This window comes from Nonomuraea mangrovi (assembly GCF_042681425.1).
In the GTDB taxonomy this organism is placed as follows: Bacteria; Actinomycetota; Actinomycetes; order Streptosporangiales; family Streptosporangiaceae; genus Nonomuraea; species Nonomuraea mangrovi.
Window position 1 is genome coordinate 1 of sequence record NZ_JBHUFV010000052.1, and the last position, 55,894, is coordinate 55,894.

Sequence of the window (55,894 nt, forward strand, 5' to 3'; positions counted from 1 at the left end):
CTCGTCGCACCACGAAGGATCATCTAACCGCACCACCGAGATCATTTATCAGACACGCCTTAGCGGCGCTTTCCGAGGCCGACCGCGACGTACTGATCCTCACGGCCCTGGCCGGGCTCGGCTACGAGGAGATCGCCCAAGCCCTCGACATCCCCCCGGGCACCGTCGGATCCCGGCTCAACCGCGCCCGCAGGAAGCTTCGCGCTGCCCTGGGCGGGGTCAACCCGATGCACGAAGACTTTGGAGACGCAGATGGATGACCTGAACGCGGTGCGGGACCTGCTCTCCTCGACCCCGCCCTCCCCGCAGGTGACCGCCGAGGGCCGTGCCCGGCTCGTCGCCTCCTTCACCGCCCAGACGACCACTTCGAACCCTCAGGAGAATTTTCACCTGGCCACGCAGACCTCCCCTCACTCCCGCCGGTCCGCTGCCGGGGCGGGGCGCCGCCGCGCCGCGCTGCGCACGGCCAGGTGGACGGCGCTCGGGGCGGGGCTGCTCGGTGCGGCGGCCGCCGTCACCGTGGTGATCACATCAGGCACGGCCCCAGGCGGCCCGGACTCCGCCACCCTTGCCCAGCCGCCCTCGGTGGACACATCCACCGGCTCGTCCCCACGGCCCGACGCGACGCCGTCGGCCCGGCAAATCCTGCTCGCCGCCGCAGCGTCGGTCGCGAAGACTTCCGCGGACGGCGACTACTGGATGAACCATGTCGTCAGCGGCAGCATGGAGCCTGACCCAAGCGGCAAGTACTTGCTGGAGCGGACCTTCTCCGAGCAACTGTGGGCGTCCCCGCAGGCGGGCAAGCCCACCTGGCGGATCACCCAGTTCCTCGGGGCCAAGCCCGCCACCCCGAAGGACGAGGAGGCATGGCGCGCCGACGGCTCACCGAAGACCTGGACGTATCCGGGGAAGCGCATCGACGAGGGCGGTACGTCCTTCGTGACGAAGAGTAGGGCGGTCACCGCCGCTGCGGGCCCGCGCGAGGTACGGCGGGAGGACGCGGGCGGGTCACTGGGCATGCTGACCAACGGCGAGCCGATGACCCCGGACCGGCTGGGCAAGCTGCCGGCGACTCCTGAAGGGCTCCGGGACTACCTGGAGTCGGTCATCGAGAAGGGCGCCGCGGACGGCAACCTACCTCCCCTGGGCCGGGGCCAGCACGCCGACCTGTGGCTCTACGACATGGGTGCGCACATCATCATGCACTTCCCGGTGTCACCGGAGGTGCGGGCCGCCGCGTACCGGATGATCGCGTCCCTGCCCAGCGTGACGGCCGTCGGCGAAGTCACCGACCCGCTCGGTCGCCGCGGCCGGGCTGTCAGCATCCCACGCACGACCGACACGGGCGAGTCGGAGGGCGTGGACCAGCTCGTGGTAGACGCCCAAACCGGGCTGCCGCTGGCGCTGGTACACACCAACGCACCGGACCCGTCGAGGCAGGGTGCGGCCAGCTTCTCCTACGAGGCGGTCAAGGAGACCGGCTGGACCGATGAGAAGCCCGACCTGCCCGCGAACCGGCGTGGCCCCGCAGACGCCGCCGACTGATCCAACGCCTTGCCCGACCGGTCGGCCGGCCGCTGGCGAGCGGCCAAGATACGGGCGGACTCAGGGGCGATCGCCCTCGACGTCGCCTCCATCGGCGTCCCGGCCTACTCCTAGAGCGTGGTCCCGTGGATCATAGGACAGGGTCACGGAGCCAGATCCTGATCGAGGCGACGTCGATGGCGCCTTCGTAGATGCGTTCGTGCTTGTCGGTGCGAAGGGCCACCGCGCGGTGGCCCTTGATCCCTAAAGAACAATCCGGCAGCGTGACTCGGTCCAGCAACGTCCTGTCCCGCGACATGCTTGATACAGCAGTCTCAGGACATGCTTGACGGCGGCCTCCCCTGAATCCCATCGGTGTTGACGGGCTCGACGGTATGGTCCGGCCATGACTCGCGTCGACTGGCAGGCCGCCCCCGACCTTCTTGCCAGCATCCTGCGCCAACACGGGCAAGCACCCGACGCTATTACGGACACCATGGCCGCGTGGGCGGCATACGCAGAGTTCGCTCAGACGAAGGTCGCCGGAATCGATACCCAACCGGATTCCGACTCCGACGGGTTCATCCTGCAATGGGGGCGCTGGTCAGTACTCAGCTCTCATTCGGACCACACGGGCTTCTATTTCCCCAACGGCGATGAGGAGTGGCAGGCGGCTCTTGCGGAGGCACAGGACTTTCCGCCGTTCCAAGCCGTCGCCAAAGCCACCCCGGTGAGCAGCGCCTTGACATTGGAGCATGCCGACTAGTACTACAGCCAGACTTTGTGATCTATATCTGGATCTGGTTGTGGCGGAGCCAGCGTTTCCAATAGTGGCTGCTGCGGGCGCGTGTTTGGTGTTGTCGCCGACGCTGTGACCAGGCGAGGGCCCGTGGGAGCCTCTGGCCGAGGGGGCGGGTGGCGGCGCTGGTCAGGTGTGCCAGGAGACGGCGGATCTCGGCGGGTGTGAGGCGGACCAGGCCGCTCGGGCTTTTGGGGCGCAGGCGGAGGTGGCGGCCAGGTAGGCGTGGGCGAGCATGGCCAAGGTGATGTGGCGGTGCCAGGCGTCGTAGCGTCGGACCTGGTACTGGTCGAGGCCGGTCTCGTTCTTGGCGGACTGGAAGCACTCTTCGATGGCCCAGCGTGCTCCAGCGATACCGATCAGGTCCTCGATCGTGGTGCCGACCGGGCCGTGGCACAGGTAGTAGGCCAGTTCCAGCTCGCCCTTGGCGTTGGGGGTCAGGCCGCGGCGGACCAGGAGCCAGCGCTGGTAGCCGGGCTCGGCCTCGAAATGAACCGTGGCGAGCGCCCAGTCATACAGGCGCGGCCCTTTGGCGCCCTGGCCGCAGGAGCGGCGCTTCCACGCCTCGGGCGGAGCTTGGGCGGTCGCGGTGTCGGCGCGGACCTCCCCGCCCCACCCCATGCCGATCCATTGGTTCTTGGGCACCGAGACCACATAGCTGAGGTGGTGCTTTTCCAGGAAGCGCCGGAATTTGTGCTCCATGCCGTAGGCCTCATCGGCGCTCACCCAGGAGACCGGCACGCCCGCTTCCACGGCGCGGGCCAGCATCGCTCGTCCTCCGCGGCCGGCTGCCGCCGCCGTCCCGCCCTGTGGCCGCGTCGCCGCGCGACGTCGCAGAGCGGATCGGGGTCACGATCGAGGACGCCGATCCCGGACCCGCTCCCCGGCCTCAGGAAGGCCCGCAGGGCCTGCCGGATTCTGTGTACTACTGTCGAGGCAGTCCTGCGAGCTGACTACGACTCCGAGGAGCGACTGCGGGCGATCTTCGAGACGGCCTTCAAGCATCCGATCACGGCCGAGGTCGAGGCCACGCCGGCCGCCAAGGTCGCCGACCCGGTGGTGGCACCGGGTCCTGCGGCGGGTCACGTCGGCACGGCTGCGACTGCTGCGCGAGATCTTCGCCGACCTCGGGTGACCATCAGCCCTGCCCGCCCAGCGCCACCGCGAGCGTCAATCCGCCCAGGGCCAGGCAGACCGGCGCGTAGACCTTCAGGTCCCAGGTCCTGAACTCCTGACTCCACGTGCCGCGCAGCGTCACGACGGCAGGGAAGACGGCGCCCCGCGCCAACAGCACGGCGGCGATCACCCACGCTCCCGCCGTGTAGAGCTGCGCCGGGCCCACCGGTGGAAGCAGGCCCGAACGGACGGCGACCACGTAACCCGCACTCCCGAGCACTGCCGCCATGGCGATGCAGGCAGGGCCCCACGGGAATCCCTCGCCCTCATCGCCGAGCACGACCTTGGCCAGGGTGGTGCGGTCGGTGGCGGGCCACGGTGAGAAGGCCCATACGGCGTGCAACCCTCCTACGGCGGCCAGCCCCACGACGGCTAACAACCCGACGATCTCCATTGCCCTGCCCTCCGGTCGACGGTGTCCACGATCCGTACCATACAGTGCTGTATGGAAGCCTTCGCAGACGGGTACGGTGGCCGACGGATGGAGCCTGTCCGATGGCGTTCCCGAGCATGTCGCGACCCCCCTGCGCCGCTCGAGACCTCGATTTCTCCGACGTCGTCAAGGTGACGGCGCAGCTCGCCAGCCCGCACCGCGGCCATGAGGCCTGCAACGCCGCATACGAGCAGGCGCCGACCAGTCCCTGTTGCGGCCCAGGGCACAGCGACGGCCGGGCACGGGCGTTGCCGGGGGTCAGCGCCGGTGTACGTCGCGGCGGGCGATTCCTTTAGTCCTTTTTGGATTACTTTCACACCTTTCGAGGCATCAGATCAGGGGCAACGCGGGACGGGGGCGAGGGATGGCACGCACCAAACTGGCCACTCGACACCGGACGCAGCGGCGGACCGCCGAGCAGGAGCGTTCGGACACGGTCCGCCCCTTCGTCTCCGGCCGGGTGGTGGACTCCGGGCGGATGCGTGAGGCGCTCCAGGCGTCGCTGCGCCCCGGGGGCCGGGCGGCGCTGGAGGGCGACGACCGGAAGCATGGGAGGCCGGGCTCCACCAAGGGCTCGCCCTCGCCGAGGCGGTGACCGAGGTGGTCGCCGCGGACGCACACCTGCCCAACCACGCCGGACATCGTGTGATCGCCCTCATCGTGGGAACCCTCTCCGGCGGGCTGCTCCCGCACGGTCCGCGGGCGAACCAGATCCCGGCGCTCGACGACCCAGGCGTGGTGAGCCACGACCTGAGCAACCGCCTCACCTCGCCGAGCGCCCGGCAGACCCGGGCGGCCTCCCGCAGCGTCCACGAGGAGCTCGCCGCGCGATGGGGATGACCGCGCGCCCCGGGCGGCGGGGCCGCCTGGGCCCGCCATGAACGACCGGTCAGCCCGGCGCCACGAGCGGCAGCGCACTGCCCGACCGAGGGGGAAGAGGATGGCACTTTCACGCCGAAGGAAGATGATGACGTCCCTGGCGGCGTTCACCGTGGTCACCACGCCTGTGGCGGGGGCGGCGGTCAACGCTGAGACGGCCGCATCCGCCCCCGCGATCCCCCTGCCATGCCCGTCACCGGCCCCTACCAAGCCGGCTGTCGTCATGGTCCACGGAGCCTGGGCCGACACCTCGAGCTGGAACGGCGAGGCTGACGCCCTGCGAAGGGCGGGCTACGACGCACGCGCCATCGCGAACCCGCTCCGCGACCTGACCAGCGACGCCGAGACGGTCGCCGACTTCCTGAAGACCATGCGCGGCCCGATCGTGCTAGTCGGGCACTCCTACGGAGGTTCGGTGATCACGAACGCCGCCGCGAGCGTCCCCGGCGTCAAGGCGCTTGTGTACGTCGACGCCGCCGTCCCGGACGTCGGCGAGACCACCGCCCAGCTCAGCGGTTCCGGGTCCGCCCTCAGCGCGAATCCGGACTCGCTCTACGACACGGCGCCCTACGCGGGAGCGCCTCAAGGAGCGAAGGACCTGTATCTCAAACAGGAGCCCTTCGTCCGCTCGTTCGGCTCCGACCTGCCGCGGGACACCGCCGTACGCCTGTGGGCCTCCCAGCGAGCCGCCTCGACCAGCGCGTTCATGACCCCGTCGAAGGCCGCGGCGTGGAAGACGATCCCGTCCTGGTACTTCGTCAGCACCGGTGATCAGATCATCACACCGGACTCGCAGAAGGCCATGGCGGAGCGGGCACGCTCGACGGTCACCACGTTCCAGGGCGGATCACATCTGACACTCATATCGCACCCGGACGCGGTGACGTCGGTGATCGGCTCGGCGATCTGCTCCGTGCGCTGAAGGCGTCGCGGAAAGGAGTGAGCGGCATCCCCGCCCGCGTCGGGCCTGCGGCTGTTCCGGCAGTGCGCCAAGGCCCGTTCGCGTCGCGGCAAAGACTGCGGAACACGCGCCGCACCTGGCCGATTAACCACGACATGCCTTGAATCGGTTGACCGAAAACGGGGAACGGTTGCGGCGCGGGCCACGGTGTACACGAACGCTTGAGGAGGAGCGGCATGGCGGAACTCGCGGACGCGCTTCCCCAACCGGTACTGAGCCCGCTGACAAGAGCGGCGATCTTCATCGTGGCGACCATCGATCCGGGTGGCGAACCGGCCGCAAGAGACCTCCTCTCCGACCTGGACGCGCTGCAGCGGGCCATCGGCTTCAGGGCGCCGGACAGCACGCTCAGCTGCGTCGCCGCGATCGGCTCCCACGCCTGGGACCGGCTGTTCGCCGGACCCCGACCCGCCGAACTTCACCCCTTCCGTGAACTGGTCGGAAGCCGGCATCGTGCCGTGTCCACCTCCGGCGACCTGCTGTTCCACATCCGGGCGCAGCGCCTCGACCTGTGCTTCGCCCTGGCATCGGAGATCATGGACCGGCTCTACGGCGCGGTGACCGTCCGCGACGAGGTGCACGGGTTCAAGTACTTCGACGTCCGAGACCTGCTCGGCTTCGTCGACGGGACGGAGAACCCCGTCGGCCCTGACGCGCACGAGGCGGTCGTGATCGGTGACGAGGATCCCGCGTTCGTCGGCGGGAGCTACGTCATCGTGCAGAAGTACCTGCACGATCTACGAGCCTGGAACGCCCTGCCGGTCGAGGCGCAGGAGAGAGCCATCGGCCGCAGGAAGCTGACCGACATCGAACTGGACGACGACAGCAAACCGGCCGACTCGCATGTCTCCCTGACCACGATCGTCGACCCAGACGGCACCGAGCGGCAGATCCTGCGCGACAACATGCCGTTCGGGTCCGTGGGCCGCGGCGAGTTCGGCACCTACTTCATCGGCTACGCCCGCACCCCCACGGTCACCGAGCGGATGCTGGAGAGGATGTTCCTCGGCACCCCGCAGGCCGACCACGACCGGATCCTCGACTTCTCCACGGCCGTGACCGGCACGCTCTTCTTCGTCCCGAGCGCCGACTTCCTCCAGGACCTTCCCGATCCGCCGAACGGCGCGACCACGACCGACACGGACCTCTCCCCCGCGGCTCCAGTCCCGGCCACGACCGACACGGGGCCCTCCCCCGCGGCTCCGGTCCCGGCCACGACCGACGGATCTCTTGGAATCGGCGATCTGAAGAGAGGCACTGCCCGATGAACAATCTGCATCGCGAACTGGCGCCCATCTCCGCCGCGGCATGGACCGACCTGGAGGAGGAGGCCCGGCGTACGTTCGAACGCCATGTGGCCGGGCGTCGTGTCGTCGACGTCTCCGATCCGGGAGGCGCCCAGCTCGCCTCCGTCTCCACCGGCCGGCTGGAGGAGATCGGCGCTCCCGGCGATGCGGTGATCGCGCGCGTCCGCCTCTCCCAACCTCTCGTCGAACTCCGCGTGCCGTTCACCGTCGACCGGCGGCAGGTGGACGACGTCGAGCGCGGAGCGAAGGACGCCGACTGGCAGCCGGTCAAGGACGCCGCGCGCCGGCTCGCCTTCGCCGAAGACCGCACTGTCTTCGACGGGTACGCCGCGGCCGGTATCTCCGGCATTCGCGAGAGCTCCTCCAACGCGGCGATCGCGCTGCCGGCCGAGACCCGTGCCTACCCCGACGCCGTGAGCCGGGCCGTGACGGCGCTCCGGCTGGCCGGTGTGGGCGGACCGTACACGCTGGTGCTCAGCGCCGACACCTACACCGCCGTCAGCGAGACCTCCGACCACGGCTATCCGATCCACGAGCACATCGCCCGCCTGCTGGACGGTCAGATCATCTGGGCGCCCGCCATCGAGGGCGCTCTCCTGCTGTCCACCCGAGGCGGCGACTTCGAGATGCGCATCGGCCAGGACGTGTCGATCGGCTATCTCTCGCACGACGAGACCAGCGTCCGGCTGTACTTCCAGGAAACGTTGACCTTCCTGGTCTACACGGCCGAGGCGTCGGTCAGCCTCACCGCGGCCCCCGGCGTGCCGGCATGACGGCTGCCTCGACCGGTTCCCCGGCAGCCGCCGAAGAGCCGGCCGGGGCAGCGATCACCACACGTCGACGTCCACGCCGATCGCGATGGTCCGCAGGGCGCTGAGCGCGACCCAGGTGCGCGCGTTGCTGTCCAGTCCGCCGTACTTGTCCGGGTCGCCCGTCCCGGGCAGCAGGTCGAGCACGGCGCTGATATGGCCGCACTCCGCCGCGATACGGGCCAGCTGCGCGGACTCGCGACGCTTCGTCGCCTTGGGGAGTTTCGCGAGGGTGGCGTGCTGGGCGGCGAGATCGGTCACCTGGTCGTCGGTCGGGCGGGTGGGCCTGCCCTCGGCCGCGATCCGTTCGGCCGTCGGCAGGTCGTGCCGTACCGAGACCCAGTTGATCTCGGCCCGCAGCTGGAGCAGATCCGGCTGCCCGTAGGCGGTGAGCGCGCGGGCCGCCGTCCAGTCGTCGAACCAGCGCACGCCGTTGACGTGCGGTTTCTCTGGATCTTTCGGCTCGCTGCGCTCGCCGATCAGCTGGCGTACCAGTTCGGTCTCGCCCCGCCTGAGCAGGCAGACCAGCCAGGGCGTGCCGTGATACCGGCCCACCGGTGTGCCGACGCCCTCGTCCAGCACGGCGCGGGCCTCCCGCTCCCTGCCGCACTCGGTGAGCGCCCACACCAGTGGCAGGCGGACCTCCCAGTTCGAACGGTGAGCGTCGGCGGCTTCGCGCGCGGAAGCGAACCACTGCTGGGAGCGTCGATCCTGCCCCAGGACCGCGCAGGCCCCGGCGAGCGCCGCCATGTCCGCCGCGTCGCTCACGTCCGCGAGATCGCCGCCGGCGTAGGGCAGGACGGCGGCGGCTTCGGCGTCGAAACCGGCCGCGCCGAGCGCGAGCGCGATCCGCGCGAGGTGTCCGAGACGCCGCCGGTGTTCTGGCATCGCGAGGGCCAGCTCGCGGGCTTCGGCGGCCTCGCCCCGCCGGGCGTGGATCATCGCGAGCTGCTGGAGCGTGTCGACGGTCCAGTCTCCGCGGACGACCGAGTCCTGAACGGTCAGGTCGACGAGCGTGCCCCGGACCACCGTGATCAGATCGGCGACGGTGGCGGTGTCGGGTGGCGGCCACGTCCCCGTCGCCTCCGCCGTGCTGTCACGTCCCCGGAAGGGCTCCAGCAGCCGCTCGGTCTCCGGTGAGGCCGCCCCCACTCCCGCGCGGGCGGGATCGGGGAAGATCTTCCGCTCGCCCCAGCGGTACGGCCAGGCGAAGCGTCGGGCGATGGACCAGCAGAGCCGGCCGTCGAGCTCCGCGAGTTCGTCGTCCCTGCCGGGCCGCGCGATGACCGTTCCGTCCTCGAATGCCACCGCCCAGGTGTCCTCGTCCAGCGCGAACGTCGGGTTGAGCGGGAACCGGTCGCCGAGGTCACGGCCGGTGAAGAAGAGCGGGCGACGGGCGGCAGGGGCGTGGTGGAAGGGGTGGTCGGCCACGATCTCGCCGCTCTCGGGGCGCAGGAAGCGCACCGCGTGCGAGCCGATCGCGATCAGCACGTCGTCGGCGGGCCATTCCAGGCCGAAACCGTGATCCCACTGGCCGACGGTGCGCCGGACGCCGTCCAGGACGCCCAGCCGTTCGGGGCGTTCACCGAGCGACCAGATCTCGATCCGCCCCTCGGCGGTGACGCAGGCCGCCCGCTCGCCGTTCGGCGACCAGGCCCACGACCGGGCGTCCCAGCCGCGCGGGTTGGAGGTGGCCGCCCGAACGTTCAGGTCGTACCGGTGCTCGCCGGCGGCCGCGTCGACGATCCCGACGGTCCCGGCCTCCGGGTCCACCACCGCCAGCCTGCCGCCCGGCCCCCAGCACAGGACGTCGGCGCCGGGTCGGCCGGGAAGCTCCGCCGTCGTCTCACCCGTCAGCGCGTCGGCGATGACGAGCTTGCCGTCGCGCTGGTGGGCCAGGAGCCGTTCGTCCAGGCTCCACTCGGGCGGAGCCGCGTCCTGGTCCTCCTCCAGGCCCAGAATCCAGGAGATCCGCCGTTTCTCCACGTCGAGCGAGAGCGCCGCGTACTCGTCCGTCGACTCTCCGTAGACGCGCGAGCCGTCACGCGACCAGAACGCCCGGCTGAGGATGAGCTCGGGCTCGTCGCCCCAGGTTCGCCTGGACTCGTCCGGCAGCGGTCCGCTGAACTCGATCGGCGCCGTCCCCTCGGGGTGGGAGTCCGGCGGCCCGGCGACCGAGCCCTCGTGCATCGCCACGATGACGTTGCGCAGGACGTCCGACTCGCCTCCGTAGACGAACGCCCGCCTGCCCTCGGGGGCGAAGGCCATGCCCAGTGGCCTGCCGGAGGCGAGGAAGAACGCGTCGGCGATCGGCTCGCGGGCGGTGCCGAACGGGTCCCACACGCCGGTCGCGTTGGTGTTGTACTCCAGGGCGATTCGCGTGCCATCCGCTGACCACTGGAGGCTGCGCGCGTAGTCCGGAAAGCCGATGCCCCCCATGATGCCGTCGATCGCGTGAACGCAGCGGCCGGTGGCGACCTCGAAGACCTGCAGGACGCCGCCCCTGTCGGAGTCGTCGCCGGTCCCGCTTCCGACCGCGAGGTGGCGGCCGTCGGGGCTGAGCGCATGGCCGTTCAGCTCGCCGTGGTGCACGTCGGAGTGACGCAGCAGAGCGCCCGCGTCGCGGAGCCGGGCGGTCGCGAGACGATGCGCGCCGGTGACGCCGTGGACGCGCTCGAGAGCCTGGAGGGCGTCCCGCAGTGGCACCGTGTCGCGCTGCGGGCAGAACGCGGACCAGTCGGCGTTCTTGAGGGTGTCGAGGGCCTCGTCGGGCCCCATCCGCTCGTCGGGGACACCGGTGAACGGCGGGGACTGCGGCGGGGTGCCGGGCTCCCTGCCGTCGAGCACGGCCGCCAGCGCGTCCTCGTCGAGGATCGGGATGCCGCGCACCGCAGCCGGACCCGCTTTCGCCCCCGACTTCGCCCCGGCGAAGACCAGGTCCGTCTTCGCCGAGACCGACGCGGTCACCTTCGCGCCCAGCGCCTCCAGGCCACGCTTGGCCTCATCCTTCGAAAGCCGGACGAACCGCCCGGCCAGCACGATCTGGCCGCCTTTGATGATCATGCCAGACGACCGTAGTAGACATGACCGACACTTCGCCCGTTGTGCGGCGGTTGGCTCGGCCCATGGCCGGCATCACGGGGGAGCTGCGCCCGCACGCGAGCGAGGCACCACGATGACGGCCGAACCGGCCTCATCCGCTCCCCCCAGGACTTCCACCCCAAACCCGCCTGTAGGATGATCGCGGCGCCTGACCGGCGAACTTTCTCGTGCGAGGCACACGCAGCACAAGTGCGTCATCCCTCGCCTCGTCGCCAAGCCTTGGAGGTGCCCACCATGTCCCGTCCCGCCCCGAAGAGCCCGCTGAGCGGCCGGCTGGGCCGGATCGACAGCTCGCCCGTCCGGGACCTGCTGGCCCTCATCGACCGGCCCGAAGTCATCTCGTTCGCCGGCGGGCTCCCGTGTCCCGAACTGTTCGACGTGGACGCCCTGCGCGGCGCCTTCGATGACGTCCTTTCCTCGGCCCAGGCGCGGCGCGCGCTGCAGTACTCCTCCACGGAGGGCGACCCGGCGCTGCGCGACCTGCTGGCGCGACGGCTCACCACCAGGGGGCTGCGGACGTCGGGCGACGAGCTCCTGGTGACGACCGGCTCTCAGCAGGCCATCTCCCTCGTCGCCACCGCCCTGGTCGAGCCGGGCGACGTCGTGCTGGTCGAGGAGCCCACCTATCTGGCCGCGCTGCAGTGCTTCCGGCTGGCGGGCGCCCGCATCGTCCCGGTCCGCAGCGACGAGGACGGCCTCGACCCCGACGCCCTGCGCGAGATCGCCGAGCGGGAACGACCGACGCTGCTCTACCTGGTGCCCACCTTCGCCAACCCGACCGGGCGCACGCTCACCGGCCCGCGCCGCCATGCGGTGGCCGAACTGGCCGCCTCCCACGGCTTCTGGATCCTCGAAGACGACCCCTACGGCGAGCTGCGCTACCGCGGCGAAGCCCTGCCGCCGCTGAGCTCCTACCCCGGCGCCGAGAACACCTCGATCTACCTCGGCAGCCTCTCCAAGATCGGCGCCCCCGGCCTCCGCCTCGGCTGGCTGCGCGCTCCCGCCCAGCTCCTGCGCGCTCTCACCATCGCCAAGCAGGCCACCGACCTGCACACCTCAACGATCGATCAGTCCGCCGCCGCCCGCTATCTGACCGCGACCGACCTCGACGCCCGCATCCGCACCCTCACCGACGCCTACCGCCCCCGCCGGGACGCGATGATCGAGGGCCTCGCCGGCATCGCCCCGCAGGGCACCACCTGGACCGACCCCGACGGCGGCATGTTCATCTGGGTCCGCCTCCCGGACGGCGTCGACACCACCCAGCTCCTCAGACGAGCCCTCACTCACGACGTCGCCTTCGTCCCCGGAGCACCCTTCTACCCGGCCGAACCCGACCCCTCGACCCTCCGCCTCTCCTTCAGCACCTACCGCCCTGAGGACATCACCGAGGGCATGCGCCGCCTCGGCCGTGCCCTGTCCGAGGCACTCGCCCCCGCCCCGGCTTGAGAGATGCCTTCTCCCCTTACAGGGGTGTATCAGCGCCTCTGGCAGGCCGGCTATCGGGTGTGACGGCACAATCGGTCGTTACGATCGGTACTGAGCCACGAGCCGTCCCCTAGTGGTCTGACGTCGTACGCGTGGCTGGACTGTGCACCGAGCGTCCCGTGTACCTGGCCGGTCCGTACGTCGACGAGATGGTGCTGGTACCACTCCTGTTCGTCCTCGGTTTCCCCGCCGATCGTGACAATGGCGTTATCGGCGTCGAGGTAGCCACCTGCCCACTCCACGTATGCCTCGTCGGGGTCGTAGCCGAACGACTCCACCGGAATCCGGATCACCACGTCACCGTCGGGGTACGCATGGAAAGCGACGTCCTCCTGATCGTGGTGGACAGTCATGAAGTGATGGCCGTCCGGAGCGAGACTCACGAGGCTGCGGTCTGTCCACGGGTAGACGGTCAGGTCGATGACGCTTCGGTCGAGGCGGCCGCGGTACACCCGCGAACCGTCCTGCCCCTCGCCGACATCGAGCAGCATGTGGGCGCCGTCCGGGTGAACGAACTGGTGCCCACCGTGTCCGGCGCAGTCCAACTCGGCCTGCGCGACCACGCCCCCGGTTTCGGCGTCAACAGCGAGCCAATGATCCAGGCCATCGCCGCGTCCTGACATCGCGTCGGGCCGGTAGACCCACACCACCGTCCCGTCCAGCGAAAACTCACAGCTCGCCACAGCGTTGTACGGCTCCTCCGCCCCAGGGCCGAAGCCGAGCCGCCACAGCACCTTGCCTTCGCGGTCGAGGCACGCCATCTCGTCGGCCGTCGCATACACCGCACGTCGCAGGTTCGGCGCCACCGCGTGGCTCACCGGTTCGACGGCCTCGACGATGGGAAACGCGACAACCGACGGCGCAGCCGACTCAACCGGGCTGCTCGAGAAGTCATACGCGTGGACAAGCCCGTCCGTGAACCGGGTCATCACGTGGGAGGTGGCAGTCATGCCGCCAGAGGTTAGCCGACGGCTCACCCTCACGAGGAGCAGGGTTCGCTCGATCGCTCCTTGACACAGCTGGCCGAAGAACCTGGCCTCGACATCCACAGCAGCGGAATGATCTGACTCACCTGAGCGAAGTACTCTCGATGCACTTTCGGAGGGGTTGTTGACGACGGTTTGATTTCATCCAGGCGCGAAGGCCCTCCGACTTGGGATCATCACGAAGCACCGCCATGGTTCCAGGACGGGGAGGTTTTCCATGAGTCGAGCACCTGACGTCGCAGTCTCACAGCTGGCGAACTATCTGGAGACCGCACGCGCTTACTACGAGCCCCAGATGAAGCTCATGGGACTGGGTCATCAGGAGATCGAACAGCAGTCCTTGACTGAGCTCAAAGACTCCCTCGACAGGGTGAATCGCGCCATCTCCCATCCGTCGCAATTCGGCACGCTGGCGTTGAAGCTCACCACATCAGCGGGCGCCATCATCGCCAGAGCAGGCGCCGAGGCCACGGTGACGATCGGCGCCCTGCCCATCCTGCTGGAGCGGAAGCGTTCCATCATCGACCGCATCCGCGTGCTGTATCCCCAGGAGCAGTTGGAAGACGTTCAGGAGATCGTGAACCAGAAGGTCGACGACCCCGTGGTTCGCGACGAGCTGTACAGCATGATTTCGAGCCTGATGGCGGAGCAACGCTTTCTTGAGGAGCAATCCGCCGCGACACAGTCCACGGACATGGACATGGCGCTGAAGGACATCGAGATCAGCGAGCGCAAATGGCGGATGCGTTGGTCGTTCCTAGAACGCGAGCCGGTGGCGATCCTCATCGGCGCGGTCCTGCTGATCCTTTTGGGTCTCGCTCTCATCGTCGCCATGTTCACCAGCACCCGAACCCCTGAAGTTGTGACCAGTGCCTTTCTGCTGATCCTCGGCTTCTTCTTCGGGCAGACGACAGCGGGGACGCGGCAAGATGACAGGCGAACCCCCACAGGCAACATCGCCACAGCGGACGAGCCCTCGCCGAAGTAACGCATGAAGCTGGAATCTCGCGTCACCGGCCGACACCAGCGTCCGCTCGTACGGCTGGGGGTCGCCCTGGCCGAGCGCATGCCGGTCGCGCACGATCGAGTCGTCCCACCAGGCCGGCAGCGCCCGCCGGTCACGGATGCGGATCTTCGGGTGGGTGAGCGGGTCGCCCTCGCGGCGGCCGAGCGACGTCGCACGTCACGCTCTCAGCGGCCCCGTCGTCACCGGTCCGGTTTGAACATCCGGTCGACGAGCACGTGCAAGTGGGCGCGGAAGCGCCGGAGGTAGTAGATGTTGCCCGGCCCCGCACGCTGGCCGCTCGAGGTGAGCACACCGCCTACGACGAAGCCGCGCACGCACCAGATGATGGTCCACAGCGCCTCCTCGAGGTCCACGTCGGTGTCGATGATGCCCCGAAGTGCGTCGGTGAGCCGATCGAGCGTCGGCTTGAGGTAGAGCGCCTCCAGCCCGTTGACGTCGGCGGCGTCCGACAGCCATCGATGGATCCAGAGCTCGGGCACCTCGGGGTGCTCCACGCAGAAGTCCAGATAGCGGTTCGCGAGCAGGTGGACGCCGGCCCGGTCAGGGGTGAACTCGGCGAACACTCCGTCCAGCATCACCCATACGTCCCGGTAGGTCCGTTTCATCACCGCGAGGTAGATCTCGCGTTTGTCGCCCACGAGATCGGTGACGGTGACGACGTCGAGCCCAGCCGCGTCGGCGATCATCTGGACCGGGGTGGCGTCATGGCCGAGCGAGGCGAACAGCCGGATGGCCGTCTCGATGACGCGGTCCCGCATCATGTCCGACTCGGAGCCACGTCCGTGGCCAACTCCTCGCATACCCACCATGCTAGCCGCGCCACCGCGATCGCCCTGGTCAGGGCCATCGCCCTCATCGTCGTTGCGCGCCGAACAGCCGGGATCGAGGCCCAGCCGGACGGCGTCGCCGCCCGCCGCCCACCGCACGCGACGACGCGAGGGGAATTCCCAGAACGCGCCACGGCTACGTGGTGGATCAGATGCTGCCCCTGCGTTCGATGACCAGGATGCGCGCCTCCGGTGCGGGGTGCGCGACATGCTCGTCGCCTGGTGCGGCGTGGCAGATACGCCCTGGGGTGAGCCGCTCGACATGCTCCTCGCCGTCGCTGCGGTAGTGCATGTCGACGACGCCGTCGAGCACCACGAAGACTTCGGGCCCGTCGTTGACGTGCCAGACGTACGGCTGGTCCGTCCAGTGCAGCCGTACGCTCACATCGTCGATCTCGGTGATGTCCAGGGCTCCCCAGGGCCGCTCGGCGGTGTAGGAGCGGGCGTCGATGAAGAGCATGAGGGTTCCTTCTCCTTCGTTCGCGGCGCTCGGACCTCGCCGGCCGAGCCCCGGTGCCGAGCCACCAGCCTGCCCCGCGACGGCGCACGGAACGAGTAGCAGGAATGCCTCTGTGCGCAAGAATGCTGCCATGCACCGTGTCATCGCCCTGGCGCTGCCCGACGTGGTCGCGTTCGACCTGGCGATTCCGGCAGAGGTCTTCGGCGACCGGGACCACTACTCGTTCGCCGTCTGCGCGGAGTCGCCCGGACGGGTGCCCACGACCTCCGGTTGGGACATGCATGTCCCGCTGGGGTTGGATTCCCTGGCCACCGCCGACACCGTCGTCGTGCCGGGTTACGCGCCGCTGGACGAACCCGCGCCACCGGTGCTGGACGCGCTGCGCGCCGCCGCCGCGCGAGGCGCGCGGGTGGTCTCGGTGTGCACCGGAGCGTTCGCCCTGGCGGCCGCGGGCCTGCTGGACGGCCGCCAGGCGACCACCCACTGGATGGACGCGGCCGAGCTGGCCGCCCGCCATCCGGCGGTCGACGTCGATCCCGACCTGCTGTACGTCGACAACGGGAACGTCCTGACCAGCGCAGGCTTCGCCGCGGGCATCGACCTCTGCCTGCACCTGGTGCGCACCGACTACGGCCCGCAGGCCGCGGTCCGGGTCGCGCGGCGCCTGGTCGTCGCGCCCCACCGTGACGGCGGTCAGGCGCAGTTCCTGGAGCGCCCGGTACCGGCCGCCGGTGCCGGGATGGCCGCGGTCTGCGCATGGGCGCTCGATCGGCTGGCCGAGCCGTTGACCGTCGCCGACCTCGCCCGCCAGGCAGGGTTCGCGCCGCGCACCTTCGCGCGGCGCTTCGTCGCCGAGACGGGCACCACCCCGCTGCGCTGGCTGGCCGCGCAACGTCTCCTCGAGGCGCGTCGACTCCTGGAGAACAGCGATCTGACCGTGGAGGAGGTGGCCCGCCGCTGCGGGCTCGGCACGGCCGCGAACCTGCGGCTGCACATGTCCAGGGACGCGGCCACCACGCCGACGGCCTACCGTCGCACCTACCGGGGAAGGCCGGCGACGTGACCGGGCCCTGGCAGTGGGATGTCAGGCGGCGGGCGCGCTCTCGGAGTCACCGAGCGCGCACCGGATGAGGGTTTCCGCGGCGGCGCGGGCGTGCGCCGCCGCGTCGGGATCCTGCGAGATGGCGGCCGTGGTCTGGGCACCCTCGGCGAGGAGGGCCAGCTGCGGAGCGAGGTGGCCTGGGCCGCCGGCCTCGCGGACCAGTTCGGCGACACGGCGCTGGAAGGACGCCTTCTGCTCGCGAACGGCCTCGGCGACCCTGTCGCTGCCGCCTCCCAACTCGCCGAACACGTTGATGAAGGCGCAGCCGCGGAAACTGTCCTCGCGGAACCACGCGGCGAGGAAGTCGAAGATGGCCAACACCTTGTCACGCGGCGTTCCCGCACCGGCGACGGCACCGGCCATGCCGGTGTTCCACTGGTTCGTACGGTGGCGCAGCACGGCGAGGACCAGGTCGTCCTTGGAGGGGAACAGCGCGTAGATGCGCTTCAGCGAGACGCCGGACTCGGTGCGAACGGTGTCCATCCCGACGGCCTGAACCCCGTGGGCGTAGAACAGCCGGTCGGCAGTGGACACCACCCGTTCCTGCGCCGTCGCCTCATCGATCACGAGAACCCTCCTTGCACAGAGAACCATCGTTCTCTACTGTAGGGGACACAGGCAGAGAACGATCGTTCTCTGCGAGGGAGGGAGTACTGTCATGGGCTACATCAAGGTCGGTGCCGAGAACAGCACCAGCATCGAGCTCTACTACGAGGACCAGGGGGCCGGTCAGCCGGTCGTCCTCATCCACGGCTATCCCCTGAACGGGCACAGCTGGGAGCGCCAGACCCGCGAGCTCCTCGCCGCCGGCCACCGGGTCATCACCTACGACCGCCGCGGCTTCGGCCAGTCCAGCAAGGTCGGCAGCGGCTACGACTACGACACCTTCGCAGCCGATCTCAACACCCTCCTGGAGACACTGGATCTGCGCGACGTCATCCTCGTCGGATTCTCCATGGGCACCGGCGAACTCGCCCGCTACGTGAGGAACCACGGCCACGAGAGGGTCGCCAAGCTGGCCTTCCTGGCGTCCCTGGAGCCGTTCCTGCTGGCGGCCGACGACAACCCCACCGGAGTACCGCGGGCGGTGTTCGACGGCATCGCCGACACGGCACGAGCCGACCGCTACGCCTGGTTCACCCAGTTCTACAAGGACTTCTACAACCTCGACGAGAACCTGGGCAGCAGGATCAGCCAGGAAGTCGTCACCGCCAACTGGAACACCGCCACCACCTCCGCCCCAGTCGCGGCCTACGCGGTGGTGTCCTCCTGGATCGAGGACTTCCGCGAGGACGTGGCCGCGGTGCGGGCCGCCGGCAAGCCGTCACTGATCCTGCACGGCACCAAGGACAACATCCTGCCGATCGACTCCACCGGACGCCCCTTCCACCAGGCCTTCCCTGAGGCGGACTACATCGAGGTCGAGGGAGCGCCGCACGGGCTGCTGTGGACGCACGCCGCCGAGGTCAACGAGGCGTTGCTGGCCTTCGTCGGCAAGTGACGCGGGGAAGCGCCGGCCAGTGACGCTTCCCCGCCGTCGCCGGGACAGGACGGCGCCTCGCATGCGCAGGTGCCTGCCTTTCCGGATCCTGTCGGGCCCACAGCGCGGCGAATCGCGCCGTGGGCCCGACACGCGGGAGGCGGCGGTCAGCACCGGTGGGACGGGTCGGCCGGGTCCGCCTTCGTCCTCTGGAGAAGCTTCGTCCACCGGCCGAATCGACGCCTTTGGGACGATGGCGGCGGCAGCTGCACGGAGCGGGCGTGTTGCGGCGACCCGTGGCAGGCCCGCGAGTATCTCGAGGCCGTGATGGCGGCGATGTCACGCAAGCGGGCGCGCGAACTTCGCGGCCTCGTCGCGGTGCTGGACCAACGCTACTGATCGACGTGGTGTCGAAGGGCCGGCCCGTGTCTCCGCGGCCCCCGACGGCCGGCGCGCGCACGCCGTCGCCTTTCGGGCCGGCGCGCGCCGGCCTGTCCGCCTCACGCCGACGCTGAACCGCTGAGCAGTTCCGCCGCCCTGCGGGCGATCTCGTCCGCGGGGACGTCCCGGACGTGCTGATTCAGCGCCCACCGGTGCCCGAACGGATCCAGCAGCTGGCCGGTGCGGTCACCCCAGAAGGCGTCTTGCACCGGCTCGAAGACCGTCGCACCCGCCTCCATCGCCCGAGCCCACGCCGCGTCGACGTCGGGAACCGGGACGTGAAAGGCCGCGGAGGTGGCCCCGAGGCCCGCAGGAGCGCGCATCCCCCGAGCAGGCATCTCCCCCGCCACTGCCAGCGTGGTGTCGCCGAGACGGAGTTCGACGGTCAGCGTGCTGCCGTCAGGGAGGGTCCCACCGTTCGACAACGAGGAGGTCCTGGTCGACACGCTCACCAAGGCCTGGACATCGCTTCTGTACGGCGATGCCGTACCCGGCTCCTGAGTCCTCGCCCGCAGCCCCGGACCGGCGGCCGCATCGACGCCCTTCGTGTGTCCCTCGCGCATCAACCCCGGTGGCTATCCAGGTCGACGCGGGTGCCCGGCGCTTCGAGGCCGGTGCGCGAGGCGGTGCCCGCGTGAGCGGTACCAGACAGCACATTTCTCCTGCTGGGCGCGACGATGTACATGGGGCTCAAGGGGTACCGGCCGGCGGTCGAGGACCTCACTCTGTCCCTGCGGTCGCCGACAATCCCGGCCTGGCCGACCCGCACCGTGAGACCGGGCAGCGCGACAACGCGTTGCGGAAGGTCGTCGTGTCCGACTCGCTGACCGAGAAGGACACGGCGCCGTGGACCGACACCACCACCATCGCGCGGCGGGCGGACGCGCACAGGGCCATCGCCGATCTCAAGGGCCGGCCGGGCGAGGACATCCCGATGTTCGGGAGCCGGACGCTCTCGAACAACCTGCTGGTCGCCGGGCTGCCCCTCATGGTCGGCGCCGGCGTTCTCGGCGGGGGTAGCGTCCAGCACGCTGCGCGACGCCTCCGTGAAGACGGCCAGGTCGGAACGAATGATAGGACTGCGCGCCCCACCCGGCGGAAACTCGATGGACGAGGCGGCCATGGCGATGCGATAGTCCCGCCGTGACCACGACCACCGCCTCCCCCGCAGCCACTCCACTGGCCGACGGTCTCGTCCTGCGACAGGCACAGCCCGCGGACCTCGACCAGATCGGCACGCTCCTCGCCGAGCGCGGTGATCCGGTCGACGCCCTCGACCACCGGCTGGTCGTCACGGACCCCGACGCCGGTTGGTCCGCCTGCGCCGTGGTCGTCGACGGCGACCGGGTCGTGTCCACCGCGACGCTCCTCGACGAAGTGGTACGCATCGGCGACGTCCACCTGCCCGCCGGCCAGGTCGAGCTGGTCGCCACCGACCGCGAATACGAAGGACGCGGACTCGTACGAGCGCTCATGCGATGGGCCCACGACCGCTCCGCCGCCCGCGGCCACGTGATTCAGACGATGATCGGGATCCCGTACTTCTACCGGCTGTTCGGCTACGAGTACGCCATCGACATTCCTCGGGCGCTGACCGTGCGCACCCCGCCGCCCGGTGAGGGGATCCCCGCGCTCCGCGCCGCCCTGCCCTCCGACATCCCCGCCATGGCGGCCCTGCAGGACACGGCTCAGGACCGGTTCGACGTGGCCATGCCGCACTCGGCGGCGTGCTGGCGGTGGCTGCCGGCCCACGAGGGGAGCAGCCTCTGGGTCCTGGAGCGCGCCGGCACCGTCGTCGCCACCGGACGCACCACGCCACCCGACGACGACGAGGTGCTGCTGGCCGAGGCCGCCGCACGGGACGAGGCGGCGGCACGGGACCTGCTGCGAGGCGTCGCCGGCCTGGTGCCAGGCGGCCAGGTGCGGGTCGTCCATCGGGCCGGTACCGTGACCGCCGCCGCATGGCAGGACTTCCTCGACCATGAGCCGCGCAAGCAGGCGGAGCAGTACTACGTCCGCATCCCGGACGTCGCGACGCTGCTCGACCGGCTGCGGCCGCTGCTCCGGCAGCGCCTCACCACAGCCGGGATGGATCACACCGGCCGCGACCTCGTCATCTCGACCTTCGGTGCCCACTACCGGATCCCGGTCCACGCCGACGGCCTCGGTGAGGTCGTCACGGGCGGCGCGATGCAGGGCCCGGGAGTCGTGGGAGGCGCCGGAGTCGCGCCCGACCACCTGCCCGCCCTGCTGTTCGGCCCGCACGGGATCGAGGGGCTGACCCGGATCCGGCCCGACGTCTACGCCGGGGAGGAAGAGCTGTTCCAGGCGCTCTTCCCGCCGCTGACCGCCGACCTGCTCAGCTACTACCTGCCGTACTAGGACAGTGGATCACTCGGTTGATCTACTTCTGAGATGATCTGGTGGGTCGTGGTGATCCGGCCTCCGTTCAGCGGCGGTGCTGGAGCCCTTGCCGCCACTCCACCCCACCACGTGCAGAGGGTATACACAGGTGACGAACGGGCCGGACGCTGAGGTGGTTCAGCCTGCGATGCTCGCACGCCCCGTGGATCCAGCCCGTTACGGGGGTGTGGTCCGGCCGGACAAGACCGTGTGGTGGGCGGCGGACGAGCTCGAGCGGGTCAGGCGGCTGCGTGGGCGATCCCCGGATACGTGGCCCACGCCGACCGCCTTACCCGACTCGCTGGACCGACTCGCCAAGTGGCTGACCGAACTGGGATGGGACGATCTCACCTGCCTGGCTCGCCGGGAAGAACTGGCGGTCTATGGGAGGTTGTCCGCCGTCCGACCGGGTCTGTTCGCCGACCGGATCGTCCACGCCTTGGCCGCGTTACGTCGCAGCCTCATGGAGTGCAAGCGGCACGAGGAGGCACTCGAGGTCGTCGACGAACTCCTGCTGCTGTCGGAGACCAACCGATCCGCGCAGGCAGAGGCCCCGGACGCGCGCTACTGACGGACGCTGCTCCTCGCCAGGCTCGGCCGCGACCAGGAGGCGGTGGAGTCCGCGGCCGAGGCGGTGACCGAGATCCGCGGACGGCTCCGGCACGCTGGGGCCACATCGGCGAGCTTCGAACTCATCCACGCGTTGACGGCCTATGCGGATCGGCTGGACAAGGTCGGCCGCGTGGCCGAGGCCGCAGAGGTGAGCGCCGAGGTCATGGCGGCTTGGTGGCACCAGGCCGACTCGACGGTTCAGTTCCTCCAGGCGGTGGACCTGTGCAGCGAACGGCTCGTCCGCAGCGGGCAGCCCGAACAGGCGCACGCGTGCATCGTCGAGGCGATGGGAAGGATGCGGCGCCGTAAGCGTGACACCTACCAGGCAGGGGCCTGGCACGACCTCGGCGTCCGCCTGCTCGCGCTGGGGGCGCCGCATGCAGCGCTGAGCGCCGGCGAGCAGGCGGTACAGCTCTACCGCGACAGAGCACGCGCTCATCAGGAGCGGCACCGGGAGCTGGAGGCGGAGGACGACTGGGACGACGATCACCGCTACTCCGAGGCGTACCTGCTCAAGCGGCGGCACGAGGAGCTGGAGTCCTCGCGGAAGGAGGTCCGTCGAGCCGAGCAGGACCTGCGTGACGCCCTGCTCGCCCTGAGCGCCTGCCTGCAGCGGCTCGACCGCCTCGACGAGGCGACGGCGGCCGCCGCCGAAGCCGCCACACTCCCCGACTAGGTCTTCATCAAGCAGGTCAGCATGGTCAGGCAGGCGTGGAAGTCCTGCAGGAACCGCGAGAGCCCGGCCTGGCCGTCGTCACCGGTTCGGATGTCACGGCTCGCGATCCGAATCGCCGCCGGAGTGGGACGTCGCGTCACCGTCGTCGCCGAATGCGGCATACATCCGCCTGCCGTCACCTCAATCGTCAGGCGGGATCACCCGAGGTTCGTGAGCCAGGCCGTTCGGCCACGTCCAGAAGCTCACCTCGGGCCCAGGACGGGTCAGACAGCGAACGGCGGGATCACGCATATGAGATGCGCGGCCGGCGGACAGTCTGATGACCGCTTCAGCGATCGAGACCCATTCCGCGTCCAGCACATCCCCATCTGGATCTTGACAACAGATCTCCCCCTGCAGCCCTTCGACCTCGAAGTACATCGCGGTCAACATGCCAGGAGGCGGCGCGTCGGGGTTGCGGAACTGCGCGATGCACAGCAGCCGGGACGGCATGTCCGCCCTCAGCCCTGTCTCTTCCCAGATCTCGCGGAGCACCGCGTCGTCGGCGAGTTCTCCAGCCTCGACCATCCCGCCGGGCAAGTCCCATCCCAAGCCCGCATCGCCCGCGTTCCGCTGTCGGACCAGGAGGACTTCACCGTTCCTGCGCGCTACCGCGCTGACGGTGAGTACTGACAACGCTTTCATGATCCCCAGTCTGTTAAGGCCTCCGCCGTACCGCAAACGGCCGGCTGCCGGCCACAGCGCCACGACCGGTTGACGCGCATGCCATCCATATGAAGATCAAGGGGCTCACGGTGATGTCGGACGCGGCATGATGATCGTGCCCGGCGTCGGAGGTGATCACGGTGCACCCGGTCCCATGACGGCCCCATCCTGGGGCGTCACGGAGCCGAAAGGTGACCGTATGAGCAAGACCGACAAGACCCGGCCCTGGTGGGTGCGGATGGCCGACGTGCCGATGGTGACCTGCCTGCACGTGCATGATCATCGGTTCGGGCCGTGCACGCTGCCGGACGAGATCACCGCCGAGAGCGCGTCCCTGGGCCACCGCAAGTGCCCCCGCCTTCTACGTGTTCGGTTGCGGCACCAGGGGTGGGAATCGGGAGTGGTACTGCTTCCGGCGGGAGGAGCGCCGGCGCAGCCGTCACCAGGCGTGCCGGGAACTGCGCGCTCATCGCGGCGACGGCTGAAGGAATGCGGAGGGCCGGACATCCGGGGGCGGTGGTGCCTTCCCCGTCTGACTGGTGTGGAACGAGAACAGGTGCCGATCGGAAGGCACCTTCTTGGCTTTTTCGTGGGGGTGGGAGGTCCTCGAACCCCCACGCGCCGCGCGGCGAGCCCGGCCAGAATCACGCTGGCGCCTGCCGGAGGGCGTGCGACGTGCCGCAGGGGCCGCGGCTGACGGCGGGCCTTCGGGTGGCCGGTCGCCACCCCGGCGGTCAGGACGCGTCGCCGGCTCGTGCGTGGTGCTCGACCAGCCGTCCCAGGAGCTCGACCAACTGCTCTCGTTCCGCCACGGTCAGGGGCGCGAGCAGTTGGTCCTGCAGGGTCGACAGCAGGGCGTCGAGCCGGTCCAACTGCTTCCGGCCTTCCTGGGTGATGGTGATGACGTTGCGGCGGCGGTCGGTCTCATCAGGGGCGCGCTCCACCTGACCGCGCTCGGCGAGCTCGTTGATCACCGCGACCAGGTCGCTTCGGTAGATGCCGGTCCGGCGGCTCAGCGTCGCCTGGCTGGCCGGGCCGGAGTCCTGCAGCGCGGTCAGGGCGGCGTAGTGCCACTTGCGTCCTTCCGCTTCGGCCAGTCCGGTGGTCACCAGCCGATCAGCCTGCGCCGCCGCGATCGACAGCAGCCTGCTGGGTATCCGCCGCAGCCGTGCCGGAGTCGCCTGATCGTCGCCCAGATGCCGCATGTCGCCGATGGCCATGGCTCCGATGATATCTCCCTTGCGTTAGTCGCCCTAACGATATAGATTCGTTAGTGCCACAAACGTTCGCCTGACTAACAGATTGTTGTGATCATGCCTTACGTCGACGTCCTGGACTCCTCCATTCACTACGAGGACACCGGCAGCGGTCCCGCGCTGGTCTTCCTCCACGGCAACCCTTCCTCCTCCCATTCCTGGCGCAAGGTGCTGCCCGGGATCGGCGCTCCCGCCCGGCTGCTCGCCCCCGACCTCATCGGCATGGGCCGCTCCGGCAAGCCCGACATCGCCTACACCTTCGCCGACCACGCTCGCTACCTCGACGCCTGGTTCGACGCCCTCGGCCTGGACGACGTCGTGCTCGTGGGTCACGACTGGGGCGGCGCCCTGGCTTTCGACTGGGCCGCCCGTCACCCCGAGCGGGTGCGCGGCATCGCCTTCTTCGAGACGATCGTCCGCCCCATGTCGTGGAGCGAACTGGGCGAGGCCCCCCGCGCCCGCGCCGAGACCATGCGCTCGCCGAAGGGCGAGGACCTGGTCCTCGACCAGAACTTCTTCATCGAAACCGCCTACACAGGCGGCGTCCTCCATCCGCTGAGCCCGGACGAGATGGCCGCCTACCTGGAGCCCTACCCCACGCGTGACAGCCGTCGCCCCGTCCTGCAGTGGGCCCGCTCACTGCCGCTCGACGGCGAGCCCGCCGACGTGGCCGAACGGGTCGCCGCCTATGACGCCTGGCTGGCCACCAGCTCTGACATCCCCAAGCTGCTGCTCACCTTAGACTCCTCCCCGACCTTGCTCATCACCCCGGAGACCGCCGCCTGGTGCAAGGACAACATCGCCGGCCTGCAGATCGAACACATTGGACCGGCAGGTCACCACGCCACCGAAGACCAGCCCGAGGCGATCGCGGCTGCGATCACCGCCTGGGTTCCCCGCTGATCCGTCGCCCCATTCGACGGGAATCGTGATGCGTCATCTCAGGACAAGCGCGGTGGCGACACACCTCGCGTGACCTGAAAGGAACCGTAAGAAAAACAAGGGGCTCGCCCGGCACGGCCGAACGCGGTGACGCCGCGTCGCTCTCGTAGGCTGGGCCGGGTCGCCGACCGTGCGACCCGCTGAAGGAGTGAGATCGTGGGTCGCTATTCACGTGTCGTGGTGAAGCTCAGCGGGGAGGCCCTGGCGGGCCCCACGGGCTGGGGCGCCGATCCGGAGAGCCTTGCTCAGCTTTCGGACGAGTTGCTGTCGGTGCACGAACTCGGGATCGAGCTCGCCGTGGTCGTCGGCGGCGGCAACTACTTCCGGGGGCGGATGGCCGAAGGATGGGGCATCGGCCGGGCCGAGGCCGACAACATCGGCATACTCGGCACGGTGATGAACGCGCTGATGCTGCGCGGCGTGCTGACGGCGCGCAGCGAGTCGGATGTGCGGGTGATGACGGCGGTGCCGATGCAGAGCGTGGCCGAGCCGTACATCCGGCTGCGCGCGGACCGGCACCTGCGGCGCGGGCTGATCGTGCTGCTGGCGGGCGGCATCGGGCAGCCCTACGTCACCACCGACTATCCCGCCGTCCAGCGAGCGTTGGAACTGGAAGTGGACGCGCTGCTGGTCGCCAAGCGTGGGGTGGACGGCGTCTACGACCGCGATCCCAACCTGGACCCCGACGCCGAACGATTCACCGACCTCACCTACCGGAAGGCGCTGGCCGCAGGGGTGAAGGTCATGGACCAGAGCGCCTTCGTCCTCGCTGACGAGCAGGGGCTGCTCATGCACGTCTTCGACGTCGCCGCGGTGGGCGCGATGAGCGCGATCTGCCGGGGCGAGGACGTCGGCACGCGCATCGCCCGGTCCGTCTGACCTGCTAAGAACCGGTTGGAACAGTATGAGGGGGCCCAGTGGATGCCGAAGTAACCAAGAAGAGGACACCGTCGCAGAGCATCGCGTCCGCCGTCGACGAACTGCTCGACGCGCTCGGCTCGTTGGACGCGGAGGGCTGGTATCCCGCGATCGAGGTCGAGCGGCCATGGTCGACGGCCAACCCGCGCATCACCGGAGAATTCGCGAGGCCGGACGCGATCCGCGGCTACCTGCATCGAGAGCTGTCGGCTTTGCTGAAGGCCGGTGCGACCGTGACCGTGCGGGCATCCCGGCGCGCCCCGGCGTTCGACGACCCCGCCTTCTTCGCGGCCCTCGACGAGGACCGCATCGACCTGCGAAGCAAGAAGCTGTTCCTGTTCGGCCCCGAACGCATGGCGCTGTCCCTCGACCGGCTCTCGCACTACTGCGGCACACCGGCCGAGTCCTTTCAGCGGCATGTCCTGTTCACCAACTACGCCATGCACGTCGAGTCCTTCAGGGAGCGTTTTCCCGATGCCGAGGGCCCGAGCCGACCAGGGGTCCAGATGCCCGCCTGGCATCACCGCACTCCGCACGGCGACGGTGTCAGCCTGGTCAACATCGGCGTCGGCCCGTCGAACGCCAAGACCATCACCGACCACCTCGCCGTGCTGCGGCCCGACACGATGATCATGATCGGGCACTGCGGAGGCCTGCGCAACCATCAGGCCCGGGGCGATTTCGTGCTCGCGACCGCCTACCAGCGAGCCGACCACGTGCTCGACGAGGTGCTGCCGATCGAGATCCCCGTCATCCCCAACCACCGGCTGAACACCTTCCTGCTCGACAGCCTTGACGCCGCGCACGCCCGCTACCGCCTCGGCGTCGTCCACACCACCGACAACCGCAATTGGGAGTTCAACCAGGGCAGGACCCTTGCGCTGATGAAAGGCGCGCGCAGTATCGCCGTCGACATGGAGTCGGCGACGATCGCGGCCAACGGCTTCCGCTACCGCATCCCGAACGCGACGCTGCTGTGCGTCTCGGATAAGCCTCTGCACGCCGATCCCAAGCTCTCCGGTGGCGCGCAGTCCTTCTACGAGGCGAGCAAACGCGGTCATCTCGGTATCGCGCTGGCAGCCCTCGATCGGGTGAGGCGTGAGTACCCGAACGGGCTGCCCAACCAGGATCTCCGTGCGGCGGACGAACCGCTGTTCGGCGTCGACGTCGAGTCATGATCCGATGGCGCCCGGTGAAGGCGTGGAACCGGCCCTGAGGTCCGAGGTGCCGACAGAGCGCGCATCAGCGGACCATCAGCGCTTCCGAAGCGCTTACGAGCACAGTCATTCCTGCCAGCAGCACGAACCAACGGCAGGAGCGGACCATGACCGCGTACGCACAGAACGAAGAGCTCGTCGACGGCACGCCGGGCAAAGAACCATCACCGGTGTCCCCCTTGTTCGAACCCGCCGAGCTGGGCGCGCTGCGTCTGCCCAATCGGCTGGTCATGGCACCGATGAGCCGCAACAGGGCGGCGGCGGACGGCGTCCCTGAGCCCATCATGGCCACCTACTACGCGCAACGCGCCTCCGCCGGATTGATCATCGCCGAGGCGGCCACACCGAACGCCGTCGGACAGACCTACCCCAACATTCCCGCCATCTACGGCCAGGCGCACGTGGCCGGATGGCGGCAGGTCACGGGCGCCGTGCACGCCGCAGGGGGGCGTATGTTCCTGCAACTGCAGCACGGCGGCCGCGTCGGCCACCCCGACAACAGCGGGTCGACACCCGTCGCGCCCTCCCCGGTGCCTCTTCCTGACACCATCTTCACTCCCAGCGGGCACCAGAACACCGTCGTGCCCCGCCAGATGACCCTGGACGAGATCGCCTCCACGGTGGCCGACTTCGCCGCCGCCGCCCGCAACGCCATCGACGCGGGGTTCGCCGGAGTGGAGGTGCACGCCGCCAACGGTTACCTTCTGCACCAGTTCCTGGCGCAGAACACCAACCGCCGCACCGACGCCTACGGCGGCCCTGTCACAGGCCGCGTCCGCCTCGTGGTCGAGGTGGTGCGGGCCGTCGCCGAGGCGATCGGCTCCGACCGTGTGGGGCTGCGCATCTCTCCCGGAGTCGCGGTCAACGGCATCGACGAAGGCGACACCGCGCGCATCTATCCGGCGCTCATCGACGCGCTGGCGCCTCTCGGCCTGGCCTACCTGCACGTCGTCTTCGCCGACCCCGACCAGCCGATCTTCCGTACCCTCAGGGAGGGCTGGCCGGGCACGCTGATCGCCAACCCGGCGCTGCCGTGGCCGGGGCCGCTGCCCGCCGACGGCGGCAGGCACGAAGGCGAGCGGCTGCTCGCCGCCGGAGCCGACCTGGTCTCGCTCGGCCGCGCCTTCCTGGCGAACCCCGACCTGGTCGAACGGCTCCGCACCGGTGCGCCGCTCAATCCGGTACGCGACGCGGGCATGATGTACACGGGCGGAGAAGCGGGCTACACCGACTACCCCGTGTCGACCGCCGCCCCGCATCAGGTCCCGGCGCCCGAACCGGCCGCCGCATGACCATCGCGAGCCGGCCCGCGGACGACGAGGGGCCATCCCTCATGAGATCTCCTGAGCCGGGCGAGGCACCGCAGTCCCCGCGAGCACCGGAGTCCCTCGAGGTCCGCGCGCCAGGCCGGGGAGCCGTCCGGTGCTCAGGGCGTTGACCAGTCAGGACACAGGAGAGCTGACCAGTCAGGACGCAGGAGTAAGGGCTGCCAGGGCGGCGTCCCCTGCCTCCTCCGGCGTCAGGTCCGTGCCCCGCAGGAACGCGTCGGCGAAGGCCGCCCCGCCCAGGGCGGCCGTCAACGCCGTCGTGATCCGGTCGACGTCGCCGCGCTCGGCCGGCGGCAGCGGTGCGCCCACGCTCCGGCGAGCCGCGTCCGCCGCGCCGAGCAGTAGGGCGCCGCATCCGGCTCGATCCGCCTCGCCATACAGCGCCGCCGCTCCGGCGAGTCCCTCCAGGGACAGGGCCATGGCGCGCGGTTCATCAAGAGAGCGGGCGATCTCGAGCCCGAGGAGATGGCGGGTTGCCGCCCGAGCCGCGTCCCCGCGCAGTTCGGCGACGAAACCCAGCTCCGCGAGGACCAGATGGTCGCCCGCCTTCGAGGACAGACCGGCGTACGCGTCACGGATGCGCAGCAGGCGCGCCTCGGCGGCATCGAGGTCGCCTGAGCGACGTTCACCGAGGGCCAGTCCCATCTCCGCGTGGACCTCGCCGTATTTGTACCCGTGTTCGGCGGCCAGCCGCCTGGCACGCTCGTGCAGCTCACGAGCCCTGTCCCACTCCTTGGCGAGCAGCGCCAGCCTGCCGAGGCCGGACTGGCGTGAGGAGAGCTCCGTCTCCAGGCCGAGGTCCTGCGCGATGCGCAGTCCCTCGCTCTGCAGGCGCCAGGCCTCCTCGTAGTCGCCCTTGATCTCGGCGAGCGCGGCGAGCGGCTGCGCGGTCTGCAGCTCGCCCCAGCGGTCCCCGAGCGCGCGGAACAGCTCGGCGCCGCGCAGACCGTCCCGTTCCATGCCGGCGAGGTCACCCCGGATCAACGCGTGCATGGCCCGCAGCCCAAGAGCGGCGGCCGTGCCCCACAGGTCGCCGGCCGCCGTGAAGAGGTCGAGTGCCCGGCCGTTGACCTCCGCGCTGGTGGCGGGATCGCCGCCGTTGAACAGCCCGTACGCGTACAGCCACACGGCCCGGCCGCGCCGCACGGGATCCGCGATCGCCGAATCGAGGCCCGGACGTGCCTGGGAACGGTCCCCGGTCAGCAGCGCGAACGCGCCTCGCAGGACGCGGAGTTCGGCGGCCTCGGGAGCGACGGCGAGTACCGCCGACAGGGCGCGGCCGGCTTCGCTCAACCGGCCACGTAGCAGCCACCACCAGCTCAGCGCGGTGGCGAGCCGCACCGCTTCACCGCCAGGGGCCTCGTCCGTCGCGGCCCGCCGTACCGCCTCCTCGAGCGCCGAGCGCAGGTTGGCGGCCTCGGCGTCGAGGCGGCCGAGCCACGCCTGCTGCCCTGCCCCACGAAGCCGGGGCTCGGCCCGCTCCGCGAGGTCCAGGTAGTGGCGCAGGTACCGGCCCCGTGTGGCGTCGGCCTCCTGCGCCTCCCGCAGACGCTCCATCGCGTACACGCTCACGGACTCGAGCAGCCGGTAACGGGGGCCTGCCGGCCCGTCGACCATGACGACCAGCGACCGGTCCACGAGCCGGGTGAGCAGGTCGAGGACCTCCTCGTGAGGAACACGGTCACCCGCGCACACCGCTTCCGCGGCCTCCAGGGTGCAGCCGTCGACGTGCACGGCGAGACGGCGCAGCACGGCACGCTCGGGCTCACCGAGCAGTTCCCAGCTCCAGTCGATCATCGCCCGCAGGGTTCGCTGACGGGCGGGGGCGCCTCGCTGCCCATGGGTGAGCAGCCGGAACCTGTTGTCCAGGCGGGCGGCCAACTCTCGCACGCCAAGAGCACGGACACGGGTGGCGGCGAGTTCGAGGGCGAGCGGAATGCCGTCGAGACGGCGGCAAATCTCCGCCACGGACACCCGGTCGGCCTCGTCCAGCGAGAAACCGGGGGCCGCCGCCGCGGCACGCGCGGTGAACAGCCGCACCGCCTCGGTCTCCTCGAGCGGCTCGACCAGGAAGACGGTCTCTCCGGCCAGACCCAGCGGCTCCTGGCTGGTGGCCAGCACGCGCAGTCCAGGCGCGGCGCGCAACAGCCGGTCGACGAGCTCGGCCGCCGGTTCGACGACGTGTTCGCAGTTGTCGACGACGAGCAGGGTCCGGCGGTCGCGCAGGGCGGCGATGAGCCGGTCGACGGGCGCCTGAGGCCCACCGAGGCCGGAGGGCACGTCGTCCCTGACACCGAGCACTCCCGCGACCACCTGGACGAGGTCCGCCATCTCACCTCTCTGGCCGGCGAGCTCCACGAGCCACACCCCGTCGGGCACCTCCCCGAGGAGCCTGGCGCCGAGCTCCACGGCAAGCCGCGTCTTGCCGACCCCGCCCGTTCCCGTGAGCGTCACCAGGCGCGCGGTGCCGAGAAGCCGTACGACCTCCTCCACGGACGTGTCGCGGCCGATCAGGGCGGTGAGCGGGGCCGGCAGGTTCGACAGGGGCCGGCCGCCGTCCTGCGCCGTGGCGGGAAGGGGTACGGTGCCGGGAGCGAGTGACACGTCCTGGCGGAGGATCGCGGTGTGCAGCGCGGCCAGTTCCGGACTCGGGTCGAGACCCAGCTCCTGCGCCAGCCTGTCACGCAGCTCCGCGTACGAGGCCAGCGCGTCGCCCTGGCGACCGGCCAGGTACAAGGCCCGCATCTGGACGGCGCGCAACCGTTCCCGCAGCGGATGGCGGTCCACCAGATCGGCGAGCTCCCCGGTCAGCAGGGTACGGTCGCCCGCTTCGAGACGGGCCTCGGCCTGCTCCTCCAGGACGGCCAGGCGCTGTTCGGCCAGGCGGTGCGCCGCCGCACGCGCGAACTCCTCGTCGGCGAAATCGGCGAACGCGGGTCCCCGCCACAGCTCCAGCGCCTCCGTGAGCAGCGCGGCCCTCGCCCGCGGGTCGCCCGCCAGGCGGGCCTCGGCCACCAAGGACTGGAAGAGACGCTGGTCGACTTCGTCCTCGGCGTCGTCGACGCGGAGCCGGTAACCGGGCACCTGATGGACCACGCGGTCACGGCCGAGAGCCCGGCGCAGCTGGGACACCTTGGCCTGCAGGGCGTTGGCCGGGTTACCCGGCGGCTCCTCACCCCACAGGTCGTCGATGAGCCGGTCGGCGGAGACCGGCCTGCCCTCGTGCGCCAGCAGATCGGCGAGCAGCGCCCTGACCTTCGCCTCGGGGACCCTGATCTCCTGCCCCTCGCCATCCCACACCATCAGTGGACCGAGCACCCCGAACCGCATACGGAAACCGTACACACCGTACGAAGGGCCTTTCCGCTGCCCCAGGTCCTGATCGTGGCGTGCCACCGGTCGTTGCTCACCCGGAAGGCGTCCTCGCCCCGGCGCGAGATCACCTCTCCTTGTGGCGGTCGTCGAACCCGTCGAGCATCACGTCCGCGAGATGCCGCCGGGCGGGGCTCTCCAGACGCCGCGGGCCACGATGCGTGCGCTCGGCGCGGAGGTCGTCCTCGGCGATCTGACGCGACCCGAGACGGTCGCGGCAGCATTGGAGGGCGTCGGTCGGATGTACTTCGCGATGCCCGTCTCGCCGGACCATCTGCTGGCGGCGACGGTGGTGGCCACCGTGGCGAGGGAGCGTGGGGGGCTGGCCGGCCTGGTCGGCATGTCACAGATGACGGTGTCGCAGATGAGCGCCACCAGCACCGCGGAGTCGCACCAGCAGCGGCTGCACTGGCTGGCCGAGCAGGTGTTCAACTGGTCGGGCCTGCCGGTGGTCCACATCCGGCCGACGTCGTTCCTGAACAATCCGCTGTTCACCACGCTGGCGGCACAATCGATCAGGGAGAACGGCACGATCGCGCTCCCGTTCGGTACCGGGCGCACGTCGCCGGTCGCCGTGGACGACGTCGCCCGGGTGGTGGCCACCGTGCTGCGCGACCCGGCTCCGCACGCCGGGAACGTCTACGAGCTGACCGGGCCACGCACGGTCGACATGACGGAGATGGCCGAGGAGTTCTCGAAGGCGTTGGGGCGTGCGGTGTCCTATCTGGACGTGCCGCTCGACAGGTGGCTGGCCGAGGTGCTCGCGAAGGCGGGCCTGCCTCCGCACACCGAACAGCACATCGCCACCATGGCCCGGCTGCACCGTGAGAATCGCTACGACCGCGCGTCCGACGACGTGGAACGCGTGACAGGGGTACCCGCCCAGACGATCGAGTCGTTCGTGGCCGCTCGCAGGGACTTCTACCTGGGTTGACCGCGCGAGAGCCACCTCGGCCGCGTCATGGCGGATTCCGGCGCACGGACGCGAACCCCTCATCACTCGGACCGTCCTCCACACCGGCTTCCAGCCCTGGGCCGAGTGAGAGACGACTGCGCCGAGGGCCGTACGGCTGTCAGTCATCCGCCTGTCGTCCAGGGAGCAGAAGAGCTCGCCACCTTCTGTACGGCAGGCCGTCCTGACGGCGTCCGTCCCCGGTCAGGGTTCACACCCGGATCCTGCGACGACCTTCCCCGCGAGGCGGTCCCCGCGACCACGAGGCCCGGTTCATGACGTCAAGGTCCGGAACAGGCCGGAGGCCATGCCGTTCACCGGCCGCGAGATGCTGCTCAGCACGACGACGCCGATCCGCCGATCCGGGTCGGAGCCCACGTATGAGGCGAAACCGCCCTTGCGACCGTTGCGCCAGATCCGGCGGCCGCCGCCGCTCTTCGGATGCAGGCGGGATTCCATCCAGCCGAACTGGATCGCCTGCGACGGGTTGATCCTGTGCTCGCTCCGGCGGCTGAGGCGGATCGCGGCATCGTCGCACTCGGGCTGGGCCCGCAGGAAGGTGAGCAGGTCCGCCACCGTCGAGCGGACGACCCGAGCAGTCCGGCGCCGAGATTGGAAATACCGGAACCGGGCGCCTGGCACGGTACGGAGCCGCGTGCCCGCCGCCCCCGAGGATCGCTGCCTCGTCGCCTGCTTGGCAGGCGCCAGACCTGTGAACACCTTGGTCACCGATGCGATCTCGAACAGGGTGTCGCCGCCCGGCTCGCCGGGTTGTCAGCCCCGCGCCATCGGTGGGGGTGCGTTTCATGGCTTTGCCATCGCCATCGTCCGTCAGGTGAAACGACGTCTTGCGGGCGGGCGCCGGACAACTCTTCGCAAACCATGGATAGCCGCGGACGCGAGAACCTCTCACGACAATGTCCTCAGGCGACACCGGCTGCTGTGCTTTCAGGTATAAGGTTCATGCAGCACACAGGTAGGCCGTCGAAGTATGCCTACTCGTTCCGCCCATTTGCTGACGACGGAAGATCCGAGCTTGGCTCGTCTTCACACATAGATGCGAGAAAATGATCAATGGCTAAGCAGATTGTCGAGACGTTCGTTGATGACCTCGACGGCAGTGTCGCGGAGAAGACGACGAAGTTTTCCCTCGATGGCGAGAACTACGAGATCGACCTGTCGGCGGCGAACGCCGACAAGCTGCATGCGGCGCTCGCACCCTTCATCATCAAGGCCCGCAAAGTCGTGCAGCCCAGAAGCGTGCGAGCCGGTCGTGGCGGGACCCGCGGTAGCGCCGCGATGAGCAGGGAGAAAAGCGCCGAGATTCGCCAGTGGGCCAAGGCACATGGCCTCCAGGTCAGCGAGCGAGGCAGGATCTCCTCCGCAATCGTCGAACGGTACGAAGCCGCTCACTGATTGCGAGTAGGCCCGCTACTCACGAACGAAATTTCCCGGTCTGGGATCAATTTCCGTGCCCTGCCATAGAGCTGCGGCCCGCCCTACGGCAGGGCGGGCCGCGGCCATGGCGTGGTTATGCTTCCCACCGGAAATGCCGCTCCATTGCCGTATCCCGGCCACGTCGGCAGTCCCCCGTTTCGCGGCGTGCGCGCCTTCCGAACGCGCGCAGATCCTCTTCGGCCTCGAACTCGGCCGCCGCCTGCGCGCGGCCGGCAGCACACCCCGGGCGTGATCCCTGCTCCGGCGGCGCAGGGGACCGCCTCGCCCCCCCTCGCGCCCGAGTGACCCAGGAGGGGTCGCCGGCGCTGCGGGACGGTCCGCCGGGGTCAGGGCGTGATCGCCAGCTTGCCGCGGACGTGGCCGCTACGGCTGAGGTCGAAGGCCGCGCCGACCTGCTCCAGCGGGAAGGTCTGCGCCACCTCGACCGTCAACGCCCCCCTGTCGGCCATCTCGGCCAGTTCGGCGAGTTTGGCGCCGTCCGGCCGTACCCAGATCCAGTGGCCGCCGTGCTGCTCCACGGTGTTGTCGGCGATCGACACGTGCCGCCCGCCCTCGGCCAGAACGGCGAGGGTCGTCTCGAGCTGGCCGCCGACGAAGTCGGCCACGGCCGTCACGCCGTCCGGGGCCAGCGCGCGGACGCGGTCGGCCAGGCCCTCTCCGTAGGTCACCGGTTCGGCGCCCAGTTCCCGCACGTGGCCGTGATTGCGTTCGGAGGCGGTTGCGATGACGCGGGCACCCCTGTCGCGGGCGATCTGGACCCCGAAACCGCCGACGCCACCCGATGCGCCGTGCACCAACAGGATGTCGCCAGGGCCGATCTCGAGCCGGTCGAGGCTGCGCTGGGCGGTCAGCCCCGCCAGCGGCAGCCCTCCGGCCTGGTTCCAGTCGAGAGCGGACGGCTTGCGCGCGACCGCCGAGGCCGGCGCCGTGACGTACTCGGCGAACGTCCCGCCCTGCACGACGGTCTTGCGGGCATAGGACATGACCTCGTCGCCGGCCGCGAACTCCGGAGTGTCGGGGCCGACCGCCCGCACCACCCCGGCGACGTCCCAGCCGGGCACGACCGGGAACACCGTCTGCATCATCCCGTCCAGCAGACCGGCCATGATCTTCCAGTCCACCGGGTTGACCCCTGCCGCGCGAACCTCGATGAGCACCTCGCCCGGCCCGAGCTTGGGATCAGGGATCTCGCCGACCTTCAGTCGCGAGTTGTCGGCCGCGTAGGCGTCGTAGGTGACGGCGCGCATGAGCTGATCTCCTTCCTGGGCGCGGCGGACCCGGGTCCGGACGGGCGACGCGCCTCATGCTGTTCTCGCCGGGGCCGCGTTTGCGCTAACCCTTTGCCGTCCCAAGCCGGTGGCGATCGCTCTGAGCCGGATGCCGGCACCGTCGCGAGCCCCTTGCTCGCCTTACTCACATGAGTTAAAAATTACTCATGCAAGTAAAAAGGGCGGACTCGGTCACCAGCTCCGCCAGACGGCGGCAGATCGTGACGGCCGCGATCCAGACGATCGCCGAACTCGGCTACCACCACGCCTCCTTCGCCCGCATCGCCGAGCGCGCAGAGCTCAGCAGCACCCGGATGATCTCCTATCACTTCGACGGCAAGGACGAGCTGATCGGCCGGGCGCTCACCACGATCTACGCCGACCTGGCGGCCTTCATGACCGCCAGGGTCGGCGCCCAGACCACGCCCGTCGCGGCCCTCGACACCTACATCCGCTCGCTGGTGGAGTACATCGGCGACCACCGGGCCGAGATGCGCGCCGCCACGGAGATCTTCCTCAACTTCCGGCCGGAGGGCGGCACGGCCGCCCGGGAGGCCGCCACCGACCTGTCGGCCCTGGCCCACATCGAACGACTGCTCTCCTGGGGCCAGGACACCGGAGCGTTCCGCCCGTTCAGCACCCGCGTGATGGCGATGGCGATCCAGCGCGCGCTCGACGGTCTGCCGTTCCTGCTGGAGGCCGACCCGGACGCGGACCTGGCCGAGTACGCCGAGGAGCTGGCCGAGCTCTTCGCCCGCGCCACCTGGGCCGCGCGATGAGCCCTCGGTCGAAGGGGCTGCTGGTCGTGGCGGTGGACGTCGCCGTGCCGATCGGCGTGTACTACCTGCTGCGCGCCACCGGCGTCAGCGATCACGGCGCGCTGCTTGTCAGCTCGCTCGTCCCCGGCCTGAGCGTCGTCCTGGCCCTCTTACGGCGGCGCAGGCCCGACGGTCTGAGCCTGTTCATGACGGCGATGATGCTGGGCAGCGCCGCGGTGTCCCTGCTCGTCCACGACCACCGGTTCCTGCTGGCGAAGGACGGCTGGTTCACCGCCGTGGCCGGGCTCTGGTTCCTGGCCACCGCACGCGGCGACCGGCCGCTGGCCTTCGTTCTCACCCGCTTCCTGCTGGAAGGGCGCATCGGCCCGAACCGCGAGTCGTGGGACGTGCTGTGGGAGCGGCTGCCCGCCTTCCGCAGGATCTGGCGGGTGGTGACGGTGATCTACGGCACCGGCCTGCTGCTCGACGCGGCCGTGCGGGTCGTCATGGCCTACACGCTGCCGGTGGACGTCGTGCCCGGCCTCGGCGCCGTGCAGTACGGCGTCTTCCTGCTCCTGATGCAGGTCGTCATCAACGCCTATCTGGTGCCCACCGGCCTCTACAACCGCTATTCCAGGCTCTACGCGGAGGTGGGCCCGCCAGGAGGCCGAGTGCGGTGAGGGCCGCCGGGTCTCGCCGGATCGTCAGTCCAAGGCGGCGAGCTTGCGCTGGAGCAGGCCGCGCTCGCGCTCGTTCCCGCAGAGCTGTACGGCGAGCTCGATCTCACGCCGCGCGTCGTCGGGTTTCCCGAGTCGGCTGAGCAGTTCGCCGCGCACGCTCGGCAGCAGATGGGAGCCGGAGAGGCCGCCCGCCGCGACCAGATCGTCGACGACCGCGAGTGCGGCCGCCGGGCCCTGGGCCATGGAGATCGCGACCGCCCGGTTGAGCTCGACGACCGGCGAAGGCGCCAGCCGGCCAAGCGCCTCGTAGAGCAGCACGATCCGCTCCCAGTCCGTCGCCTCGACAGACGGCGCTACCGCGTGACACTCGGCGATCGCGGCCTGCACGCCGTAGACACCGAGACCACGACCGGCCCGCCCGGCCTGAACCAACGCCGCCCGACCGCGCCGGATCGCAGCCCGGTCCCAACGCCGGCGGTCCTGCTTCTCCAACAGGACCGGTTCGCCGTCGTCATCCAGGCGCGAAGGGAACCGGGCGGCGGTGAGCTCGAAGAGCGCGAGCATGCCGTGCACCTCCGCCTGGTCCGGGACCAGCCGCGCCAGGATCCTGGTCAGCCGGACCGCCTCGCGAGCCAGGTCGAGGCGGATCCACTGATCTCCGGAGGAGGCAGTCGAACCCTCGGTGAAGATCAGGTACAGCACGCTGAGCACCGAGCCGAGCCGCTTGCGGCACTCGTCGGACGGTGGCACGTCGAACGGCACCCGCGCGGCCGCGAGCGTCTTCTTCGCCCGCGTGATTCGCGCCTGCACCGTGGCGGTCGGCACGAGGAAGGCGCGGGCGATCTCGTCGCTCGTGAGGCCACCGAGGACGCGGAGCGTGAGCGCGATCTGGGCCTCGCGCGACAGCACCGGATGGCAGGCGATGAACATCAGCGCCAACAGGTCGTCATCGATGCGGTCCGGATCCCACAGCAGGTCGGTGTCCGGTGCGGCGCCCGCCAGAGGCATGCCGGGATCGCCGGAGGCTAGGCCGCCCTCGCCCAGATGCCTGGCAAGGGCGGCGTACCTCTCGTCGAGAGCCGAGCGGCGGCGGTAGGAGTCGATCGCCCGGCGCCGTCCCACCGTGAGCAACCAGCCCGCGGGATTGCGCGGCACGCCGTCCCGCGGCCAGGCGACAAGCGCCTCGGCCAGTGACTCCTGGGCCAGGTCCTCGGCCAGCGCGAAATCGCCGGTGAACCGGGCGAGCGTGCTGACGATGCGCGCGGACTCGATCCGCCACACCGCCGCCACGGCCTGCCGACCGCCGTACGGATCGCTCACAGCTGGCCGGTCGCCACCCGCCATGCCCGCTCCTTCTGGATCCACTCGTTGTCCTGCGGGAACTCATCGATGCTGGCGACGCGCCGGATCTCGGCCTTCATCCCGGGACCGCTCATCGGTGCCCGCTTGGCCCACTCGACGGCCTCTTCCTTCGAGGCGACGTCGAGGATCCAGAATCCGCCGAACAGCTCCTTGGTCTCACCGTAGGGTCCGTCGGTGACGACGGGAGGCTCGGAGGAGTAGTCCACGACAACGCCCTGTGACGCGTCGTCGAGACCCTCCGCGGCGACCAGCACGCCCGCCGAGATCATCTCATCGTTGAACCGGCCCATGGACTCGATGATCTGGTTGAAGTCGACATCCTGGAACGCGGCGTTGGCCTCGTCGGTCGCACGCATGATCAGCATGTACTTCACGGTCTTCTCCTACCGTGTCGCGGGTCCCGTTCGGACCCTCTCACCCATGAGTCGAACGGCGGAACCGCCGGATCGACATCGCGCCCAAGATAATCCGAAAAGATGCGGAGGACCCGCGAAGAGCCCTCGCGTCCAGCGTCGATCCCGCCCTGCGGGACGGGCCCGGCGATCTTGACAGGGCTCGCCTCCAGCATGCGGGCCGTACCGCAGGGCCAAGGGGACCCCGATGACCGCCCTCTGCCGCCAGCGGAGAAGTCTCCGGCAACGGCGAAGAGGCGCCGAAAAGCGTGGCTTCCGGCGCCTCTTCGTTTCCCTTTTTCGCAAGATTTCAGAAATGTGCATTAGTTGTTTCTGTTGCTGCCGCCGCCACCCGCATTGGTGCCGCCCAGGCTGATTCCGTTGCCAAGGCCGGGCCTGTCGGCGGATGCGATGTGGTGTGCGGCGGCCACGGTGTCGGTGCTGAAGACATCGGCCGACACGGTCGCGGGTGCGACGAGGGCGAAGGCTGCCACTGCTCCGGCTGCGAGAACGTTCTTCATCGTGAACATGCGGATCACTCCGTGTCTGGTCTCTTGTGCCTGGGTGCGGGGCCCGGGCTGGTTCCCGGAATTATGTGATTAATCCGGATATGTGGTGCTGCAACCGTCGGGGTGGGTTCCGCATTCCGCGAATCGGGGTGATTTCCAATGAAGGGGCATGCCCATACCTTTATTTGACGGTGCAGATCGACGGCAATAGCAGGGATGCCCGTCTGAGACGACGAATCCGGCCCGTCGACGTCCCGTGCGCCCCTGCGGCGGATGCGCGGCGTTGAGCGTGCGAGTCCACCCCGGCGCGCTGAGCGGGGCCGTGTCGATCGGGGCTCATGGACAATCGGGGCTCATGGACAGGAGAGAGCTCCCTTCGCCTGGCCTGCCCCATCCACGGCGCCGGAGGAATGTCCCTTGGCGACTCTTTCCGAGCGACTGTCGGGCGAGGTCAGGATCGACCTCGGCCGGAGAGTGCGTCGCGGATCCGGTCGACCAGACCCACTCCCGGCGCCAGCAGCTTGTTGGCGGGCGGGGTATCGGGCGCGGAAGGATGCGGCCGGGTCGGCGCGACCTTCTTGGCACGCTCGATCTTGCCGCCCAGCTCTTTCAGCTGCTCCTCGGTGCAGGCCGCCCGCAACCGCGGGAACAGATCGGCCTCCTCTTCGCGGACATGGTGGCGGATCTGCTCCATCAGCAGACGGACGGTGGGCCAGAACGCGTTGTCCCCCGGCTCCAGCCCCTCCAGACGCTTCATCGTCTGCTCGGCCTCGGCGTGCTCGGCGAGCTCCTCATCTGCCAGCCGGTCGCCGCCCGGCACGTGCTCGCGCACCGCCGGGTACAGGTAGGCCTCCTCGGCGATCGAGTGCCGGACCAGCTCGATGGTCACCTGATCGGTCAGTGTCTTGGCTTTCTCGCCGATGTCACCGATCATCCGTTCCAGCTCGGTGAACATCTGCTCGACCTCGCGGTGGTCGGTGACCAGTACCGAGATCACATCTTCCTGCGCGTCCATGTCGCTACCTTCCTGCCGGCCTCTGTGACGGCGGGATCACGCCGTGGCGGGCGACGTCGTCGTGCTGGGCATGGCGCCCTTTCCTCGTGGCGTTCACGTTCCCGCTGACACCGGCCGAAACCTGCGGCGTCGGTCGCGCGGTCGAAACCGGGCGTGTCGCACGAGAACGGGTGTTTCCGCTCGTCCCGTCCGGCCAGGCGCCTGAGGCCCCCGCGCAGGGCCACGCATGGGAATGCGCGGACATCGGGGTCGAGTGCGCGGTGGCCGCGCCGATAGAGTTCGTGACCGGCTGCGAGTTGACGACACGGAGGGCTGGCGATGTCCACACCTGACCATGTCGTGCTGAGGCTGCCGTTTCGCGGCACGTGGCTCGCGCGCAACAGTCCCGCGCGGCGCGTGCCCAGCCACGGTACTCACCTGTTCGCCACGACGTACGCCATGGACTTCATCGCTGTACAAGGCAGGCGCACGGCCACCAAGCGGGACTGGCGGTCGCTGCTGTACACGGAGCCGGTGGAGCGGTTCTTCGCCTTCGGTCAGCCCATCCTCGCCCCCGCGGATGGGAGGGTCGTGTCGGTCCACGACGGCGAGGTGGACCACGTGGCGCGACGGTCGCAGCTCGCCCTGCTGCCCTACGCCCTGACCCAGGCGGCCAGGGTTCGCGGGGGCGCCGGCGCCATCGCGGGAAACCATGTGCTTCTCGAGCTGGACAATCGTGGCGGGTTTGTCGTGCTCGCGCACCTGCGCGCCGGTTCGGTGCGGGTGGGCGAGGGCGAGTCGGTCGTGGCCGGCCAGGAGCTGGCCGACTGCGGCAACTCGGGCAACTCCACGCAGCCGCACCTGCACATCCAGATCATGGATTCGGCCGATCCCTTCACCGCGCGGGGTCTGCCCATGGCATTCCAGGAGTACCGGGCGTGGCGCCGCCCTGGTGTGACGCCCGACGTGGTCGAGCGGGGCGTCCCCAACGAGTCCGAGGTCGTCGAACCACTGTGACCCGCCGGCGTGCCGACGCTCGACGTGGTTCGCATGCCGGCTGTGCCGAACAGCCGGCCGGCCATCTGGGGCGGATGAGAGCGACGGACGCGCCCGGCCGTTGACGCCACCGCGGTTGCACCGTGGTCGCGCGGCTGTTACTGTCGCTCGCGTCCAGCTGGCTGATCACCACCAGCTGTCAATATCTGCGATCCCCTGGAGCCTCGAGAACAAACGACCATCCGAAGAACCGTGATCAATGTGGTTGATCAGGGTTGAGAGGGCCGAGTAAGGCCGGTTCACGTCAGGCGCACGCCTGGCCGCATCCATTCTCCGTCGCCCACGCGGTGGCGTTCTTCAACGGTTCGTTTCTCGAGAGCCCGTGCCTCATCGGCGCGGCTCTCCGATCGCAAGGACTCCCCTTCCATGTCTTCTCGCTCTGCGGCGCCCGCCGTCGGGACCGCACCGGCCGAGCCGGCCACCACCGTCGTCGCCACCCTGATGGCCGCCGTCTTCCTGTCCCTCCTCGACTCCCAGGTCGTCGCCACCGCCCTGCCGCGCATCATCGGCGACCTCGGCGGACTCGACGCCTTCGCCTGGATCACCACCGGCTACCTCATCGCCGGCAGCGCCACCGCGCCCGTCTACGGCAAACTCGGCGACCTGTTCGGCCGCAAGCGCATCTTCCTGATCTCGATCCTGGTCTTCCTGGCCGGCTCGGCCGCCTGCGGTCTGGCCTCGACCATGTCCCAGCTCATAGCCTTCCGCCTCATCCAGGGCGTCGGCAGCGGCGGCCTGTTCATCTCGGTGCTCGCCATCATCGGCGAGATGTTCGGCCCTCGCGAAGGCGCCCGCTACTACGGCTGGCTCTCCCTCACCTTCGGCGCCGCCTCGCTGGCCGGCCCCACTCTCGGCGGCCTGCTCACCGACCTGGCAGGCTGGCGCTGGATCTTCCTGGTCAACCTGCCCATCGGCTGCGTCGTCATCGTCATCGTCGCCACCCGGCTCCACCTGCCTGCCCACAGCAGGTCGAAGGCTCGCGTCGACTATCTCGGCGTGCTCCTGCTCATCTCCGCGATCGTCTCGCTGAACCTGCTCACCACCTGGGCGGGCACCACCCACACCTGGACGTCCCCTGTCATCGTCGGCCTGGCCGCGGCCACCGCCCTGTCGTCGGCGCTGTTCGTACTGTCCCAGAGCCACGCCGCCGACCCGATCATCCCGCTGCGCCTGTTTCGCGACCGCACCTTCACCGTCGTCGTCGCGGTCGGCTTCATCGCCGGGTTCGTCGGCCTCGGCATCGTCAACTACCTGGTGCTGTGGCTGCAGACCGTCCTGACGATCGGCCTCCAGGCCTCCGGCCACCTGCTCACCGCGATGATGCTCGGCGTCGTGGCCACGTCGTACACCACCACCAAGCTGATCGCCCGCACCGGCTCCTACCGCTGGTATCCCGTCGCCGGCATGGCCGTCTTCGCCGTGGCCGCCGCCCTGTTCGCCACCGCCGGTCCCGCCACCAGCCCGTTCCTGGCCGCCGTCTACCTGCTGCTGTTCGGTATCGCCGGTGGCCTCAACACCCAGGCCCTCAGCCTGGCGGCCCGCGGCACCTCCAGCCGCGCCGACATCGGCGCCACCCAGGGCACCGCCACCCTGGCCCGCCAGAGCGGCACGGCACTCGGAGTGTCGTTCTTCGCCGCCCTCATGACCAGCAGGCTCCCGTACGGCGCGGCCGACGCGGCCGCCTACGCCGACGCCCTGCGGCCCGTCTTCATCGCCGTCATCCCGGTGGCCCTGATCGGCCTGGTCATCTCCCTGTTCCTCAACACCACGCTCTCCGTCTGAAAGGCCCCGCCCATGATGCTCATCACCGGTGCCACCGGCAACGTCGGCTCCGAACTCGTCGCCCTGCTCGCCGCCGGCGACATCCCCGTCCGCGCCATGACCCGCGAGCCCGCCAAGGCCACCTTCCCCTCCGGCGTCGAGGTCGTCGCCGGGGACTTCGACCGGCCCGACACCCTGGCCGCCGCGCTCGACGGCGTCGAGAAGGTCTTCGTCCTGCCACCCGGGTACGGCCCTGAGGGCCCTGTCCAGGAACGCGCCCTCGCAGCCGCCGCCGCCGCGGCCGGCGTCACCCACCTGGTCAAGCTGTCCACCAGCGGCGTCACCTTCGACGCCACCGACCCGATCAGCACCGGCCACCGCCTGGGCGAGCAGGTCGTCAAGGATTCCTGCCCGGCCTGGACGATCCTGCGCCCCGGCACCTTCATGGTCTATCTGTACGGCTACGCCGCCGCCATCGCCGCCGAGCAGACCATGTACGTCACCGAGGGCGACCCGGTCTCCGCCATGATCCACCCCCGCGACATCGCCGCCGTCGCCGCCCACGTCCTGACCACCCCCGGCCACCACGACAAGACCTACACCCTCACCGGTGGCCGTGCCCTCTCCCCCCAGGACCAGGCCGACATCATCGGCCAGGTCCTCGGCCGGCCGATCCGGCTCGTCGAACGCACCAGGGCCGAGGCACAGGCCGAATTCGACCGCCTCGGCTGGCGCGGCCCGCGCCTGGACGCGCTTCTCGAGCTCAAGCGCCAGTCAGCCGACTGGGACCACCACGTCTTCGACACCGTCGAAAGGCTCACCGGCGAACCGCCGCTGACCCTGCACGACTGGGTCAGCGAGAACGCCCACGTGTTCCGATGACATCCCTCCGGACGCGCCCGAGTGACGAACACCGAGCGCAGCAGGAGAAGGGGCCGGTCGGCCCTCAGCTCCGAACCCGCTCATCAGCGCGGCGCTGCTCATCCCTGTGCCCGAAGAGCGCACGAGGCGTCCGCTCCAACGGCGCGGCCGCGGTCAGCTCGCACGGCCTTCATCGCGGTCCCCCAGGCGATGACCTGGTCCAGCATGGTGGCGACGGCTTCCTCTTGATGGGCGGCCGGCCGCAGCAGGCTGAAGTGCTCGAAGTCGGCGGACAGCGACAGGGCGACCTGGGCTCGTACGTCGGCGACGTGGAGCTCGCCCATGACCAGGCGGAGGTGCTCGACGGCTCGGGTACCGCCGTCGACACCGTAGCCGACGAACCCGGCCGCCTTGTTGTTCCATTCGGCGTACGGGAAGTCGATGGCGTTCTTCAACACCCCGGAGGTCGAGCGGTTGTACTCGGGCGTGACGAAGACGTAAGCGTCGAAGGACGCGATCATGTCGGCCCAGACCTTGGTGTGTGGGTGCTCGTACCGGCCCATCGCGGCCGGCATCACCTCGTCCAGGTGCGGCAGGTCGAAGTCCTTCAGATCTACCAGCTCGAACCGGGCGTCGCCGCGCTGTGCCGCCAGCTCGTGAACCCAGCGGGCCACGGCCTCCCCGTTGCGTCCAGGGCGGGTGCTTCCGATGATGATCCCTACGTTGATCACAGGTCCTGTTCTCCTTCTGTGGCGGCCGCTCAGGGCTGGGCGGTGCCCTCCGTCGGCGGCGTGGTCTGTTGCGTGGTCGGCGCCGAGGTGGGTCGTGCGCGGCCGGGCAGAAGCACGGTGGCGGCCAGGCCGACGGCGGTGAGGATGAGCATCCAGGTCAGGGCTGGTGTGTAACCGCCGGCCTGGAGGATGAGGGCCATCAGGGCAGTGCCGGTGCCTGCGCCGATGCGCTGGATGACGTTGCCGGCGCTGGCGGCGCCCGGGACGGCCGCAGGCGTGAGCGTCCGGTAGATCGCCACGGCGATGGTCAGGCCGGCGACGCCGAACCCGATTCCTCGCACGAGAAGCGCCGCGCCCAGCAGGAGCGTGTCGGTGCCGGCCGTGGCGAAGGCGAACGGGATGGTGCCGGCGGTGGCGACGGCCATTCCGGCGAGCGCGAGCGGACGGGGCGGCATGCGGTCGGCCCTTTGGCCGACCAGCAGGTACGCCAGGCCGACACCGACGCTCTGTGGCGCGAGCACGAGTCCCGCGTCGAACGCCGACAGCCCGCGGACCTGCTGGTAGTACAGCGGCAGCAAGAACATCGGCCCCCAGGTCGTGACGCCGAGGACGAACATCATCACCACGCCGGCGCGAAAGGAGGCGTCGGCGAACAGCCGCAGGTCGATCAGGCCTACCCCGCCATGGCGCACCGACCGGACGACGAAGGCCGTCAGCAGCAGTACGGCGGCGATCCCACCCGCGAGCGTCTCGACGCGTACCGCGGCATCCGGTCCGGTGTCGACGGTGGACAGGGCGTAGAGCAGCGCGACCACCGCGGTCGGCAGCAGGGCGAGCCCGACGAGGTCGAGGGCCTCGTCGGAACGTTGCCTGTCGCGCGGGAACCACCGCACGGTCATGAGGAGCGAGACGAGCACGATGGGCACGTTGACGAAGAAGATCCACCGCCAGCCCCAGCCGTCGATCAGCAGCCCTCCGAGCAGCGGCCCGGAGATCGGGGCCAGTTGACCGATCAGCCCGCTGACCCCCAACACCCGCCCGAGGCGCTCCGGCCCTGCGGCCCTGACCAGGGTGAGCTGGGTCAACGGCAGGATCATGCCACCGCCCAGTCCCTGCAGCACCCGGAAGGCGATGAGCGAGTCGATCGACCACGCCATACCGGACAGCACCGATCCGACCAGGAACAGCCCGAGCGCGGTCAACCACATGGCGCGTGCGCCGAACCGGCCCACGGTCCAGCCGACCAACGGGATCACCGCGGCCATCGCCAGCACGTACGCCGTCGTGACCCACTGGATCACGGTGACCCCCGCGTCAAGGTCACGGCGCAACTCGTTCAGCGCCACCGCGACGATCGTGGTGTCGAGCAGCGCCGCGATCGCCCCCACCAGCACTGTCGTGATCAGCGGCGCGATGCTCGGCGCGGGCGCCGCCGACTGCGTCGCGTTGCGCACCCTTCGCGCGCTCATGGGATGAGCCGGGTTTCGCCGATCGTCGCACCGGCGTGCCCCACCGCCACCCGCACCTGGCCGTCACCGTGGGACGCCTCCGGCCCACCGAACCTGTCCATCACCGCTGCGCGCACGATCACCGCTCCTCAATAAACGGAGCCTTTCGCTCCGATAGAATCGGCACCGTATAACGGAGCGTCTCGCTCCGCAAGCGGATATGATCGATGTCATGCCTGAACACCGGCGCCGCGCCCCACGCCAGGCCGAGGCCGAACGCAACGACCGCGCACTTCTCCAGGCCGCCCGCGAGGTGCTCGCCGCTGACGGAGTCCACGCGTCGGTGGCCGCGATCGCCGCCCGCGCGGGAGTCGGCATCGGCAGCCTCTACCGCCGCTACCGCACCAAGGAGGAGCTCTTCCAGCGCCTGTCGGAGCTCTCCCTCGACAACTGGAACAACGCCGCCGCGCAGGGGCTGGCCGCGGACGACCCGTGGGAGGGGTTGACCGGCTTCATCACCGAATGCATCGAGTTCGGCCAGGGCTCACTCGCGCCGATCGCCGGCACGATCGAGATATCCGCGCAGATGCGGGCCAAGTCCGAGCGGTCCGACGCGCTCCTGGCCGCCCTCGTCGCCCGCGCCCACGAGGCCGGTGTGCTGCGGCCGGACGTCACCCCCGTCGACGTCTCCCTCCTGATCGAACAGCACGGCACCTCACCCGTCCTGGAACAGCTCCGCAAGCAGGGCCGCAAGGACCTCATCGAGGCCGCCGTCCAGGCCCGCACGCGCATCGTCGCCATCGCCCTTGACGGCCTGCGCGCCGTCCACACCGAACCGCTGCCAGGGCACCCGCCCAGCGAGCGGCTCTTCACCGAGCGCTGGGACCCCCGCCCCGCCGGCTGAGCAGAGCCGGTCCGCCTGCCGTCCTGACCCGGCCCCGCCCGCCGAAGCCGAACTGACAGCCCCGGCACGCGCCGCCGGCCAGGCCCGGCCGCCGCACCAGCCCACGTCCACGGCCCGGACCGACGCGAGCCGATCACTCGCCGGCGCGGGCGAGCCGGACTCGTCGGCGCGCAGGACGTCGCGCTCGATCACAGCCTGCGCGATCAGGGCGTCCCCTGTCAGCAGGCCACCGAGCGGTCCGCGGGCGGTGAGGGCACGCCTGGGGGCGTTTCAGCCTGGGAGTCCGCGGCACGTGCCGCTTCAGGAGTCAGCGTGGTGCCGCGCAGGTACGCGGCCTGATAGGCGTCCTCCTCCAGGTGTGCCCGAACCGCCCCTGCGATCCGGTCGACGTCGCCCCGTTCGGCAGGGGGAAGCGGCATGCCCACGGAGTCCCTGGCCGCGTGCGCCGCTCCGAGCAGCACGGCCGCGTACGCGTGGCGCCCCGCGAGGGCGTGGGCTCCCGCCAGCCCTTCAAGGGCCAGCGCCATGGCCCGGGCGTCTCCCGTCCTGTGGGCCGCGGTCCAGCCGTCCAGGTGCAGGCACAGGGCCTGGTCCGCGTCGCCGCGCAGCTCGGCGACGAAGCCGAGTTCGGCCAGGACGAGCGCGCGGCCGGGTTCGAAGGCCATCCTGGACTGCCGGCCCAGCACGTGGCGCAGGTGGGCCTCGGCGGTGTCGAGCCGTCCTTCGCGGCGCGCTCCGAGCCCGAGGCCGATTTCGGCGTGGATCTCTCCCGGCCTGAAGCTGTGCTCGGCGGCGAGGCGCAGCGCCCTCTGGTGGAACTCCCGCGCCCTCGTGTGGTCCCCGATGAGCATGGCGGTGCTGCCCAGGCTGGTCAGCCGATCCGCGGCCGCCGGCCACAGCCCCAGGTCCTCGGCCAAGAGCAGCCCTTCGCGGTGGAGCTGGGCCGCGCGCTCGTAGTCGCCCGCCATCTCGGCCAGTGAGGCGAGCGGTTCGACGGTCTGCAACCGCCCCCAGCCGTCGGCGAGCTCGGCGAAGAGCGCCGCGCTGCGCCGCCCGTCGTGCGCGAGCCGCGCGAGGTCGCCGCGCACATGCGCCTGGTTGGCCCGGACGCTCAGCGCCGCGGCGGTCCCCCAGGTGTCGCCGAGAGCCTGGAAGCCTTCCAGCGCCCGGTCGATGAGTTCTTCGCTTGCGGCCTGGTCGCCGACCCCGAACAGGGCGAAGCCGAGGAACCACTGGGCTCTGGCCCGCTCGCGCCGGTCCGCGACGTCCCGGGCGAGCTCCGCCGCGGGCCTGCCGTCCTGCGTCCGCTCGGCGCCGTCCCCGACGAGCACGGCGAACCCCGCCCGCCAGGCCCTGGCCTGGGCCTGCAAGGACGACACGGCGTCCGGGTTCTGGGCGGCCGCGGCGAGCGCCGCCTCCAGCGACCGGCCTGCCTCCCGGAGCCTGCCGCGCAGAAACCAGTACCAGACCAGGGCGTTGACCAGCCTGAGCGCGTCCTCGGCGGCACCGTGCTGGACGGCGTGGTCGAGCGCCCTGCGGACATTGGCGGCCTCCGCGTCCAGCAGGCGCAGCCGGCGCCGCTGGTCGGGGCCGTGCAGCCGCGGTCCGGCGCGCTCGGCGAAGTCCGTGTAGTACCGGCGGTGGCGGCGGCGTACGACGTCGGTCTCGCCCGCCTCGCGCAGGCGGGCCAGGCCGTAGTCGGCGACCGATTCGAGAAGCCGGTAGCGGGGTTCGTCGCCGCTGTCGGCCATGACGACCAGCGAACGGTCCACGAGGCGGGCGAGCAGGTCGAGGACGTCCTCGGAGCGTACCCCTCCCCCGGCGCAGACGACCTCCGCCGCCTCCAGCGTGCAGCCTTCGGCGTGGACGGCGAGCCGGCGCAGCACGGTGCGCTCGGGACCGGTCAGCAGGTCCCAGCTCCAGTCGATCATCGCCCTCAGCGTCTGCTGGCGGGGCGGCGCGCCCCGGTATCCGGTGGCCAGGAGCCGGAAACGGTCGTCGAGGCGGGCGAGCAGCCCTCGCACGCCGAGAGCCCGTACCCGGGTGGCGGCCAGTTCGAGCGCCAGGGGGATCCCGTCGAGCCGTCGGCAGATCTCCGACACGTCCCTGGCGTTGCCGGCCTCGAGTGTGAAGCCGGGTGCCGCGGCGCCGGCCCGGGCCACGAACAGTTCGACGGCGCTGGAGCGGGCAACGGCGTCGAGTTCCGTCTCTCGGGTGAGGTCGGGCACCTCCAGCGGGGGAACGGCCCAGACCACTTCGCCCAGGATGCCCAACGGCTCCTGGCCGGTGGCCAGGATGTACAGGCCGGGGACGCGCATGAGCAGCAGCGCGGCCAGTTCCGCGACCGCGCCGACGATGTGCTCGCAGTTGTCGAGGAGCAGCAGCAGCCGCTTGTCGCCGAGCGCCCCGGCGAGTCTCTCGGCGGGCGAGGACGGCCCGCCGGTGCCGGGGAACGAGGGCCCGCTCCCTTCCATGACGCCGAGCGCGGCCATGACGGCCTCCGCCACCGGGTCCGCCGCGTCGGCGCCGCCGGTACGGCCCAGCGCGGCCAGTTCGACCAGCCACGTACCGTCGGGGAAGTCGCCGGCGAGCTGGGCCGCCGCCTCCAGCGCGAGCCTGGTCTTGCCGACGCCGCCCGAGCCGGTCAGCGTCAGATGCCGTGTGATGGCGAACAGGGACTTCACCTCGGCGACCGCGCCCTGGCGGCCGACCAGCCGGGTCAGCGGAGCGGGCAGGTTCGTGGCGGGACGGCGCGGCGGATCCGTGGCGGTGGGCCCGGCGCTCAGCGCCGGATCCTGCTCCAGCATGGCCTGGTGCAGGGCGGCGAGTGCGGGCCCTGGGTCCAGGCCCAGTTCGTCGGCGAGCCGGGCTCGCAGCTCCTGGTAGCCGGCCAGTGCCTCGCTCGCCCGGCCCCCGGCGTAGAGCGCGCGCATCTGGAGGGCGCGCAGCCGCTCCCGCAGCGGGTGCCGCACGACGAGTTCGTGCAGGTCCTGCGCCACGCCGAGGTGTTCGCCCAGGTCGATCCGGGCCTCGGCGTGCGCTTCGAGGGCGGCGAGACGGGCCTCTTCGAGGCGGGTGGCGACCGGACGCGCGAACGCGGCGTCCTCGAAGCCGGAGAACGCCGCGCCCCGCCACAGCGCGAGGGCGTCGGACAGCAGGGCCGCACGGGTGCCGGGGTCGTCGGCGACCCGCGCGCGTGCCGTCAGCGCGCCGAACCTGCCCATGTCGACGCCGTCGGGTTCCGTACGCAGCAGGTAGCCGCCATCGCGCAGCGCCAGCAGGTCTCGGCCGCCCGCTTCGGCGTCCTCGAACACCTTCCGCAACTGCCAGACCCTGGTCTGCAGGGCGGCGGAGGGATTGCCCGGGAGCTCCCCCTCGCCCCACAACTCCTCGACGAGCCGGTCCGCGGACACGGGGCGCCCCTCGTGCGACAGCAGGGCGGCAAGCAGGGCGCGGGTCCTGAGCCCTGGCACGGCGACCGGGCTGCCGTCCGCCCTCCATACGGCCAGCGGCCCCAGTACCCCGAATCGCATGGGAGCCACGGTAACGCAGCTCCTTACGCGCCGGGAGTGGGCCTTGAGCGGGATGTGAGCAACTCGTGAGTGCCCGGTCGCAAGGTGGGGCGTGCTCACCGCCGCCGGGCTGCGCAGACGCGCGCCCGTCTGCCCAGGGATGCCGTCGGCGGCGGCCGCAGGCGATCGACGACCCACGGAGGATTTCCATGACGACAGAAGTTCAGGGCCCCGCAGGCCTCAGAGCAGGGCCTCGGGAGTGGCTCGGGCTCTTCGTGCTCACGCTCCCGACGATCCTGCTGGCCTTGGACGCGACCGTGCTGAACCTGGCGGTCCCCCACCTCAGCGCGGACCTCGACCCCAGCAGCACCCAGCTGCTGTGGACGGTCGACATCTACGGCTTCATGATCGCCGGATTCCTGGTGACGATGGGCACCCTGGGCGACCGGATCGGCCGCCGCAGGCTGCTGATGATCGGGGCGTTCGGCTTCGGCCTCGCCTCGGTCCTTGCCGCGCTGTCCACCGGCCCGGAGATGCTGATCGCGGCCCGCGCGCTGCTGGGTGTCACCGGCGCCACGCTGATGCCCTCGACGCTTGCCCTGATCAGCAACATGTTCAGGGACCCACGGCAGCGCGGGGTCGCCATCGGCGTGTGGGTGACGTGCTTCTCCGTCGGCACCGCCGTGGGCCCTGTCCTCGGCGGCGCACTGTTGCAGTGGTTCTGGTGGGGTTCGGTGTTCCTGCTCGCCGTACCGGTGATGCTGGTGCTCCTGGTGACGGCGCCGCTGCTGCTGCCTGAGCACAAGGACGCGCGGGCGAGCCGGATCGACCTGGTCAGCGTGGCGCTGTCCCTGCTCACGGTGCTGCCGGTGATCTACGGGATCAAGCGTCTGGCCGAGCACGGGGTGGACGCCCTGGCGTACGGGACGATCCTGGCCGGTGTGGTCCTGGGTGTGGCGTTCGTGCTGCGCCAGCGCAGGCTGGCCGATCCGCTGCTGGACCTGCGGCTGTTCGGGAACCGGGCGTTCAGCGCCGCGCTGCTGGTGCTGCTGCTCGGCCTCGGCCTGATGGGCGGGCTGTACCTGTTCATCACGCAGTACCTCCAACTGGTGGGGGGCCTGTCGCCGGTCGAGGCGGGCGTGTGGCTGCTGCCCGCCGCCGCGGCGCTGATCGTGGCCTCCTCGCTGACGCCCGCGATCACCCGGCGGGTACGCCCCGGGTACGTCCTCGGCGGCGCGCTGTTCCTGTCGGCGCTGGGATACGCCCTCATCGCTCAGGTCGACAGCGTCGGCGGGCTGCCGTTGCTGGTGACCGGATTCGTGCTCATCTACACGGGCATCAGCCCGATGATGGTGCTCGGTACGGACCTGGTCGTCGGCTCGGCGCCGCCGGACAAGGCCGGTTCGGCCGCGGCGATGTCGGAGACGGGCATGGAGTTCGGCATCGCGCTGGGCATCGCCGCCCTGGGCAGCGTCGTCACCGCCGTGTACCGGAGCGGGATCGGCGCCGCCCTGCCGAAAGGCCTCCCGGCGTCGGTCGCGGACGGCGCGCGTGACACGCTCGCCGGCGCCGTCGCCGTGGCCGGGGACCTGCCCGGCCCGGAGGCCGCGCAGGTTGTGGAGCAGGCTCGGGAGGCGTTCACCAGCGGGCTGAATCTCGCCGGCGCCATCGCGAGCGCCATCGTGGCAGTGCTGGCCGTCGCCGCGATGGTGCTGCTGCGGCACGTGCCGTCAGGCGGGGCGGATGAGGCCGGGTAGGCCGCCGTTGTGGATCTCGGGGACCGGTCGGGCGGGAGCGCGCTGGTGCCGGCAGGCAGAGGAGCCGGCGTTCACCCGCTCGCCGTACCCGCGTCCCCGGCCTGCTCGTGCATCATGTACTGCGCGTACCAGTCGGGCCAGTCCGTGTCGTAGTGCCCGATCTCCTTCTCGTATCGACCGTGCGCGGCCTCCGCACGGCGTAGCGCCTCGGCCAGATCGGCCACGGAATCAAAGGTCACTGGCATCTCGGTACTCCTCGTGCGGAGACGACCGCCCGCTCACGGTCACCGGCCCGGTAGGCGGGTGGTGATCTCCTGGAGCAGCCAGCCGTTGCCGTCGGGGTCGCTGAACGAGGCGAAGGAGCCGTAGCTCGTGCGGTCCGGATCCGGTCCCGGCACCCGCCCCTCGGTCCCGGCGTGGTGCCACACCCCGCCCTCGTCGTGGAACACCTCACCCACATCGGCCCCGCGGTCGACGAGCTCGGACCGTGCCGCCTCGATGTCGTCGACGATCAGGTACACGCCCTGCATCGAGCCCGGCTCGGCCAGGGTGATCCCCTGGCCGAAGATGACCGAGCACGCCGAGCCTGGTGGGGTCAGCTGCACCACGCGGAAGCCCTCACCGGCGGCGACGTCGGCGTCCTCCCGCCACCCGAGCGCCTTGTAGAAGTTCTTGGATCGGTCCACGTCGGCGACCGGCAGCACCACGACCTCGAGCTTCATGTCCACGGCCTCGGATCCTCCCCGTTCGATGCCGGTGGCCTGTGTACGCCACCGGGGCTGGAGTTGTGCCTGCGGGGGTCCTGCCTTCCCACCCTCGTCTCCCTCGCTGTCGAAGTCCAGGAACGGCAGCTCAACTATCGGCAGGCGGTCTGCCAGCTTTTGAGGAGATAAACCAGGAAATCGCCAGATCGAATGAACACCATCCGTCCCAGGAGCCTCACCGGCTTCCGGCGTGCGCCGCGCCCACTCATCCGGGCGAAAGAGATATCGGCATGTGGCATGGCCGAACCACGCGGGCGCATGGCCGGCGCGGAAGTCAACTCTGGCCGCCCGCCCCTGGTCGACGGCCGGTTACCGGACTTCGACGTGCCCGTCCAGCCTGCCGTCGAAGGTCTGCGGGGGGCGCTCTCCGTCACCACGCACGAGGCAATGACATCAAAGCAGGATGAAAACGGACTTATTACTCGTTCTTTCTCCGACGGGGCATCAATCAGACTTTCTGGGGGAAAGTATGACCGCAAGTCTGGACTGGCGGCACGAGTGGCTCGCATCCCTCACCTGGATGGCCACAGCCTTCATCGTCACCCTCGTCGCCAGCGCCGCGGCGGTCTGGCTGCTGGCGCGATACACGCGGTGGGGACGCCAGTTCGGCCGGCTCGCCTTCCCGTACTTCGACCTCCGGCGCGGCCGGCGGCCGCTCCTCACGGTCCTGCTCATCCTCGCACTGACGATCTTCGCGGTACGCCTCCAGGTGCTGATCTCGTACGCGCTGAACGACATCTTCACGGCGCTGGGAAAGATGTACGCGCAGGACTTCTGGGTCTCCATCGTGCGCTTCACGGTCCTGGCCGCGATCTTCGTGATCAGCTCCCTCATCAGCTATCTCGTCTCCCAACGGTTCATCATCCACTGGCGGACCTGGCTGACCGACCACATGATCACCGACTGGCTGAGCGGGCACGCCTACCACCGGAGCCAGTACGTGACAGAGCCGGTCGACAACCCCGACCAGCGCATCCAGGAAGACGTCCAGCAGTTCGTCGAGGACTCCCACTACCTGTCGACCGGCACGGTCGACGCAGCCCTGCGGCTGGTGTCGTTCACCGCCATCCTGTGGGGGCTGTCGGGGCCGATCCCGGTCTTCGGTCACGAGGTACCACGGGCGATGGTCGTGCTCGCCTACGTCTACGTGCTGGTCGCCTCACTGATCGCCTTCAGGATCGGGCGCCCGTTGATCAGGCTGGAGTTCCTGCGCGAAGGGCTGTCCGCGTCCTTCCGCTACGCGCTGATCCGCCTGCGGGACCACTCCGAGAACATCGCGTTCTACGGCGGGGAGAAGATGGAGCGGGCGGCGCTGGCCAGCAGATTCACCGCCGTCATCAAGAACACCTGGATCATCGCCCTGCGGCGGCTGAAACTGCAGGGGTTCAACGACTCGGTCACCCAGGTGGCGCAGGTGTTCCCCTACGTGATCCAGGCTCCGCGCTTCTTCGCCGGGACGCTCATGCTCGGCGACGTCACCCAGACCGCCGACGCGTTCGGCCAGGTGCACAACTCGTTGTCCTTCTTCAGGAACTCCTACGACTCCTTCGCCGCCTACCAAGCCGGGCTCGACCGGCTGACGGCCCTGATGGACGCGAACCACGACTCGCGCAGGCTGCCGTCGCCGACCGTCGCCGACCATCCTGGCGCCCTGGTGATCGAGGGACTGAGGGTCTGGCGTCCCGACCACGAGCCGCTCATCGACGGCCTGACCCTGACCATGAGCCCGGGGGAGGCGCTCCTGGTCAAAGGCGCGTCGGGCAGCGGCAAGACCACGCTGCTGCGCAGCCTGGCCAGCCTCTGGCCGCACGCGCACGGCACCATCCGCAGGCCCGCCGGCGGGCGCACGCAGTTCCTGTCGCAGCAGCCCTACCTGCCCATGGGCAGCCTGCGTACCGCCCTGGCCTATCCTGAGCCGCCCGACCGGATCGCGGATCAGCTCGCGCGCGAGATGCTGCACGCGGTACAGCTCGGCCACCTGGAGTGCCGGATCGACGACGAGGCCTACTGGTCGCGCATCCTGTCCCCCGGCGAGCAGCAGCGCCTCGGGTTCGCCAGGATCCTGCTGAACCGGCCCCACCTGGCCTTCCTCGACGAGGCCACCTCGGCCGTCGACGAAGGCCTCGAGCACGCCCTGTACCGCCTGATCCGCGAACGCCTGCCCGAGTGCATGGTCGTCAGCGTCGGCCACCGCAGTACCCTGAACGCCTTCCACACCCACCATCTCAACCTGCTGGGCGCCGGGCGGTGGGGCATGTCCGCGGCGTAGGACGCCTTTCGACGGTGCCGCCGCCGTCCGCCGACACGAGTGACGGCGGCGCGGCTCGCCCGGGCGGTCGCCCGGTCAGGATCCTGACCGGGCTTCCTTGAACGCGGTGACGAGATCTCCCGCGACGACGATGGCATGGGCGAAGGTCGGGCCGTTCAGCTCGTGTGCGGCGTGCATCATCTCGGCCTCGAAGGCGGCGGTGGCATCCTGGACCAGCGTCACGTGATA

At 70.2% G+C, this 55,894-nt stretch carries 53 protein-coding genes (1 of these 53 cut by a window edge); 30 read left to right on the top strand and 23 right to left on the bottom strand.

Annotated elements, in window-relative coordinates:
* The 3 genes from ACFSKW_RS35315 to ACFSKW_RS35325 form a co-directional block, all read left to right on the top strand.
* A partial coding sequence (locus ACFSKW_RS35315) for an RNA polymerase sigma factor (RefSeq protein ID WP_379577319.1) occupies positions 1 to 260 on the top strand: 260 nt, incomplete at its 5' end.
* On the top strand, positions 253 to 1,545 hold the full coding sequence (locus ACFSKW_RS35320) for a CU044_5270 family protein (protein ID WP_379577321.1): 1,293 nt from the start codon (positions 253 to 255) through the stop codon (positions 1,543 to 1,545). The genes ACFSKW_RS35315 and ACFSKW_RS35320, both read left to right, overlap by 8 nt.
* A 385-nt stretch (positions 1,546 to 1,930) precedes the next feature.
* Positions 1,931 to 2,290: a hypothetical protein gene (locus ACFSKW_RS35325; RefSeq protein ID WP_379577323.1), complete on the top strand. Its 360-nt coding sequence runs from the start codon at positions 1,931 to 1,933 to the stop codon at positions 2,288 to 2,290.
* Between the two features lie 162 nt (positions 2,291 to 2,452).
* On the opposite strand, the gene ACFSKW_RS35330 is transcribed toward ACFSKW_RS35325, so the two are convergent.
* Together ACFSKW_RS35330 and ACFSKW_RS35335 are read right to left on the bottom strand one after the other, a co-directional pair.
* Positions 2,453 to 3,160 (bottom strand): IS701 family transposase, encoded by a 708-nt coding sequence (locus ACFSKW_RS35330; RefSeq protein WP_379577597.1) that lies wholly within the window; start codon positions 3,158 to 3,160, stop codon positions 2,453 to 2,455.
* Between the two features lie 301 nt (positions 3,161 to 3,461).
* On the bottom strand, positions 3,462 to 3,893 hold the full coding sequence (locus ACFSKW_RS35335; RefSeq protein WP_379577325.1) for a DUF3995 domain-containing protein: 432 nt from the start codon (positions 3,891 to 3,893) through the stop codon (positions 3,462 to 3,464).
* A 403-nt stretch (positions 3,894 to 4,296) separates the two neighbouring features.
* Between ACFSKW_RS35335 and ACFSKW_RS35340 the strand changes: the two genes are divergently transcribed.
* The 5 genes from ACFSKW_RS35340 to ACFSKW_RS35360 all read left to right on the top strand — a co-directional run bounded on the left by ACFSKW_RS35340 (position 4,297) and on the right by ACFSKW_RS35360 (position 7,852).
* On the top strand, positions 4,297 to 4,527 hold the full coding sequence (locus ACFSKW_RS35340; protein WP_379577327.1) for a hypothetical protein: 231 nt from the start codon (positions 4,297 to 4,299) through the stop codon (positions 4,525 to 4,527).
* A complete protein-coding gene (locus ACFSKW_RS35345) occupies positions 4,524 to 4,772 on the top strand; it encodes a hypothetical protein (protein ID WP_379577329.1) in 249 nt (82 codons plus the stop codon). The genes ACFSKW_RS35340 and ACFSKW_RS35345 overlap by 4 nt, the downstream gene beginning before the upstream one ends.
* A gap of 124 nt (positions 4,773 to 4,896) precedes the next feature.
* Positions 4,897 to 5,733 carry an alpha/beta hydrolase gene (locus tag ACFSKW_RS35350; RefSeq protein WP_379577331.1) on the top strand — a complete coding sequence of 279 codons (837 nt, stop codon included), beginning with the start codon at positions 4,897 to 4,899 and terminating at the stop codon, positions 5,731 to 5,733.
* Between the two features lie 215 nt (positions 5,734 to 5,948).
* Positions 5,949 to 7,040 (top strand): Dyp-type peroxidase, encoded by a 1,092-nt coding sequence (locus ACFSKW_RS35355; protein ID WP_379577333.1) that lies wholly within the window; start codon positions 5,949 to 5,951, stop codon positions 7,038 to 7,040.
* Positions 7,037 to 7,852: a family 1 encapsulin nanocompartment shell protein gene (locus ACFSKW_RS35360; protein WP_379577335.1), complete on the top strand. Its 816-nt coding sequence runs from the start codon at positions 7,037 to 7,039 to the stop codon at positions 7,850 to 7,852. The genes ACFSKW_RS35355 and ACFSKW_RS35360 overlap by 4 nt, the downstream gene beginning before the upstream one ends.
* Before the next feature lie 54 nt (positions 7,853 to 7,906).
* Here the strand turns inward: ACFSKW_RS35360 and ACFSKW_RS35365 are convergent, their stop codons facing one another.
* Positions 7,907 to 10,951, bottom strand: a complete 3,045-nt coding sequence (locus tag ACFSKW_RS35365; RefSeq protein WP_379577337.1) for a WD40 repeat domain-containing protein — start codon at positions 10,949 to 10,951, stop codon at positions 7,907 to 7,909.
* A 273-nt stretch (positions 10,952 to 11,224) separates the two neighbouring features.
* On the opposite strand from ACFSKW_RS35365, the gene ACFSKW_RS35370 reads away from it, so the two are divergent.
* A complete protein-coding gene (locus ACFSKW_RS35370; protein ID WP_379577339.1) occupies positions 11,225 to 12,439 on the top strand; it encodes an aminotransferase-like domain-containing protein in 1,215 nt (404 codons plus the stop codon).
* A 50-nt stretch (positions 12,440 to 12,489) separates the two neighbouring features.
* Here the strand turns inward: ACFSKW_RS35370 and ACFSKW_RS35375 are convergent, their stop codons facing one another.
* On the bottom strand, positions 12,490 to 13,428 hold the full coding sequence (locus tag ACFSKW_RS35375) for a hypothetical protein (RefSeq protein ID WP_379577341.1): 939 nt from the start codon (positions 13,426 to 13,428) through the stop codon (positions 12,490 to 12,492).
* A 331-nt stretch (positions 13,429 to 13,759) separates the two neighbouring features.
* On the opposite strand from ACFSKW_RS35375, the gene ACFSKW_RS35380 reads away from it, so the two are divergent.
* Positions 13,760 to 14,452, top strand: coding sequence for a hypothetical protein (locus ACFSKW_RS35380; protein WP_379577343.1), 693 nt, complete (start codon positions 13,760 to 13,762; stop codon positions 14,450 to 14,452).
* A 218-nt stretch (positions 14,453 to 14,670) separates the two neighbouring features.
* On the opposite strand, the gene ACFSKW_RS35385 is transcribed toward ACFSKW_RS35380, so the two are convergent.
* Both ACFSKW_RS35385 and ACFSKW_RS35390 read right to left on the bottom strand, forming a co-directional pair.
* Positions 14,671 to 15,291, bottom strand: coding sequence for a TetR/AcrR family transcriptional regulator (locus tag ACFSKW_RS35385; RefSeq protein ID WP_379577345.1), 621 nt, complete (start codon positions 15,289 to 15,291; stop codon positions 14,671 to 14,673).
* A gap of 175 nt (positions 15,292 to 15,466) precedes the next feature.
* Positions 15,467 to 15,778 carry a cupin domain-containing protein gene (locus ACFSKW_RS35390; RefSeq protein ID WP_379577347.1) on the bottom strand — a complete coding sequence of 104 codons (312 nt, stop codon included), beginning with the start codon at positions 15,776 to 15,778 and terminating at the stop codon, positions 15,467 to 15,469.
* Positions 15,779 to 15,908: 130 nt separating this feature from the next.
* On the opposite strand from ACFSKW_RS35390, the gene ACFSKW_RS35395 reads away from it, so the two are divergent.
* A complete protein-coding gene (locus ACFSKW_RS35395; RefSeq protein WP_379577349.1) occupies positions 15,909 to 16,841 on the top strand; it encodes a helix-turn-helix domain-containing protein in 933 nt (310 codons plus the stop codon).
* Positions 16,842 to 16,862: 21 nt separating this feature from the next.
* Here the strand turns inward: ACFSKW_RS35395 and ACFSKW_RS35400 are convergent, their stop codons facing one another.
* Complete coding sequence (locus ACFSKW_RS35400; protein WP_379577351.1) at positions 16,863 to 17,447, bottom strand: TetR/AcrR family transcriptional regulator; 585 nt, start codon at positions 17,445 to 17,447, stop codon at positions 16,863 to 16,865.
* Positions 17,448 to 17,538: 91 nt separating this feature from the next.
* On the opposite strand from ACFSKW_RS35400, the gene ACFSKW_RS35405 reads away from it, so the two are divergent.
* Entirely contained in the window at positions 17,539 to 18,381 is an 843-nt protein-coding gene (locus tag ACFSKW_RS35405; protein ID WP_379577353.1) for an alpha/beta fold hydrolase, read from the top strand.
* A gap of 479 nt (positions 18,382 to 18,860) precedes the next feature.
* Here the strand turns inward: ACFSKW_RS35405 and ACFSKW_RS35410 are convergent, their stop codons facing one another.
* Entirely contained in the window at positions 18,861 to 19,226 is a 366-nt protein-coding gene (locus ACFSKW_RS35410) for a VOC family protein (protein WP_379577355.1), read from the bottom strand.
* Positions 19,227 to 19,612: 386 nt separating this feature from the next.
* On the opposite strand from ACFSKW_RS35410, the gene ACFSKW_RS35415 reads away from it, so the two are divergent.
* The 4 genes from ACFSKW_RS35415 to ACFSKW_RS35430 all read left to right on the top strand — a co-directional run bounded on the left by ACFSKW_RS35415 (position 19,613) and on the right by ACFSKW_RS35430 (position 22,492).
* Complete coding sequence (locus tag ACFSKW_RS35415) at positions 19,613 to 19,948, top strand: hypothetical protein (protein WP_379577357.1); 336 nt, start codon at positions 19,613 to 19,615, stop codon at positions 19,946 to 19,948.
* Positions 19,945 to 21,183, top strand: coding sequence for a GNAT family N-acetyltransferase (locus tag ACFSKW_RS35420; RefSeq protein WP_379577359.1), 1,239 nt, complete (start codon positions 19,945 to 19,947; stop codon positions 21,181 to 21,183). Before ACFSKW_RS35415 ends, ACFSKW_RS35420 begins: the two co-directional genes overlap by 4 nt.
* Before the next feature lie 169 nt (positions 21,184 to 21,352).
* On the top strand, positions 21,353 to 21,775 hold the full coding sequence (locus ACFSKW_RS35425) for a hypothetical protein (protein ID WP_379577361.1): 423 nt from the start codon (positions 21,353 to 21,355) through the stop codon (positions 21,773 to 21,775).
* Positions 21,776 to 21,817: 42 nt separating this feature from the next.
* The gene (locus ACFSKW_RS35430) at positions 21,818 to 22,492 is read left to right on the top strand and encodes a tetratricopeptide repeat protein (protein ID WP_379577363.1); all 675 of its coding nucleotides are present in this window, start codon (positions 21,818 to 21,820) and stop codon (positions 22,490 to 22,492) included.
* 180 nt (positions 22,493 to 22,672) lie between these two features.
* Here the strand turns inward: ACFSKW_RS35430 and ACFSKW_RS35435 are convergent, their stop codons facing one another.
* Positions 22,673 to 23,239 (bottom strand): NUDIX domain-containing protein, encoded by a 567-nt coding sequence (locus ACFSKW_RS35435; protein ID WP_379577365.1) that lies wholly within the window; start codon positions 23,237 to 23,239, stop codon positions 22,673 to 22,675.
* 692 nt (positions 23,240 to 23,931) lie between these two features.
* On the bottom strand, positions 23,932 to 24,417 hold the full coding sequence (locus ACFSKW_RS35440; protein ID WP_379577367.1) for a MarR family winged helix-turn-helix transcriptional regulator: 486 nt from the start codon (positions 24,415 to 24,417) through the stop codon (positions 23,932 to 23,934).
* A gap of 93 nt (positions 24,418 to 24,510) precedes the next feature.
* Here ACFSKW_RS35440 and ACFSKW_RS35445 point away from each other — a divergent pair, with 93 nt between their 5' ends.
* The 4 genes from ACFSKW_RS35445 (at position 24,511) to ACFSKW_RS35460 (ending at position 28,822) form a co-directional block, all read left to right on the top strand.
* The gene (locus ACFSKW_RS35445; RefSeq protein WP_379577369.1) at positions 24,511 to 25,356 is read left to right on the top strand and encodes a haloalkane dehalogenase; all 846 of its coding nucleotides are present in this window, start codon (positions 24,511 to 24,513) and stop codon (positions 25,354 to 25,356) included.
* A 195-nt stretch (positions 25,357 to 25,551) separates the two neighbouring features.
* Positions 25,552 to 26,274 carry a UMP kinase gene (gene pyrH, locus ACFSKW_RS35450; protein WP_379577371.1) on the top strand — a complete coding sequence of 241 codons (723 nt, stop codon included), beginning with the start codon at positions 25,552 to 25,554 and terminating at the stop codon, positions 26,272 to 26,274.
* A gap of 38 nt (positions 26,275 to 26,312) precedes the next feature.
* Positions 26,313 to 27,491, top strand: coding sequence for a phosphorylase family protein (locus ACFSKW_RS35455; RefSeq protein ID WP_379577373.1), 1,179 nt, complete (start codon positions 26,313 to 26,315; stop codon positions 27,489 to 27,491).
* 209 nt (positions 27,492 to 27,700) lie between these two features.
* On the top strand, positions 27,701 to 28,822 hold the full coding sequence (locus ACFSKW_RS35460; RefSeq protein WP_379577599.1) for an alkene reductase: 1,122 nt from the start codon (positions 27,701 to 27,703) through the stop codon (positions 28,820 to 28,822).
* Between the two features lie 174 nt (positions 28,823 to 28,996).
* Here the strand turns inward: ACFSKW_RS35460 and ACFSKW_RS35465 are convergent, their stop codons facing one another.
* Positions 28,997 to 32,188 carry an AfsR/SARP family transcriptional regulator gene (locus ACFSKW_RS35465; protein WP_379577375.1) on the bottom strand — a complete coding sequence of 1,064 codons (3,192 nt, stop codon included), beginning with the start codon at positions 32,186 to 32,188 and terminating at the stop codon, positions 28,997 to 28,999.
* A gap of 121 nt (positions 32,189 to 32,309) precedes the next feature.
* Here ACFSKW_RS35465 and ACFSKW_RS35470 point away from each other — a divergent pair, with 121 nt between their 5' ends.
* The gene (locus ACFSKW_RS35470; RefSeq protein ID WP_379577377.1) at positions 32,310 to 33,164 is read left to right on the top strand and encodes an NmrA family NAD(P)-binding protein; all 855 of its coding nucleotides are present in this window, start codon (positions 32,310 to 32,312) and stop codon (positions 33,162 to 33,164) included.
* 291 nt (positions 33,165 to 33,455) lie between these two features.
* On the opposite strand, the gene ACFSKW_RS35475 is transcribed toward ACFSKW_RS35470, so the two are convergent.
* Positions 33,456 to 33,911: a serine hydrolase gene (locus ACFSKW_RS35475; RefSeq protein WP_379577379.1), complete on the bottom strand. Its 456-nt coding sequence runs from the start codon at positions 33,909 to 33,911 to the stop codon at positions 33,456 to 33,458.
* Positions 33,912 to 34,256: 345 nt separating this feature from the next.
* Between ACFSKW_RS35475 and ACFSKW_RS35480 the strand changes: the two genes are divergently transcribed.
* Positions 34,257 to 34,598: a histone-like nucleoid-structuring protein Lsr2 gene (locus ACFSKW_RS35480; RefSeq protein WP_379577381.1), complete on the top strand. Its 342-nt coding sequence runs from the start codon at positions 34,257 to 34,259 to the stop codon at positions 34,596 to 34,598.
* Positions 34,599 to 34,966: 368 nt separating this feature from the next.
* On the opposite strand, the gene ACFSKW_RS35485 is transcribed toward ACFSKW_RS35480, so the two are convergent.
* Positions 34,967 to 35,887, bottom strand: coding sequence for an NADP-dependent oxidoreductase (locus ACFSKW_RS35485; RefSeq protein ID WP_379577383.1), 921 nt, complete (start codon positions 35,885 to 35,887; stop codon positions 34,967 to 34,969).
* A 188-nt stretch (positions 35,888 to 36,075) separates the two neighbouring features.
* Here ACFSKW_RS35485 and ACFSKW_RS35490 point away from each other — a divergent pair, with 188 nt between their 5' ends.
* A complete protein-coding gene (locus ACFSKW_RS35490; protein WP_379577385.1) occupies positions 36,076 to 36,687 on the top strand; it encodes a TetR/AcrR family transcriptional regulator in 612 nt (203 codons plus the stop codon).
* Positions 36,684 to 37,346: a VC0807 family protein gene (locus ACFSKW_RS35495; protein WP_379577387.1), complete on the top strand. Its 663-nt coding sequence runs from the start codon at positions 36,684 to 36,686 to the stop codon at positions 37,344 to 37,346. Before ACFSKW_RS35490 ends, ACFSKW_RS35495 begins: the two co-directional genes overlap by 4 nt.
* A 24-nt stretch (positions 37,347 to 37,370) precedes the next feature.
* Here the strand turns inward: ACFSKW_RS35495 and ACFSKW_RS35500 are convergent, their stop codons facing one another.
* The 4 genes from ACFSKW_RS35500 to ACFSKW_RS35515 all read right to left on the bottom strand — a co-directional run bounded on the left by ACFSKW_RS35500 (position 37,371) and on the right by ACFSKW_RS35515 (position 40,624).
* Complete coding sequence (locus ACFSKW_RS35500) at positions 37,371 to 38,666, bottom strand: RNA polymerase sigma factor (RefSeq protein WP_379577601.1); 1,296 nt, start codon at positions 38,664 to 38,666, stop codon at positions 37,371 to 37,373.
* A complete protein-coding gene (locus ACFSKW_RS35505; RefSeq protein WP_379577389.1) occupies positions 38,663 to 39,082 on the bottom strand; it encodes a YciI family protein in 420 nt (139 codons plus the stop codon). Before ACFSKW_RS35505 ends, ACFSKW_RS35500 begins: the two co-directional genes overlap by 4 nt.
* Positions 39,083 to 39,423: 341 nt before the next feature.
* Complete coding sequence (locus ACFSKW_RS35510; RefSeq protein ID WP_379577391.1) at positions 39,424 to 39,630, bottom strand: hypothetical protein; 207 nt, start codon at positions 39,628 to 39,630, stop codon at positions 39,424 to 39,426.
* A gap of 430 nt (positions 39,631 to 40,060) precedes the next feature.
* The gene (locus tag ACFSKW_RS35515; protein WP_379577393.1) at positions 40,061 to 40,624 is read right to left on the bottom strand and encodes a hemerythrin domain-containing protein; all 564 of its coding nucleotides are present in this window, start codon (positions 40,622 to 40,624) and stop codon (positions 40,061 to 40,063) included.
* 318 nt (positions 40,625 to 40,942) lie between these two features.
* Between ACFSKW_RS35515 and ACFSKW_RS35520 the strand changes: the two genes are divergently transcribed.
* The 3 genes from ACFSKW_RS35520 (at position 40,943) to ACFSKW_RS35530 (ending at position 44,302) form a co-directional block, all read left to right on the top strand.
* Positions 40,943 to 41,620 (top strand): M23 family metallopeptidase, encoded by a 678-nt coding sequence (locus tag ACFSKW_RS35520; RefSeq protein WP_379577395.1) that lies wholly within the window; start codon positions 40,943 to 40,945, stop codon positions 41,618 to 41,620.
* A gap of 405 nt (positions 41,621 to 42,025) precedes the next feature.
* Complete coding sequence (locus tag ACFSKW_RS35525; protein WP_379577397.1) at positions 42,026 to 43,441, top strand: MFS transporter; 1,416 nt, start codon at positions 42,026 to 42,028, stop codon at positions 43,439 to 43,441.
* 12 nt (positions 43,442 to 43,453) lie between these two features.
* The gene (locus ACFSKW_RS35530) at positions 43,454 to 44,302 is read left to right on the top strand and encodes an NAD(P)H-binding protein (RefSeq protein ID WP_379577399.1); all 849 of its coding nucleotides are present in this window, start codon (positions 43,454 to 43,456) and stop codon (positions 44,300 to 44,302) included.
* A gap of 98 nt (positions 44,303 to 44,400) precedes the next feature.
* Here the strand turns inward: ACFSKW_RS35530 and ACFSKW_RS35535 are convergent, their stop codons facing one another.
* Positions 44,401 to 45,012, bottom strand: a complete 612-nt coding sequence (locus ACFSKW_RS35535; protein ID WP_379577401.1) for an NADPH-dependent FMN reductase — start codon at positions 45,010 to 45,012, stop codon at positions 44,401 to 44,403.
* A 29-nt stretch (positions 45,013 to 45,041) separates the two neighbouring features.
* Positions 45,042 to 46,481, bottom strand: coding sequence for an MDR family MFS transporter (locus tag ACFSKW_RS35540; RefSeq protein WP_379577402.1), 1,440 nt, complete (start codon positions 46,479 to 46,481; stop codon positions 45,042 to 45,044).
* Between the two features lie 211 nt (positions 46,482 to 46,692).
* Between ACFSKW_RS35540 and ACFSKW_RS35545 the strand changes: the two genes are divergently transcribed.
* The gene (locus tag ACFSKW_RS35545; RefSeq protein ID WP_379577403.1) at positions 46,693 to 47,364 is read left to right on the top strand and encodes a TetR/AcrR family transcriptional regulator; all 672 of its coding nucleotides are present in this window, start codon (positions 46,693 to 46,695) and stop codon (positions 47,362 to 47,364) included.
* Positions 47,365 to 47,582: 218 nt separating this feature from the next.
* On the opposite strand, the gene ACFSKW_RS35550 is transcribed toward ACFSKW_RS35545, so the two are convergent.
* Positions 47,583 to 50,897, bottom strand: a complete 3,315-nt coding sequence (locus ACFSKW_RS35550) for an AfsR/SARP family transcriptional regulator (RefSeq protein ID WP_379577405.1) — start codon at positions 50,895 to 50,897, stop codon at positions 47,583 to 47,585.
* Between the two features lie 188 nt (positions 50,898 to 51,085).
* On the opposite strand from ACFSKW_RS35550, the gene ACFSKW_RS35555 reads away from it, so the two are divergent.
* Entirely contained in the window at positions 51,086 to 52,633 is a 1,548-nt protein-coding gene (locus ACFSKW_RS35555) for an MFS transporter (protein ID WP_379577406.1), read from the top strand.
* A 71-nt stretch (positions 52,634 to 52,704) separates the two neighbouring features.
* Here ACFSKW_RS35555 and ACFSKW_RS35560 read toward each other — a convergent pair whose 3' ends face one another.
* Positions 52,705 to 52,878, bottom strand: coding sequence for a hypothetical protein (locus ACFSKW_RS35560; RefSeq protein WP_379577408.1), 174 nt, complete (start codon positions 52,876 to 52,878; stop codon positions 52,705 to 52,707).
* A gap of 39 nt (positions 52,879 to 52,917) precedes the next feature.
* Entirely contained in the window at positions 52,918 to 53,355 is a 438-nt protein-coding gene (locus ACFSKW_RS35565) for a VOC family protein (protein WP_379577603.1), read from the bottom strand.
* Between the two features lie 511 nt (positions 53,356 to 53,866).
* Here ACFSKW_RS35565 and ACFSKW_RS35570 point away from each other — a divergent pair.
* Complete coding sequence (locus ACFSKW_RS35570) at positions 53,867 to 55,666, top strand: ABC transporter ATP-binding protein/permease (protein WP_379577409.1); 1,800 nt, start codon at positions 53,867 to 53,869, stop codon at positions 55,664 to 55,666.
* 75 nt (positions 55,667 to 55,741) lie between these two features.
* Here the strand turns inward: ACFSKW_RS35570 and ACFSKW_RS35575 are convergent, their stop codons facing one another.
* A protein-coding gene (locus tag ACFSKW_RS35575; protein ID WP_379577411.1) for a cysteine hydrolase family protein crosses the window boundary here: on the bottom strand, positions 55,742 to 55,894 show its 3' end. The gene runs 483 nt beyond the window's last position; 153 of the gene's 636 nt are visible here — the last part of the coding sequence; its start codon lies off the right edge, out of view; the stop codon is at positions 55,742 to 55,744.

Excerpts from the sequence above, each read along its gene's own strand:
- ACFSKW_RS35385 (WP_379577345.1), bottom strand. The coding sequence starts at position 15,291 with ATGCGAGGAGTTGGCCACGGACGTGGCTCCGAGTCGGACATGATGCGG.
- ACFSKW_RS35495 (WP_379577387.1), top strand. The coding sequence starts at position 36,684 with ATGAGCCCTCGGTCGAAGGGGCTGCTGGTCGTGGCGGTGGACGTCGCC.
- ACFSKW_RS35405 (WP_379577353.1), top strand. The coding sequence starts at position 17,539 with ATGGGCTACATCAAGGTCGGTGCCGAGAACAGCACCAGCATCGAGCTC.
- ACFSKW_RS35425 (WP_379577361.1), top strand. The coding sequence starts at position 21,353 with ATGCTCGCACGCCCCGTGGATCCAGCCCGTTACGGGGGTGTGGTCCGG.
- ACFSKW_RS35390 (WP_379577347.1), bottom strand. The coding sequence starts at position 15,778 with ATGCTCTTCATCGACGCCCGCTCCTACACCGCCGAGCGGCCCTGGGGA.
- ACFSKW_RS35350 (WP_379577331.1), top strand. The coding sequence starts at position 4,897 with ATGATGACGTCCCTGGCGGCGTTCACCGTGGTCACCACGCCTGTGGCG.
- ACFSKW_RS35560 (WP_379577408.1), bottom strand. The coding sequence starts at position 52,878 with ATGCCAGTGACCTTTGATTCCGTGGCCGATCTGGCCGAGGCGCTACGC.
- ACFSKW_RS35465 (WP_379577375.1), bottom strand. The coding sequence starts at position 32,188 with ATGCGGTTCGGGGTGCTCGGTCCACTGATGGTGTGGGATGGCGAGGGG.
- ACFSKW_RS35445 (WP_379577369.1), top strand. The coding sequence starts at position 24,511 with ATGCCTTACGTCGACGTCCTGGACTCCTCCATTCACTACGAGGACACC.
- ACFSKW_RS35565 (WP_379577603.1), bottom strand. The coding sequence starts at position 53,355 with ATGAAGCTCGAGGTCGTGGTGCTGCCGGTCGCCGACGTGGACCGATCC.
- ACFSKW_RS35490 (WP_379577385.1), top strand. The coding sequence starts at position 36,076 with ATGCAAGTAAAAAGGGCGGACTCGGTCACCAGCTCCGCCAGACGGCGG.
- ACFSKW_RS35515 (WP_379577393.1), bottom strand. The coding sequence starts at position 40,624 with ATGGACGCGCAGGAAGATGTGATCTCGGTACTGGTCACCGACCACCGC.
- ACFSKW_RS35320 (WP_379577321.1), top strand. The coding sequence starts at position 253 with ATGGATGACCTGAACGCGGTGCGGGACCTGCTCTCCTCGACCCCGCCC.
- ACFSKW_RS35380 (WP_379577343.1), top strand. The coding sequence starts at position 13,760 with ATGAAGCTCATGGGACTGGGTCATCAGGAGATCGAACAGCAGTCCTTG.
- ACFSKW_RS35555 (WP_379577406.1), top strand. The coding sequence starts at position 51,086 with ATGACGACAGAAGTTCAGGGCCCCGCAGGCCTCAGAGCAGGGCCTCGG.
- ACFSKW_RS35570 (WP_379577409.1), top strand. The coding sequence starts at position 53,867 with ATGACCGCAAGTCTGGACTGGCGGCACGAGTGGCTCGCATCCCTCACC.
- ACFSKW_RS35520 (WP_379577395.1), top strand. The coding sequence starts at position 40,943 with ATGTCCACACCTGACCATGTCGTGCTGAGGCTGCCGTTTCGCGGCACG.
- ACFSKW_RS35480 (WP_379577381.1), top strand. The coding sequence starts at position 34,257 with ATGGCTAAGCAGATTGTCGAGACGTTCGTTGATGACCTCGACGGCAGT.
- ACFSKW_RS35395 (WP_379577349.1), top strand. The coding sequence starts at position 15,909 with ATGCACCGTGTCATCGCCCTGGCGCTGCCCGACGTGGTCGCGTTCGAC.
- ACFSKW_RS35335 (WP_379577325.1), bottom strand. The coding sequence starts at position 3,893 with ATGGAGATCGTCGGGTTGTTAGCCGTCGTGGGGCTGGCCGCCGTAGGA.
- ACFSKW_RS35370 (WP_379577339.1), top strand. The coding sequence starts at position 11,225 with ATGTCCCGTCCCGCCCCGAAGAGCCCGCTGAGCGGCCGGCTGGGCCGG.
- ACFSKW_RS35540 (WP_379577402.1), bottom strand. The coding sequence starts at position 46,481 with ATGAGCGCGCGAAGGGTGCGCAACGCGACGCAGTCGGCGGCGCCCGCG.
- ACFSKW_RS35530 (WP_379577399.1), top strand. The coding sequence starts at position 43,454 with ATGATGCTCATCACCGGTGCCACCGGCAACGTCGGCTCCGAACTCGTC.
- ACFSKW_RS35340 (WP_379577327.1), top strand. The coding sequence starts at position 4,297 with ATGGCACGCACCAAACTGGCCACTCGACACCGGACGCAGCGGCGGACC.
- ACFSKW_RS35440 (WP_379577367.1), bottom strand. The coding sequence starts at position 24,417 with ATGGCCATCGGCGACATGCGGCATCTGGGCGACGATCAGGCGACTCCG.
- ACFSKW_RS35325 (WP_379577323.1), top strand. The coding sequence starts at position 1,931 with ATGACTCGCGTCGACTGGCAGGCCGCCCCCGACCTTCTTGCCAGCATC.
- ACFSKW_RS35355 (WP_379577333.1), top strand. The coding sequence starts at position 5,949 with ATGGCGGAACTCGCGGACGCGCTTCCCCAACCGGTACTGAGCCCGCTG.
- ACFSKW_RS35525 (WP_379577397.1), top strand. The coding sequence starts at position 42,026 with ATGTCTTCTCGCTCTGCGGCGCCCGCCGTCGGGACCGCACCGGCCGAG.
- ACFSKW_RS35375 (WP_379577341.1), bottom strand. The coding sequence starts at position 13,428 with ATGACTGCCACCTCCCACGTGATGACCCGGTTCACGGACGGGCTTGTC.
- ACFSKW_RS35545 (WP_379577403.1), top strand. The coding sequence starts at position 46,693 with ATGCCTGAACACCGGCGCCGCGCCCCACGCCAGGCCGAGGCCGAACGC.
- ACFSKW_RS35550 (WP_379577405.1), bottom strand. The coding sequence starts at position 50,897 with ATGCGATTCGGGGTACTGGGGCCGCTGGCCGTATGGAGGGCGGACGGC.
- ACFSKW_RS35510 (WP_379577391.1), bottom strand. The coding sequence starts at position 39,630 with ATGTTCACGATGAAGAACGTTCTCGCAGCCGGAGCAGTGGCAGCCTTC.
- ACFSKW_RS35360 (WP_379577335.1), top strand. The coding sequence starts at position 7,037 with ATGAACAATCTGCATCGCGAACTGGCGCCCATCTCCGCCGCGGCATGG.
- ACFSKW_RS35485 (WP_379577383.1), bottom strand. The coding sequence starts at position 35,887 with ATGCGCGCCGTCACCTACGACGCCTACGCGGCCGACAACTCGCGACTG.
- ACFSKW_RS35365 (WP_379577337.1), bottom strand. The coding sequence starts at position 10,951 with ATGATCATCAAAGGCGGCCAGATCGTGCTGGCCGGGCGGTTCGTCCGG.